This window comes from Spiractinospora alimapuensis, from assembly GCF_018437505.1.
In the GTDB taxonomy this organism is placed as follows: domain Bacteria; phylum Actinomycetota; class Actinomycetes; order Streptosporangiales; family Streptosporangiaceae; genus Spiractinospora; species Spiractinospora alimapuensis.
The window spans coordinates 2347081-2403355 of sequence record NZ_CP072467.1; the positions used below are offsets into that span (position 1 = coordinate 2347081).

The following is a 56275-nucleotide window of genomic DNA, read 5'->3' on the forward strand; positions in this document are numbered from 1 at the left end:
GATCCCAGTACAGCCGGAGCGTCCCGTGGCGTGGGTCGATGACGAGGTAGATCGGTATCCCCCACCGCGAGTACAGCGTTGGCTTCACCGTGAGGTCGGTCGTGGCGTTACCCGGGGAGACCACCTCCACCACGGCGTCCACCGCCTCGGGGCTGACCAGCCAGCCCTCTTCGTCCTCGACCTCGATCGTCGTCACCAGGAGATCGGGAGACGCGTAGTCCTCGCCCTCCACGGCCTCGACCGAACAGACCCGCAGCGCCACCCGCCCGTCCGGCAATCGCGGAGAGAGTTGATCATGGAGCCGCCGAAGCGAGCCCCCGTGCTTCTTCGGTGGAATCGGCGAGATCACGATAGCCCCGCCGAGGACCTCAACCCGGAACCCGGGAGGAACATCGAGGCGAGTCGCCAGCTCCCGCAGACGCGGCGGAGGTGGGCCCACGTCCGAGACGGTCACCTGGTCTCCTTTCGGCACTGTGCGCGATTCCCCCTGGCATAGCAGGTGAACGCGCACATCCACCTGGTGGATGTGCGCGAGCCCTGATGGGGGTGGAGAGATCCTGATCGGGGGATGGGGCGTGGGGGCGTGGCGGTCAGGTGGTGAAGACGACCTTGCCCATCAGCTCGCCCTGCTCCATCGCGCGGAAGCCCTCCTTGGCCTCGGTGAGCGGGAGCACCCGATCGATCCGGGGACGGACTCCGGTGCGGACGAGGAACTCGGCGAGCCGGCCGAGTTGGTGGCGGGTGCCCATGGTGGAGCCGACGACGGAGAGTTGGCGGAAGAAGACGTGGGCGAGCTCGGCCGACGGGGCGGGGCCGCTGGTGGCGCCGCACACGACGATCCTGCCGCCGGGCTGGAGCGAGCGAACGGAATGGGCCCAGGTGGCGGCGCCCACGCTTTCGAACACCGCCTGCACCCGCTCGGGCAGGCGTTCCCCCGCGGGGACGGCCTGGTAGGCGCCGAGGCGTTCGGCCTCCTGGCGCTTGTGTTCGCTGCGGCTGGTGGCGTAGACCCGCAGGCCGATGGTGCTGGCCAACTGGATGACGGCGCTGGCCACTCCCCCGCCTGCGCCCTGCACCAGCACGGGGGCGCCCGGCTCGACCCCCGCCTTCTCGAACACCATGCGGTAGGCGGTCAGCCACGCGGTGGGCAGGCAGGCGGCCTCCTCGAAGCTGAGGCCGTCGGGCTTGGGGACCAGGCAGCGGCGGGGCACGGCCACACGTTCGGCGAAGGTGCCGTCGTGAACCTCGGACAGCAGCGAACGCTTGGGGTCCAGGGTCTCGTCGCCCTCGCCCACGGTGGCGTCACCTACCACGGAGTGGATGATGACGGGCCGACCGTCCTCGTCGATACCGGCCGCGTCGCAGCCGAGCACCATCGGCAGTCGCTCCTGGGGGAGGCCGACCCCGCGCAGACTCCACAGGTCGTGGTGGTTGAGGGCGGCCGCACGTACGTCCACCGTGGTCCAGCCCTCCGCGGGGCGCGGCTCCGGGTGCTCACCGAGCGTGAGTCCGGCGAGTGGGTCGTCGTTATCGGTGTGGGTTGCGGTGACAGCGAACATGGCTCCGAGAGTAGATGGCGGGCTCGGGGACGGACCAGCCCCCGAGCCCGCTGTCTCACAGTCGGGCGACGCCGTCGACGCGCGCCCGCTCGGCCACGGCCGCGGACACGGCCGGGACCACACGCTCATCGAACGGGCCGGGGATCACGTAGTCGGGACGGGCGTCCGCGGCGACCAGGTCGGCCAGCGCGTCCGCGGCCGCCACCTTCATTCCCTCGGTGATGTCCGAGGCCCGCACCCGCAGCGCGCCCTGGAACACGCCGGGGAAGGCGAGCACGTTGTTGATCTGGTTGGGGTAGTCGCTACGCCCGGTCGCCACGACACTGGCGTAGCGGCCGGCCACGTCCGGGGAGATCTCGGGGGTCGGGTTGGCCATCGCGAAGATGACGCAGTCCGACGCCATGGTGGCGACGACCTCCTCGCGCACCTCGCTGGCGGAGAGGCCGATGAACACGTCGGCGCCGGCCATACCGGTCTCGATCGACCCCTTGAGGCCAGCCCGGTTGCTTCGCGCCGCGATCCGCTCCTTCTGGGGGTTGAGCCCGGGACGGCCCTCGTAGATCAGGCCCTTGCTGTCGGCGACCGCGAGGTCGCCGATCCCGGCGTCGAGCAGGATGTTGGCGACGGCGAGCCCGGAGGCCCCCGCGCCGGAGACGACGGCGCGAAGGTCACCCAGGCCGCGGCCGGTGACCCGTGCCGCGTTGCGGAGGGCGGCCAGCGCGACGATCGCGGTTCCGTGCTGGTCGTCGTGGAACACGGGGATGTCCAGGCGTTCCCGCAGTCGACGTTCGATCTCGAAGCAGCGGGGCGCGGAGATGTCCTCCAGGTTGATGCCCCCGAATGACGGGGCCATCCGCTCCACGGTCTCGACGATCTCGTCCACCTCGCCACAGGTCAGGGCGATCGGCACGGAGTCCAGTCCGGCGAACTCCTTGAACAGCAGCGACTTGCCCTCCATCACGGGCAGGGAGGCCTGTGGGCCGATGGGACCGAGCCCCAGGACCGCCGAGCCGTCGGTGACGACGGCCACGACGTTGCTCGTCCAGGTGAGGTCGTGCACGAGTTCGGGCGTGTCGGCGATGGCCTCACACACGCGGGCGACACCGGGGGTGTAGGCGAGGGAGAGGCTCTCCTGGTCGGTGACCCGCACTGAGGACTCCACACGGAGCTTCCCTCCGCGATGCATCTCCATTGCTGGGTCGGTGTAGGGGACTGAGGACTGCACAGTCATGGGATTTCCCTGAATGGTCGGCCCCCGTGCTGCGGTGCTCGGGGGTGCTCGTCGGCCGCGATGGTCATTGCGGAGGTGCGGATGGCACCTGGCCAGGCGTTACGTAACGGCGATCGTGCGCCGTAGCGACGGACTGTCGCGGGGAGGGCGTCGTTGCCCCTCGCGCCCGCGACGTGGCTGGGTGCCCGCGCTTTTCGTCGGCATCACCGCACGTCGTACGCCTGCTGTGCTGAATCGTGTGGCATGCCGGGGAGTCGACAAGGGCCCGGCACTACTCCACGCCGCAAATCATCACCGCACAGTGTTCGGGGGTTACCCGTTATCCAATCCTCTCACAACGGTAATCGTCGACACACGCAAGCCGGCGAAGATGATCGCTCCCAGGGTCCCCCCTCAGCACCGGAGGATGACGATGACCGGTCATTTCCGTACGCCCCGGAGCCGCGCCACCACGGTGGCCGCGCTCGCCCTCCCCACCGCCCTGCTCCTCACCGCCTGCGGCGCCGACGGCGAGGACGCCCCGGCCGAGGAGGTCGAGGCGGACGAGGAACTCGCGGACCTCGTCCCCGAGGAGTTCGCGGAGTCCGGTGTGCTGCGGGTGGGGGTCAACGCCGAGTATCCGCCCGGCGAGTACCTCGACACCGACGGGCAGACCGTCGTGGGCTTCAACGTCGACCTGTTCGACTCCGCCGTGGCCAAGCTGGGGTTGACGAACGAGTGGGTCCCCGCCGAGTTCGAGGGGATCATCGTCGGCGTCCAGTCCGGTGAGTACGACGCCGGTGTGTCCTCGTTCACCGTCAACGCGGAGCGGATGGAAGAAGTCCACATGGTGAGCTACCTGACGGTGGGCACCCAGTGGTTCGCCCAGGAGGGCAACCCCCAGGGCGTGGACCCCGAGTCCGCCTGCGGACTCGCCGTCGCGGTGGAACAGCACACGGTGCAGCACGAGGACCTGGAGGAGCGCAGCGAGGCGTGTGTCGACGCCGGCGAGGAACCGATCGACATCCAGGCGCACGACAGTCAGGAACAGGCCACCGCGACCATCCAGTCCGGCGTCAACGACGCGGGACTGGCCGACCTTCCCGTCGCCATCTACGCGATGGAGCAGACCGACGGGGAGATCGAACTCATCGGGGACATGTACGAGGACGCGCCCTATGGTGCGGTGGTCAACCACGAAAACACCGAGCTGGCGGAGGCGATCCAGGCCGGCTACCAGGCGATCATGGACGACGGGACCTACGAGGAGATCCTGACCGAGTGGGGCGCCACCGAGGGGTCCCTGGACACCTCCGAGCTCGACCCCTTGGTCGGCGAGTGAGCCACCGCCCGTGACCTCTTCCAACGAACCCGCGGGCTCCCCGGCGCCCAGCCGCCAGCCCAGCGAGGCGGAGATGATCCGCGCCGTACCGGTCCGTCACCCGGGACGGTGGGTGGCCGCCGCCGTGCTGATGGTGCTGGCGGCGATGTTCGTGCACATGCTGCTCACGAACGACGCCTTCGACTGGGCGTTCACCTTCGAGGCCATGTTCACGCGTCCGGTGCTCATCGGGGTCCGCACCACCCTGTTGCTGACCGTGTTGGCGATGCTGATCGGGATCACCCTCGGCGTCGTCATCGCGGTGATGCGGCTCTCCGGAAACCCGGTGCTGGTCACCGTGGCGTGGCTCTACACCTGGTTCTTCCGTGCCGTCCCGCGTCTCGTCCTGGCCGTCCTCTTCGGCAACATCGCCATCCTGTACTCCACGATCCACGTCGGGCTGCCGTTCGACTTCTACTGGATGCCGCTGCTCGGACTGGAGGGTGAGGCGCGGCTCTTCGGCATCGACACCCGGACCTATCTCAGCGGGTTCACCGCGGGCCTGTTGGCGTTGGCGCTGTCCGAGGGCGCCTACATGGCCGAGATCGTCCGCGCCGGCCTGTTGTCCGTGGACAAGGGCCAGGGCGAGGCGGCGCAGGCGCTGGGGATGCGCCGCACCACGGTGCTGCGCCGGATCACGTTGCCGCAGGCGTTGCGGGTGATCGTGCCGCCCTCCGGCAACGAGACCGTGGCCATGTTGAAGGACACGGCGCTCGTGGCCTACGTGCCGGTGACCACGGAACTGTTCTTCCAACTCCAGGCCATCGGCGCGCGGACCTTCAACGTCTTCCCGACGCTGGTGGCGGCGTGCATCTGGTACCTGGCGATCACGAGCGTGTTCATGATCGGGCAGTACTTCCTGGAACGCGCGTTCACCAAGGGGGACAGACAGGCGGAGGCCGCGCTGAAGGTGATGCAGCGATGACACCGCGAACGACAGAGGGAAACATGACCCAGTGGGCGGCGGAAGGGCAACGGGGCGACGACGCGACGGTCATGGTGCGGGCCGAGAACGTGCACAAGCGGTTCGGCAACCTCCCCGTGCTGCGCGGCGTCACCTTGGAGGTGCGCCAGGGTGACGTGGTCTGTGTCATCGGGCCGTCGGGGTCGGGGAAGTCCACCTTCCTACGCTGTGTCAACCACCTGGAGAAGATCAACGCGGGACGTCTGTGGGTGAACGGGCAGCTCATGGGTTACCGCCAGCACCGCGACCGCCTCTACGAGCTGAGCGAACGCGAGATCTCGCGGCAGCGGGCCGACATCGGCATGGTGTTCCAGCACTTCAACCTCTTCCCGCACATGTCGGCGCTCGGCAACGTCATGGAAGGGCCGGTGCAGGTCCGGCGCAGACCCCGCTCGGAGGCCCGGGACCTCGCCCTGCGGCTGTTGGACAGCGTGGGTCTCGCGGACCGGGCGGAGGAGTACCCCGCGCGCCTGTCCGGAGGCCAGCAGCAGCGCGTGGCGATCGCCCGGGCGCTGGCCATGGACCCCACGCTGATGTTGTTCGACGAACCCACCAGCGCGTTGGACCCCGAGCTCGTCGGCGAGGTCCTCGCGGTCATGCGCCGTCTCGCCGAGGACGGAATGACGATGGTGGTGGTGACGCACGAGATGGGGTTCGCGCGGGAGGTCGGCGACTGGGTGGCGTTCATGGACGACGGCGTCATCCTGGAGCAGGGTCCACCGGACGAGGTGCTGACCAACCCCCAGCACCCGCGCGCGCAGGAGTTCCTCGCCCGTGTCCTGTAGGGCGCGCCCCTGAGATCGCGTTGGCTGGGGCACGGCGTCCGCGGGGAGCTCGGATCGCGTGGTGTGGGGGTGTTTCCGACGCGAAGCGGCTCGCCGAACCCCGTGTCACCGCGCCGACCAGGGGACTATCGGTACTTCTCGGACACGGCTGGGCGCGGGTGCGACAGACGACCGGGCAAACACGATAGATTGCAAGGAGGCGGCTAACTCGCTCACCGGAGGAGGGACGTGACCGAGGAAACGGCTGTGTCCGCGCTTGGCGCAACGGGCATACGCGACGCGGTAACTGTCCGGATACCAGCGGACAGCGCATACCTCTCCGTGCTCAGGACCGCGACGGCCGGGCTCGCGGCGCGACTCGATTTCACGCTGGACGAGATCGAGGACCTGCGGATCGGTGTCGACGAGGCGTGCGCGATGCTCCTCGCCCAGGCACTTCCCGGGACCGACCTGACGACGGAGTTCGAACTCGACGGTGATGGGATGCGGGTCGCGGTCTCGGTTCTGACCGCGGACGGTCGGCTCCCGGCGCGCGACACCTTCGCGTGGAAGGTGCTCAGCGCGCTCGCGGGCGATGTCGACGCACGGGTGGGCCCCGACGACAGGGTGGTCATCATGCTCTACAAACGGCGAGACACCGCGGAGCCGGCGTGAGCGAAAGGAGCCCCACTCTGACGACGAGGACGGAACACTCTGTGCCGGATCGAGCGCGGGCGCGGGAGCTCTTCCGGCAACTCGGTGACTACGACGCGGACTCCCCGGAACGTCAGCGCATACGCGACGAACTCGTGGAGCTGCACCTACCGCTGGTTGAGTACCTCGCACGGCGGTTCCGGAACCGGGGTGAGTGGCTGGACGACCTCACCCAGGTGGCGACGATCGGGCTGATCAAGTCGATCGACCGGTTCGACCTGGACCGCGGAGTGGAGTTCTCCACCTACGCCACGCCCACCATCGTGGGCGAGATCAAACGGCACTTCCGCGACAAGGGGTGGGCGGTTCGCGTACCCCGCCGGCTCCAGGAGCTCAAGCTCTCCCTCACCAAGGCCGTGGGTGAGCTGTCGCAGAGCAAGGGTCGGGCACCCACGGTGCACGAGCTCGCCGAGCACCTGAGCATGACCGAGGAGGAGGTGCTGGAGGGCCTGGAGTCCGCCAACGCCTATTCCACGGTCTCCCTGGACGCTCCGGACAGCGGCGACGAGGACGCACCGGCCGTGGCGGACTCACTGGGGATCATCGACGACTCGCTGGAAGGTGTGGAGTACCGGGAGTCGCTCAAGCCTCTCCTGGAGCAGCTTCCCACGCGGGAGAAGCGGATCCTGTTGCTGCGGTTCTTCGGCAACATGACGCAGTCACAGATCGCGGCCGAGCTGGGGATCTCCCAGATGCACGTGTCGCGCCTCCTCGCCCGCACGCTGGCCCAGCTTCGGCAGGCGTTGACGACGGAGGACTGACCTGAGGGGCGGGTACGACTCCGCCCCGTCACCCCGCGGATCGCCGCCGTGTCGTGTCCGGGTACAGCACGGCGGTCGATGGTGGGGAGAGCACGAGGAACAGGACGATCGCCGCGACCCCCGCGAGAGCGCCGGCGAGGGCCGGGGATCCGGACTGCCAGAGGTAGTAGGCCACCGGAAGCGCGAACAACTGCGTGAGTACGACCGGCGTGCGGGACTTCTCGTTGCGGCGCACGAGCCCCCAGGCGAAGTAGCACAGGAACCCGCCGCCCCCCACCAGGACCGCGGCCAGCGCCAGGGACGAGCTGAGCGACGCGGCGTTGCCCTGGACCACATAGACGACGCCGACGGCGCCGAAGACGAGGATCCCGAGCCCGACCACGGCTTGGCCCACCGCGGCGCCGATCAGAGTTATTGGTGTTCCAGACACGTCTGCACTGTAGACGATGCCGTGGTGTGGACGCCGCGCCAATGTGGCACCCACGTCACTGGGGATATCCGCGCGGGACGACCTAGACTGAGCTCCGTGCGTGCCCTCTATGTCGTCAATCCCCACGCCACGACGACCACGGCTCACATCAGGGACGTGATCGCAGGAGAGCTGAAGGCGAACCTCGACCTCGAGCTGGTCGAGACGCGACACCAGGGCCACGCGCGGGACCTGGCGCGCCAGGCCACCGAGGAGGGGATCGACCTCCTGATCGCCCTCGGCGGTGACGGCACGATCAACGAGATCGTGAACGGCGTGCTGGAGACCCCCGGCCCGCACCCCGCCGTGACCGTCGTCCCCGGCGGCAGCGGAAACGTCTTCGCCCGGGGACTGGGGCTTCCGCGCGACCCGGTGCAGGCCACCAGGGCGATCCTGGAACGGATCGAGGCCGGGGCGGAACCGCGGTGGGTCAACCTCGGATGGGTCGACGACGGCAGCACCGGCCGCTACTTCACCTTCAACGCGGGCTTCGGGTGGGACGCGCGGGTGTTGCAGGAGGTGGAGCACCAACGCACCGCGGGACACAAGGCGTCCGCCCAGCGCTACGCCGCCAACGCCCTCCGCCTGTTCCTCACCGACCCCAGTGTTCGGCGCCCCACGTTCCACGTGGAGCTCCCCGACGGGCTCTCGATCTCCGACGTCTACCTGACCCTGGTGACGAACATGTCGCCGTGGACGTTCGCCGGGCCGCTCGCCATCCAGCCCACCCCCGACTGCCGCCTGGACGGCGGGCTGGACGCCTTCGTACTGACCCGGATCGACCCGGTCAGCGTCGGCAGGGCGCTCGCCAAGATGCTCACGCCAGGAGGCGCCCCGCCGCACGGCCGCGGGTACAGCATCCTGCATGATGTGCAGAGCTTCACGATCCGTGCCAGTGAACCCAGCGCCTGGCACGTGGACGGCGACTACCTCGGCCACCAAGATCATCTCGGTTTCGTTTCGGTCGCGAAAGCGTTGCAGGTTATCGCATAATCGCCCGGTATTTGACCGAGTTGCGGCCTCCTGTGACGCATACGACAAGCCGTGTGCCCCACACGACCCCCAACCACTCTTGCGCGGATTGGGTAACCCTGAGACGCTCGATGTGTTGCCGCACGTTACGGGGCAATTAACGAACCGAAAGCACCCGCCGGCCGTACCCGCGGAAGTCGGGGCCCCGAATGACGCCTCCAAACCGGAATCACAGTCGGCCTCGAATTCGCGTGCTCGTGAATTCGTTCACATAATTCAGGAGTGGAACGCATGGACTGGCGCCACCACGCCGCCTGCCGTGACGAAGACCCCGAGCTTTTCTTCCCCATTGGTAACTCGGGCCCGGCAGCCGTACAGATCGAAGAGGCCAAAGAGGTCTGTCGCCGTTGCCCCGCCGTGACCGCGTGTCTGCACTGGGCGCTGGAATCCGGGCAGGACGGTGGCGTCTGGGGCGGCACCAGCGAAGAGGAACGCCGCGCGCTGAAGCGCCGCACCCCCGCCGGTCGCGTCTCCGCGTTCTAGCCGGAGCGTCCCCGCGGTGGGAGCCCGACCCCGCCATACCCGGTGGACTCCGGTGCGGGACCTCGCCCAGTCCTGGCCCTGACCTCGAACGTCGCCCGGCCGTGGCCGCCCGTTGGGCCCACGCCGCGCTCGACGGCACGGCGCCGCTCGGCCCCATGGTGTCGCGCGAAGGCTCCACGCCCGTCGACCGCGCGAGGTGACTCAGGCGCGTGGTGCCGGCAACGGATGGCCCTCCACCGGGACGTCGATCGTGACCGCGGATCCCTCAGCCCCCGGTCTTCCGACGGCGAACTTTCCGCCCAACTCGCTGACGACGAGCGTGCGCACGATTTGCAGTCCCAGATGCTGAGTGTTCTCGACGTCGAGCCCTTCGGGAAAGCCGACGCCGTCGTCGGTGACCGTGACGAGAAGCCGTTCGTCCGAACCGTCGGCCGCGTCGCGGGTTGTCCGGCGCACTTCGACCTCGATTCTTCCGGGCCCGTTTCGTAGCCCGTGTTCCACCGAGTTCTGTACCAACTCGGTGAGCGCCATTGACAGTGGCGTCGCCACCATGGTCGGCAGCGAACCGAATTGCCCAATTCGCACCGGACGCACCGGGCGTTCGGTGGCCGAAACCTCCGCCGCCATTTCCATCACGCGGTCGGCGATGTCGTCGAAATCCACGATCTCGTCCGGCGCGTGCGCCAGCGTCTCGTGCACGAGGGCGATCGCCCCGACCCGCCGCACGGCCTCGTTCAACGCCAGCCGGCCCTCGGCGTTGTCCAGCCGCCGGGACTGCAACCGGAGCAGGGCCGCGACGGTCTGCAGGTTGTTCTTCACCCGATGGTGGATCTCGCGGATCGTGGCGTCCTTGGTGAGGAGCTCTCGCTCGCGGCGGCGAAGCTCCGTCACGTCGCGCACCATGATCAGCGCGCCGCTGCGCGTCCCGCCGACGATCAATGGAATGGCGCGGAGCTGCACCACGACACCGCGTGCGCCGATCTCCGCCTCGCCGGCGGCACGTCCGCCGGCGACCCAGCTCAGGGACTCGTCCCGCGCCTCACCGGGAGCCGCCAGTTCCAGGCTCGTTGGGGCGAGCTCCGCGCCCACGAGGTCCGCGGTGAGTCCGAGCCGGCGATAGGCCGACAGGGCGTTGGGACTCGCGTACTCCACCCGCCCGTCCCGGTCCAGCCGCAGCAGTCCGTCGCCCACGCGGGGGGACCGGACCATGAGCGGGCCCTGGTCGTCGAACGGGAACTCGCCCTCGGAGATCATCTGGGCGAGGTCGCTGGCGCTCTGTAGGTAAGTGAGCTCGAGTCGGCTCGGTGTCCGCGCCGAGCTCAGGTTGGTGCTGCGCTGTAGTACGGCGATGGGCTGCCCGTCCCGTCGCACGGGGATGAGCTCCTCCCTCACGGGGACGCCACCGGACCAGTTGGGGTCTCCCTCGCGGATGATGCGGCCCTCGCTCCACGCACGGTCGATCAGCAACCGCTTGTCGGCGAGCTGCGCGCGGAGGCTTCCCGGCTCCCGGTGGCCCTCCTCGTGCAGCACCAGCTCCACGAGGTCGTCCTGGAAGGCGGTCGGGCCGGTGGTCGGTCGCATCTGGGCGACCGCGACCCAGCCATCGTCGTCGCTGAGCCGTACCCACAGGACCAGGTCCGCGAACGAGAGGTCGGCCAGGAGCTGCCAGTCGGAGAGCAGCGCGTGCAACCACTCCACGTCCGCGGTTCGCAAAGCCGTATAACGTCGAATCAGGTCACTCAGATGAGGCAACTTCTCGCTTCCTCCCACGAGCACCGCACCGCCTGGATGCCGTGCGCCAGCCCTGCGGAGGTCCCCGGCGATTCGGGGATCCCCGTCGCAGGGTATCCGTGGTGAACTGCGAAGATGCTCTGAGGATCGTCGGGCGGTCAGTGGTGGAGGAAACCGAGGTGGCGGTGCGGCACACGACAGGGGAAAGTCCCCGGATCCCAAAGTACTACCAGGTGAAACGGCTCCTGTTAGAGCTCGTCTCCACCATGCCGGCGGGAAGTCCCGTTCCTCCCGAACGGTCCTTGGCGAAGCGTTTCGCGACGTCACGGACCACGGTGCGCCAGGCCCTGAGCGAGATGGTGGTCGAGGGTCGACTGCTGCGTATCCAGGGCAAGGGCACGTTCGTGGCCAAACCGAAGGTGACCCAGGTGTTGCAGCTCAGCAGCTACACCGAGCAGATCCGGTCCCACGGCCTCCACCCGGCGACCCGAATCCTCGACATCACCTACGTCAACGCCGACGAACGCCTGGCCGAGCTGCTCGGAATCCGCACCGGCGGACGGGTGCTGCGGATCGAGCGGTTGCGGATGGCCAACGGGGAGCCCATGGCCGTGGAGACGGCGCACCTCGCGGCACGGCGCTTCCCCGGGCTGCGCCGACAGCTCGACCGTCACGCCTCGCTGTACGAGGCGCTCGCCTGCGCCTACGGGGTGCACCTGTCCGAGGCCGAGGCGACGATCGAGACCGTGCTCGCGACTCCCGAGGACGCCCGCCTGCTGGGCATCGACGTGGGGCTGCCACTGGTCCTGCACTCCCAGCACAGTCTGGACTCCGAAGGGCAACCCGTGGAGTGGGTCCGTTCCCTGTACCGAGGAGACCGATACAAGTTCGTCACCCGACTGCGTCCTCCGCATGAATGAGTTCTGTCACTGTGGGGCGCGGTGCAGCGACGACACGATGATGGCGAATTGGTTACCGATCGGTGGGGGACGCCGGCATGACCACATCAGACCAGACAGGACGGCTCACCGGCCATGGTGGGGTGCACGCGGTCGAGGCCGCACGGCAGCACGGCGTTGACACTGTATTCACGCTCTCCGGCGGTCACATCTTCCCCATCTACGACGGTGCGCTCCAGACCGAGCCGGCGTTACGTCTGTTGGACGTGCGCCACGAGCAGACCGCCGTGTTCGCCGCGGAGGGCGTCGGCAAGCTGACGCGACGCGCCGGGTGGGCCGTGCTGACCGCCGGCCCCGGCGTGACCAACGGCGTCAGCGGGATCGCCACCGCGCACTTCAACGGGTCGCCCCTGGTGGTGGTCGGGGGCCGCGCGCCGAGCAACCGGTGGGGGCAGGGGCTTCTCCAGGAGCTCGACCAGCCACCGCTGGTCGACTCGATCACCAAACGGTCCTGGACCACGCGGGGGACCTCCGAGATCCACGCCGCGATGCACCAGGCGTTCGCCGAGGCGAACACCCCACACCGCGGACCGGTGTTCGTGGACGTCCCCATGGACGAGCTCTACGACCAGGCCGACGTGGAGCGCGGCGCGCCTCCGGCGGCGTCGCCGGGCGCCGAGGCCGACCCGGAGGCGATCACCGAGATCGCCCAGCTCTTGAGCGACGCCGAACGCCCCGTCATCGTGCTGGGCTCCGACGTGTGGATGAACGGCGCTGAGCGGGTCGCCCGGGAGTCCGTCGAGGAGCTCGGGGTGCCCGTCATCACCAACGGCCAGGGCCGTGGCGTCCTGCCCCGCGGCCACGCCCTGCTCGCGACCCGCGCCCGGTCGACCGCGCTCGGGCGCACCGACCTGGTGATCGTGATCGGGACGGCGCTGGACTTCCGCCTCAATCACGGACTGTTCGCCGGCCGGGACGGCCACCCCCTCGCCCGGGTCGTGCACATCGTGGACGCGCCCGAGCGGATCGCCTCCCACCTCACTCTCGCCGGGGCCGCGCACGGAGACCTGTCGGCCATCATCCGCGAGCTCACCGCCAAGACCGTCCCCAACCCGCGCCTGCCCGCCTGGCGCGAGACCATCGACGCGGCGCGCGCGGCCACCACCCAGCAGGACCGGGAACTCCTCACCAGCGATACCGACCCGATCCACCCCGGACGTGTCTACGGCGAACTCAACCGGGTCCTCGCCGACGACGCGGTCGTCATCGGCGACGGCGGCGACTTCGTGTCCTACGCCGGCAAGTACGTCGAACCGATGCGTCCGGGCAACTGGATGGACCCCGGCCCGTTCGGCTGTCTGGGAACCGGCATGGGCTACGCGATCGCGGCACGACTGAGCCGCCCCTCCGCCCAGGTCGTCGTGCTCCTCGGCGACGGCGCGGCGGGTTTCTCGCTCATGGACGTCGACACGTTGGTCCGCCACCGGCTGAACGTGGTCATGGTGTGCGGCAACAACGGCATCTGGGCGCTGGAGAAGCACCCGATGCAGGCGATCTACGGCTACGACGCGGTCGCCGACCTCACCCCCCAGACCCGCTACGACGAGGTCGTCCGCTCACTGGGCGGAGGCGGCGAGCTCGTCACGAGCCCCCACGAGATCGGCGCGGCCCTCACCCGCGCCTTCGACCACGACGGCCCCTACATGGTCAACATCGCCACCGACCCGGACGCCGTGTACCCCCGCAAGACGATGGGCGTCTGACGGGGGTCAGGATCCCTCGCCGCGCCACCAGTCGGCGTCCGGGCGGTGGGCCGCACGGGCGAGGGCCTCGACCACCTCGACGTCGTACTCGCGGTCGGTGTCCATGCGCAGCCGGTTGATCACGGCGTTCACCCGGTCCTCGTCGGCGCGCTCGCCGACCAGGTCGTCGAAGGCGTTCGCCACCTTGATGATGCGGCTGCCCAAGGGTGGGGCGCCCATGTCGGCGACGCCGGCGGCGGGTTCGCACTGTCGGCGGACGAGCTCGGCGACGCCGTCGAGGACACCGGTCTCACGGATGACGGCGGAGCCGAGCTCCGCGATGCGGCGCTGCTCCCGGGGGGCGGCGAGCACGGTCGCGCCGGAGGGGATGGGATCGGGGAGGGAGAGCTGCCCGATGTCGTGCATGAGCGCGGCGTACTCCAGGTCGAGCAGTTCGGACTCCCGCATGCCCAGCTCCCGCCCCACCGCGCGGGAGAGGCGGCTCACCCGGCGCGAGTGTCCGCTGGCGACGTAGCCGCCCACCTCCGTGACGCGGGACAGCGCGCGGACGGTTTGGAGGTAGGTGCGTCGGACCTCGGCGAACCGACGGAACGCGACCTGGGTGACCAGCAGCGGCGCGACGAAGACCAGCAGGGCGAAGACCCCCATGACGCTGCTCGCCAGAGCGATGAGGATGCCCGAGGCGCCGATCGCGACACCGATGCGGACCTGTGCCCCCATCTCGTCGACGATCGCGACACCGAAGCGGGTCCGCAGTCCCTCGGCGCGGATGGCCGCCGCCAGGCACGAGTCCAGTAACCAGCTCCCGATTCCCAGGGCCGCCATCAACCCCAGCGCGCTCCACCACTCCCCCTCCGGTGGGCCGAGGGCGCTGGTGAAGGGGCGGAACGCCATCGCGATGAGGGCGACGATGAGCAGCCGTCGCGCGAGGTCACTCCACTGCGGGGTGCGTCCGACCGCGACGTGCGGCAGCTCGCCGACGGCGAAGCCGATGGCGGTCACCGCGATGACCTGGGCGGCGGAGTGGTCGGCCGGCTCGTCGCCCATCAGGAGCAGGAAGGTGTAGGCCATGGCGCCCGCGGAGGCGAGTGGAGCGATCTCCCGGTTCCCGGGCAGGGTGATGCGGGCCAGTTCCCCGACGGCGATCAGTCCCCCGAACGCCAGCGCGGTGTGCGGGCTCACGACACCGTCCACCGCGGTCTGGATGATCGTGATGACGGCGATCAGCAGCGCCGTTACCCCGACCACCGTCTGGACGGCGCCGGACTGGCGCCGGTCCTGCCGGTGGCGCCCCTGCGCGGTGTCGGAGAGCTCGCGGGGGCTCATCGGGGGTTCTCCCCCGCGATACGCAGCGGGGCGCTGGGATCGTCGTGGTCCTGACGCGCCACCTGGACGCCGGCGTCCTTGGGCGGAATCACCGTGTCGACGGGGGTCCAGCCGTCACGTTCGACGGCCTCGACCAGCGCCTGCACCATGCGGGGGTCGAACTGGGCGCCGGAGCACTTGCGCAGCTCGGCGATCGCGGCGTCGACGCTGCGTGCCCGCCGGTAGGAACGGGTGGAGGTCATGCAGTCGAACGCGTCGGCGACGGCGATCACGCGGGCGAACTCCGGAATGTCGTTCTCGGCGAGGCCCATCGGGTATCCCCGTCCGTCCATGCGCTCGTGGTGGTGCATGATGCCGGCCAGCGCCTCGTCTAGGAAGCCGATCTCTCGGACGATCTCGTATCCGCGGACCGGGTGCAGTTGGATCGCCGCGAACTCCTCCTCGGTCAACGCGCCCGGTTTCTGCAGCACCTTGGTCGGCACCCCGAGTTTGCCGACGTCGTGCAGCATGCCGGCGAATCCGAGGCTCTGCACGCGCTCCGCGCTCATGCGCAGTTCCCGCGCGATCATCGTGGAGGCGGCGGAGACCCGCATGCAGTGACCCCGGGTGTAGTAGTCCTTGGTCTCGACCGCCTGGCACAGGGTCGCGAGGGTGGCGTCCCGGGCGCGTCCCTCCGCGACGTACTGCTCGAACGCCCACCGCGCGGTGAACAGGGGGATCAGTACGAGCACCGCGGCGAACGGGCCGACGACGCCCCACACGGCGGCGATGAACAGCCCCAGCGTTCCGTAGCCGAGTGAGGACAGCTCGAGCGTGGCCAAGGGGCGCCAGCGCACCTGGCCGACGCTGGGCCGCACCACGCCCAGGCACCACATGAGACCGCCGACCAAAGCAGTGTTCACCAGGGTGTGGACGAGGACCGCCACCCCGAACGGCAGCAGGATCCAGGGGAAGCTGTCGTGCTCCGGCACGCCGACCGTTCCGCCCAGCACGACGTAGCTGAGGCCCGCGACGTATCCCGCGAGGCCGAACTGCGCGCCGTTGAAGAGGCGTTTGATGATCTGTTGCCGGCGGAACATGAGCGACGACGCGAAGCCGACGACCGCCGCGCCGACCGGGCCGACCAGGACGACGGCCGCCAGCGCGGCCGAGGCGCTGGGCGAGATGCGGTGCGGCCGGTGTCCACCATCGTGCTGACCGACTCGGCCAGCACGAAGAGAACGGCGAGAAGCACGAGAACGGTGATGTCCAGGTCCCCGTGGGGTCCATAGATCATCACCCCGACCGCGGCGGCGATCACCACAGCGACGTAGATCCGGGCGGCACCGGGCAACCCACGCATGCCAGACTCCCCTCCCCCGAGGACCCCCTCAACCACGCTGCACCCGGGATCGGTCAACTCCCCCGCCGATGGCGCACCGCGGTGTTGGACCGGCCTGGCAGCGGTCGCGAGGCGGCGCCCCTCCCACCGGCCACCGCGCTCCGCGACGAATTCACCCTCGCGGTAATTCGGCGGCCAGTTTAACCTTATTGGCAGCGCTTTTCACCGTGCTGCCTCGACCATTTCGACGCTCAGTGACGACGGCGAGACAGCGGCGTGCCAATTTCGGGGATGGGTGGACCCAGTTCTCACTCTCCGCAGCCTGTATTCTCGTCGTGGCTATTCACGATTCCCACACAACCGCAGCTCGGGCGGCCAGCCACCAAATACAACTACGGAGAGTGATTGAATATAACGGTTGCATGTCGGGCGACCAACCTGGTCACCCGACAACACCGCAGGTCACACGGTGCGACCGCGCTCCTCGACCTCGGCGCTGGCGAGTCGCGTCAGGACTTTGTCGCGCAGGCCGGGCGGCACCGGATCCCTCCCACAGCACCGCGCGACCAATCGCTTCACGGCCTCGTCCAGACCGTACTCGCGCAGGCAGGGCTCACACTGGTCCAGATGCTCGCGAATTTCCGCGCATCCGCCCTCTTCCAGCTCTCCGTCAAGGTAGGCATAAACCTTCGCCAGTACCTCACTGCACGGCGTGTCGCTGGGTCCCTCGCAGCTCATACACTCACCGGCCCTTGGTAGGTCGCGCGCGAACGGCGCCGTCCCGACTACTCATCACCGTTCTCCCCCAGAACCGGACGTGGTGCCGCTCGAGGACAGGATGCCGCGCGCGCCCGCGTACTCCTCCAGCATCGAGCGAAGCTGGCGACGTCCGCGGTGGAGGCGCGACATCACGGTGCCGATCGGCGTGTCCATGATCTCCGCGACTTCCTTGTAGGCGAAACCCTCAACGTCGGCGAGATACACCGCGATCCGGAAGTCCTCCGGAAGCTCCTGCAACGCGCGCTTCACGTCGGAGTCGGGGAGGTGCTCCAACGCCTCGGCCTCGGCCGACTTCAACCCCGAGGACGTGTGCGAGGCGGCCTGTGCGAGCTGCCAGTCCTCGACGTCCTCGGTCCCCGCCTGCTTGGGCTCCCGCTGCTTCTTGCGGTACGAGTTGATGAAGGTGTTGGTCAGGATGCGATACAGCCAGGCCTTCAGGTTCGTTCCCTCTTTGAACTGATGGAACGAACCAAACGCCTTGGCGAACGTCTCCTGAACCAAGTCCTCGGCGTCGGCCGGATTGCGGGTCATCCGCAACGCGGCCGAGTACATCTGGTCCAGGTAGGGCAGAACGTCCCGCTCGAAGCGGGCCCCCTGCTCCTCGACCGTCTCCTGACCCTTACTCAAGCCCTCCGGCCTCCTTGTACTGGTGTCCCACGGGGCGACCGTAGGCACACCATACATAGCCGAGGACGTGATCCGCATGGCACCGGCACGCCCGGGGGCCACCTCGGCTTCGCTGATCGCGACTCCACTTGCCACTGCGCTGGGCTCCTCTTTGCATCGGTTCCGCGTACGGGGGATGTCGTCCAGAACAACCGCGAACCCGAGGTGATTCCACGGTGGCGCTACCCCTGTCACCGGGAAGAAGATAGTTCGATACGAGAGAGTGGGGTAAAACACTCTGCAAAGAAGGTGGAGAGGAGAGCACGTGCGCCCGTCCTCCGGTTCTGCGCAACGCCCATCACTGTTCGAGGCGTCGGACGACTCGGACCTGCCGCCCCCACGATCACCGGCGGCGCACTTCGCGTCCCCGGACACGCTGTCGGCCTACTGGCGGTTCTACTGGGCCGTCGCCGACGTGCAACTGACCCGCTGGCTCCCCACGGAGCCGTCCCGGATCCTCGACCTGTCGGGTCCGGACTCCCGTGGGGCGTCCCGGGCGGCGGCCGCCGGACACGACGTGGTCCAGCTCGTCCCCGCGTCCGAGGACAACCCGGTACTCCACGCCGAACTCCGGGCGCCGTCCCCACGGGGAACACCCGTGGGCCGGCTCCGGCCCGTCGTCGGTGACCCCACCTATCTCACCGGGTTCGCCAGCGACAGGTTCGACGCGGTGCTCGCCGACAACCGTGCGCTGTCGCGGCACCTCGCGACCGAGACCCTCCTGTCGGAGATCATGCGGGTGCTGCGTCCGGGTGGCCGGGCCTTGCTGTGCGTCGACTCCGTCGTGCTGGGCATGGCGTTGCTGGCGGAACAGACCCGCTGGCCGGAGCTGAGCTACGCGGCGGGAGCCGACGTCCTCCTCGTCCCCTGGCCGGACGGGTCGATCACACGCTGCTTCACCGTCGACCAGCTCTCGGAGTCGCTCGCGGACTCCGGCCTGCAGTTGGAGTGGGTGAAGCCGCGTACCGTGCTGTCCGCGTCCACCGTGGAACTCATGATGAACGACAAGCCCCAGGCGCTCCGTCGCCTGGTGGACATGGAGCTCAAGGCCGCGGAGTCCGACGACGCCGTCGGCGCACACCTGCTCGCCAGCGCGCGAAAACCGGGGACGTCGTCACCGGCGTCCTCGTGACGACTGGGGCCGCGTCGCCGCGGACGCACGACCGGCACGGTGGCGCGGTGCCAGCCCCGGCACCGCGGCGGCGCGGGCGGTCAGGTCGACGCGGTGAGCGCCCGCAGGGCGAAGGTGGCCACCAACCGGTGGGAGTCCTCCACCGTGGTCTCCGCGCGCAGCAGCGGCACGCGCTGGGACCCGATCAGCGCCATGATCAGACGTGAGACTGCGACGGTGTCGGTGACCACGAACTCTCCCGACTCCCCGCCCGCGGCGAGGATGTCGCCGAGAAGGCGGTGCATCGGCGCCACGTGCTCGGCGAGGGCCTGGTAGGCCTCGGGGCCGAGTGTCGCGCCGAGCTCCCCCGACGCCGGGTGCGGATGCTCGACGATGCCCTCGAGCTGGAGCAGCAGGAACCGGTCGAGGCGTTCGGCCGCGGTGTCCTCGGCCGTGACCCGGTCCTCGTAGCGCCGTACGAACAGCGCGGTGACCTCCTCGGCGAAGGCGAGCAGCAGGGCCGGCTTGTCCGGGAAGTAGTTGTACAGCGCGGTCCGCGTCACCCCGGCGGCCTCGGCCACCTCGGTCAGCGACACCGAGTCGATCCCCCGGTGACGGGTCAGCGCCGACACCGCTTCCAGGATGCGCTCCCGCGTCTGGGCGCGATGCTCGGCGATCGTGGCCGCGGAGATCTTCGGCATACCCCCATCCTGGCACGCTGAGGCATGTCGAACGCGGCGGACGGAGCACGCCGTCGCGCCCCGTCCGCCGCGTGGACCCCGATGTGGGAGGCCGACGGAGTGCCAAGGTGGGCCCGCCCGCCGCCGCCACGAGGGTGTCTAGGCCGCCACCCGCGCACCGCGCGCCCGGCCCAGGGCCGCGAACACCTCGACGTTGAGCTGGTAGGCGAGCCGCGTCTCACCGATCATCCGTTCCCGCTCCGCGTCGTCGACGGGGAGGGCGTCCAGGCCGGCCCGGTAGGCGTTCTTGAACTTCGGCAGGCTGTCCAGGGTGTCGAAGACGTAGAACTCCACCCCGCGCCGGTCGGTGAGTCCGTAGGTGCGCTCGGCGACCTGGCGAATGAACTGCCCGCCGGACAGGTCGCCCATGTAGCGGGTGTAGTGGTGGGCGACGAAGCCGGCCGGCCACTCGGTCATCTGGCGGATCCGCGCGACGTAGGTCGTCGTGGGCAGGTTGGGCGCGATGGCCTGGCGCCATCCCTCCCCGTAGAGGAAGGCGAGGTCGCGCTCCAGTGCCGGAACGCGCTCCAGCTCGGGGAAGAGGACGGAACCGGCGACGGGGTCGTCCCGCAGCGCGCGGGCGGTCTCCTCCAGGGCGACGTAGGCGAAGTAGTGCTGCGCCACCAGAGCGGCGAAGTCCTCGAGCGGCAGCTCCCCGTTGAGCAGCTCCTGTGTGTAGCCGTGGTCCTCGGCCGCCTGATGGTTCGACCAGGTGGCGGCCTTGATCGCGTCGGACAGGGGAGGTGTGTCCTGTGTCTCGCTCAACGGTTCCCTTTCGCCGAGGGCTGCGAAGTGTGGTTGTCGGACCACCCACGTGGGCGGCGAACGCCGTGCACAAGATTATGACGACACGACGTCAGAAACAATGGAGAGAGGCGAGGCATGACTTTCCTGGTTTGACTGCCGCAAATATCATGGGTTGACCAGCCCTGTGGAGGGGGTTCCGCGCGCAGCCGCGGCCGGCCCCCAACGACGGGTTGCGGGCGGGGACAATCGGACTCACCATCCCCGTGCGGCCACGGTCCGCACGGATGCAGCGCGCCATGAGGACGCTGGACGGCAGGAACAGTGGGAGGGCAGGCGGACCACGGGCCATGTCCGAGGGTCGACGCCACTCACGAAAGGCGAAGAGCCATGGAGACCGGGCCAGCGCGACGCATATCGTCGTCCGTCGCGGCCTCGATGGCCGCCGGTTCCGTGGACAGGGACGAGGCGACAGAGTTGGTGCCGAATCCGACCCAGAGGGCTGAGATCCTCCTGATCGAGGACGACCCACAAGACGCTTTCCTGGTGGAGGAACTCCTCGCGGAAACCGAGTTGGACGCCCAGATCACCTGGGCCGCGACGCTGGCGGAAGCCCGCGAGGCCCTACCTGAGTTCCGTGGGTGCGTCCTGCTCGACATGAACCTTCCCGACGCCCGTGGTCGGGAACTGCTCAACGACGTACTCACCACCGCGAAGAACGCGGTGGTCGTCGTGCTGACCGGGCTCGACGACGAGCACGAGGGCATACAGGCCGTCGCCGCCGGCGCGCAGGACTACCTCGTCAAGGGACAGGTGGACGGTCCCCTGCTGGCCCGTAGCATGCGCTACGCGGTCGAGCGGCAGCGCGCCGACGAGCAGGCTCGCCAGCTTCGCGAGGCGGAGTTGCACGCGCGGGAGAACATGCGGCTGGAACGCGGACTCCTCCCCCAGGTGCTCCTGGACCGGTCCCGGTTCGTCTGTCACTCCTTCTACCGCCCCGGCCGGAAACGCGCCCTCGTCGGAGGCGACTTCTACGACGCCGTCCACCGGGACGGAACCACGCACATCATCATCGGTGACGTCAGTGGACACGGGCCGGACGAGGCCGCTCTGGGCGTCAGCATGCGTATCGCCTGGCGCGCGCTGGTGATGGGCGGGGTGACCGAGGCGGCGCTGATACCGGCACTGGAGGAGATCCTCGTCAGCGAACGCGGACAACAGGAGATGTACGCGACGCTGTGCCAGGTGAGCGTGGACGACGGCAGCGACCGGCTGCGGGTCCGCCTGTTCGGCCATCCCCCGCCGCTCATGACCGGTCCGGCGATCGGCATGACCCATCCGGGCGCTGTCCCCAACGAGATCACGGAGCTGCGGACCGACCCGCACCCACCGCTGGGGACGCTACCGCCGCATGACCTGCCGCAGTATCCCGAGGCCGCCGAGCACCATTTCCCGGCGGGAAGCGCGCTGTTGCTGTACACCGACGGCCTGCTGGACGCGCACGACGGCTCGGCCGACCGCCCTCGCATCGGGCTGGATGGGCTGCGCCAACTGGTGAAGACGACGAGCACGGCCGGTTCCCCCGTCGCCGAGCTGCCCAAGGTCGTGGTGGACGCGGCCGAGCAGCGCAACGGCGGCCCGTTGCAGGACGACGTCGCGATGCTGCTCATCACCGACCGGACCAACCCGTGAGTGATGACGACCCCGCTGGCACCCCCTCGGCCGGCGGCACCGACGGCGACCCCTCCTCTTCCGACAGATCGCGCTCCGACCAGGACGCCGGCTCCGCGGGCTCGGGGAAACCGTCCGCGCGCGACGGCACCCGGGGCGCGTCTGGGACGCGGGGCGGAGTTGGGGCCGAACGGACGGCCAACGCCACGAAGGCTTCCGTCAATGATGGGGCGACGGGTGCCGCGGACCGGCGGGGGAAGGCGCCGTGGTCGCTGCGTCGCCGGGTCACCACCCTGCTCGCGACGGTCAGCGTCATCCTCGTCGGTGCCGTCTTCACCATCACCCTCAGCGCGCTGCAGGCGCGGGACAGCATGCTGGCACAGGTCGACGAGTTGGGGCCGTCCCAGATCGCGGTCCAGCAGATGATGGCGGCCTACGCCAACGAGGAAACCAGCGTCCGCAGCTACATCCAGACCCAGGATCCCGACTACCTCGCCGCCTACGAAGAGGCGCGCGACCTGCAGTACGAGAGCCTGAACACGCTGGAGGACCTCGACAACGAGGAGATCACCCAGAGCCTGGACGAGGTCGCCGAGGCGGCGGAGGCGTGGAACACCGAGTTCGCCGAGCCCGCGATCGCCACGGTGAACCGGGGCGACGAGGTCACCCGGGAGGACCGGCGCGAAGGCCGAGAACTGTTCAACGACCTGCGCTCGGCGTCCGTCCAGGCACGGGACCAGATCATCTCCGAGACCGAGGCCGCTCAGGATGATCTTCGCGCCGCGACACAGCAGCTCATCGCGCTGTTGGTTCTCGTCGGCGTGGTGGTCGTCGCGCTCCTCATCTTCGTGTGGGTCCTGCTGCAGGACTGGGTGCTTCGCCCACTCGACGAGCTGGGCCGCCACCTGCAGCAGGTCTCCGAGGGGCACTACCAGCACCGCATCGAGTTGCGGGCTCCGCCGGAGATCGAGCGGGTCGGGCTGGAGGTGGACTCGATGCGCGAGCGCATCGTCGCCGACCTGGACGAGGTGGCGCGGGCCCGGCGTACGCTGCAGAAGCAGTCGGAGCTGCTCAGCCGGCAGACCGCGGAGCTTCGACGCTCCAACGAGGAGCTGGAGCAGTTCGCCTACGCCTCGCACGACCTCCAAGAGCCCCTGCGCAAGGTGGCGAGCTTCTGTCAACTGTTGCAGCGCCGTTACCACGGGCAGCTCGACGAGCGCGCGGACAACTACATCGACTTCGCGGTCGAGGGCGCCAAACGGATGCAGGCCCTGATCAGCGGGCTGCTGGCCTTCTCCCGGGTCGGGCGCACCCACAACTTCACGCCGGTGTCCCTCAACGACACCTACGAGTCGGCGCTGCGCAGCCTCGGCTCGGCCATCGAGGAGACCGGCGCCACGGTGACCAGCGACGATCTCCCCACGGTCCACGGGGACAAGACGCTGCTCACTCAGGTGTTCTTCAACCTGATCGGCAACGCGATCAAGTTCCGCGGCGAGGAGGCTCCCGTGGTACGCGTTACCGTGGAGGAACGGGAGGGCGAATGGGTCTTCTCCTGTACCGACAACGGTATCGGGATCGAACCACAGTACGCTGACCGCATCTTCGCGCTGTTCCAGCGGCTCCAGCCGCGGGACAAGTACGGAGGCACCGGCATCGGCCTGGCCATGTGCCGGAAGATCGTGGAGTTCCACGGTGGGCGTATCTGGTTGGATCCCGAATGGAACGGACCAGGGACCCGTATCCGTTGGTCTCTACCGACGCGTTCCTCCACAGAGGACGACGAAGCGACGCAGGAACCAGGGGCGACCGAGAGTGGCCGGTGACCGAACCGGCTTCTCGGAGATTCCCGTGTCCAGACAGGGACGACAATGAGCGAGGTCGTGATGGTGCAGCCGATCGAGGTGCTGCTCGTCGAGGACGAGCCGGGCGACGTCCTCATGACCCGGGAAGCCTTCAAGGAACACCAACTCGGTAACCGTCTGCACGTGGTCTCCGACGGGGTGGAGGCGATGCGGTTCCTTCGCCAGGAGGAGGACCACGCCGACGCTCCCCGGCCCCACCTGATCCTGCTCGACCTCAACCTCCCCGGCAAAGACGGTCGGGAGGTACTCGCGGAGATCAAGGGCGACCCGGCGCTGGCCCACATCCCCGTCGTCGTGCTCACGACGTCGGAGTCCCAGGAGGACATCGTCCGCAGCTATCAACTGCACGCGAGCGCTTACGTGACGAAACCAGTCGATTTCGAGCAGTTCGTGACCGTGGTCCGTCAGATCGACGAGTTCTTCGTCACCGTGGTGCGCCTGCCCGAGGCCTAGTGCTTGGATACGGTGGCTTTATGAGTCTGCCGGAGCCTCGCGACCCCGCACAGCCCTACCGAGTGTGCCTGGTCTGTCTCGGGAACATCTGCCGCTCGCCGATGGCGGAGCAGGTGGTGCGCACCGAGCTCGAACGTGCCGGTCTGGACGGTGCCGTCCGTGTCGACAGCGCCGGTACCGGGAGTTGGCACATCGGGTCACCCATGGACGACAGGGCCGCGTCCACACTGCGCATCCACGGATACCTGACCGATCACGTCGCCCGCCGGTTCGACCCCGAGTGGTTCGCCGACCGGGACCTCGTGCTGGCGATGGACGCCGACAACCAGGCCGATCTCGTCCGCGTGGCGCCGGCGGGCGACCGTGACCGGATCCGTCTGTTCCTGTCCTTCGCCGCCGACGGCGGCCCGCACGCCGAGGTCCCCGACCCCTACTACGGCGGGGACGACGGCTTCACGACCGTCCTCAACATGATCGAAGGCGCGAGCAAGGGGCTGGTGAGCGAGATCGCCCAGACCCTGCGTCGGCGATGACCGTCGCCGCGCGGATCTCCGACGTCATCGGACTCCCCGTGCGGGAGGCCCGGGCCCTGGGGCGCAGCCACGACTGGTCGCTCTACCGCCTCGACCTGGCGGACGCGGGGCACGGGTTCGCCAAGGTCGCCGACGTGCCACACGTGGGCCTGTTCGACGCCGAGGCGCGCGGCTTGCGCTGGCTGGGTGCCGCGCGGGCGGCGCCGGTCCCGGACGTCCTCGGGTGGTCGGCGGAGCTTCTCGCGCTGAGGTGGGTGCCCGACACTCCCGCCAGCGCGTCGCGGCACGCCGGTTCGGGGCACGGCTCGCGAGGATGCACGACGCCGGCGCCGAGTCCTTCGGCGCGGACTGGTCGGGGTACATCGGTCCACTGCCACTCGACAACACGCCCTCGACCGACTGGTCGGAGTTCTACGCCCGACGGCGCCTGCTCCCCTACCTGCGACGGGCCAGTGACGTCGGCGCGCTGCGACCCGCCGACGTGGCCTTGGTGGAACGGGTGATTGAACGGTTGCCGGAGCTTGCCGGCCCGAGTGAGCCTCCGGCACGGATCCACGGCGATCTGTGGAGCGGCAACGTGCTCTGGCAACCAGACACCGCCACCGTCATCGACCCTGCCGCACACGGTGGACACCGCGAGACCGACCTGGCGATGCTCGCCCTGTTCGGTCTCCCGCACCTGGAGGAGGTCCTCGCCGCCTACCAGGAGGAAACCCCGCTCGCCGACGGGTGGCGTCAGCGGGTGCCCCTGCACCAGCTCCATCCTCTCCTCGTCCACGCCGCCCTGTTCGGCTCGGGCTACCGTGCCGCCACCCGGGACGCCGCCAAGGCCGCGCTACGCGGGTGAGAGTCCGGCCATCTCCACCGCACACTCAGGAATCCCCCGGCCTGACACGGAGTTTTCGCCAAAGAGGGACACCGGGAACCGAGGATGGGGTGGTCACGATGACCGATCAGAGCACCACCGCTGGGGAGCCGCGCGACGCGGACCGATGGAACGCCATGTACGAGTCGCGGAGGAAGGTGTTCAGCGGCGAACCCAACGGGGTTCTCGTCGCCGAGGTCACCGACCTCCCGCCGGGCCAGGCGCTGGACGTGGGCTGCGGTGAGGGCGCGGACGCGCTGTGGCTGGCACGCCGCGGCTGGCTGGTGACCGCGGTGGACATCTCGCAGGTCGCCCTGAAACGTGCGGCGGCCGCCGGTTCCGACCTCGCGGAACGCATCGCGTGGGCCCACGCGGACCTCGCCGTCGTCCCCCCGCCCGTCGCCGCGTTCGACCTCGTGTCGGTCCAGTACTTCCCGATCCCGCGTGACCCCGCCCACACGCCCCTGCCCGGCCTGCTGGCCGCGGTCGCCACCGGCGGGACCCTGCTGGTCGTCAGCCACGACTTCGCCGACCTCCCCCCGGACCGCGACCTCGACCCACGGGACTACTACCAGCCCGCCGACATCGCCGACCTGCTGACCGACGACTGGACCATCCAGGTCAACGAGACACGTCCCCGCCCCGGCACACCACCGGAAGGCACCCACCACACGAGGGACACAGTGTTGCGCGCGCGACGCGCGCGGTGAGATGGGCGAGCCCAATGGGTGCTACGTCGCCCGGTAGGGGTCCGGCCGGGGGTGGGAGGGGGCTCGTGCCCCCGGCCGGGGTTTGTGGGGGTTAGGTGGTGGTGAGTTTGGCGGTGATGGTGTGGTGGTTGGCGAATTTGAGGGCGCGCCACCAGTCGCTGTGCGCTTCGACGAGCCACAACCCTTGGCCGGATTCGGGGAGCCCGTCCGCGTTTCCGCGTGGTCGTTTGTAGGGCGGGTAGGGGGCTCCGTTGTCGGTGACACTCAGGTAGAGGGTCGAGTCCTGGAACTCGGTGTGCACGGTGTAGGTGCCACCCGGTTTCCCGCTACGGGAATGCTTGACCGCGTTCGTCGCGAATTCGGAGGCGATCAGGACCGCGCGATCGGCAGTGTCTTGGTTGACTCCGTGGAGTGCGCATTGTTCGCTCACCCACGCGCGGGCGAGTGCGACGGTTTCCGGAACGCCGTCCAGGGTCTTCTCGGGGGTTGTTGGGGTGATCGGCCTCATCACACGCCACCACCCACAACACGCATAGGGCCGGTCGCGAGCACCGACGACACCGTCGACGGATGCGTCAACGCCACCCCGCAGGACCGGCAGCAGGTCCACGCCACCGACTCGAACACGTAGCGCCGGATCCGCGCGGGACCACGACGCCGAAACCACACACGGCCGTTAAGGTCAGACACGTCCATCTGGCTACCTCCAGTTGGGCCACGCCCGGATAGAAGTCCTCTATCGCGGGGGTCTCTTACTGGAACGGGTCCACTTTCGCGCGTGCCTCAAAGATTCGCTACATACTTCAAGGTCGCGAATGAGATTGGGGTTATCCCACTTGAATGAGGTTGCTTGTGCTTAAATGGGGCATGGATCATCTACAGAAGGAGATCAACGTACGGTTAGGCCGTGAGATCAGTCGACTGCGGCGCTATTCCCGATACACACAGTCCAGACTGGCGGCCGAGGTAGGGGTGAGCCAGACGCATATCGGGAACATCGAACGCGGGGAACGAACACCCGATGTCCGTCTCGTGGCGGACATCGACAGTGCGCTGAACGCCAAGGGCCGCCTGGACAAGCTGTGGGCGACACTGTCTGGTGATGGCGAACCCGTGTGGCTGGACGACCTTGCACAGATCGAGCGCGAGGCCGTCTCTGTCATGGAATGTCACAACGCGTTGTTCCCCGCCTTACTGCAAACCGAGGCATATGCCGAGGTAGTGACCCAATGCACCTCACCCTGGGCAACTGGGGAGGAGATTCGGTCGACGGTTCAGGGCCGTATGAAACGAGCGACGTGGTTCGCGGAATCGACGACCCCTAGCTACCGTGTCGTCCTGGATCACTCGGTGATCACGCGCACCGTGGGGAAAGCCGCAACGTCTGCCAACCAGCTAGCGCACGTCATTGCACTAATCGAACGACGCCGGATCTCTGCCCAGCTCGTCGCCCAGGGGTGCCACCCCGGACTCGGGGGGCCATTCGCGCTGATAGCATCACCGACGGCGCCAGATGTCGTATATGTCGAGTCTGCGGATGCGGGGCGCATGGTCGACGATCCGGTTCGCGTACAGCAATTCAGGCTGCTCTTCAGCGATATCCAAGCGGTCGCCCTCTCCCCAGAGGAGTCGCTGCAGCGCATGCGTGACGAGTTGGAGAAAGTGACCCATGATTGACGACACCTGGCAAAAGTCTTCCTACAGCGGGAACGTCCGCCAGAGTTGTGTCGAGGTTCGGCTCGCCCAAGGCATTTCCGTCAATCTCCGCGACACCCAGCACCGCCACCTCGGCCACCTCACTCTCCCCACCACCGAGTGGCAGGCCTTCCTCTATGCCGTGCGCCAGGACGAGCTTGGCTAGGTGCGAGGATCAGAACCACGCTGGCGGCGCGCTACCGAAGCTGTCGCTGACGGCCCGAACCCGCTAGATCTGGTGATCGTGTACTCGCGTTGAACCGTCGTGACGTGTCGGCCACGTTCCCGGAGCAGGACGAGCGTCGGGTTCCTGGCGGCGCGTGGTCGTTCAGAGTGACGGCTTGGTCGGCTCCGCGTCGGGTGATTCGCCCAGGAGGCGACGCAGGGACTCCACTCGCGAAGAGGAGACCGAGCCGGCCGTGCGGGCGGCGTCGAGGGCGCACTCGTCGGCGGTGGACAGGTGGGTGCAGCCGGGGCGGCAGTCCTCCAGGACCGGAGTGAGGTCGGGGAACGCCGCGACGATGTCGGCGGGGTCGACGTGGGCGAGGCCGAAACTGCGGACACCGGGGGTGTCGATGATCCAGCCGTCGTCGATGGGGAGCGCCACCGCCGAGGTGGAGGTGTGACGACCACGGCCGGTGACGGGGTTGACGCCGCCCACGGCGCGTTCCGCCTCCGGAACCAGCAGGTTGACCAGCGTGGACTTGCCGACGCCGGAGGAGCCGACCAGCACGCTCGTCCGGTCCCGCAGGTGTCGCCGCAGCTCCTCCACACCCGACACCGCGCCGTGCACGCTGGTCACCACCTGGTCGAGGCCGAGCCCGGCGTAGGGGGCCAGCACCTCGGTGGGTTCGGCGAGATCGGCCTTGGTCAGGCAGAGGAGCGGGGTGACACCGGCCTCGTACGCGGCGACCAGGCATCGGTCGATCAGGCGGGGCTGTGGATCGGGGTCCGCGAGGGCCATCACGATCACGAGCTGGTCGGCGTTGGCCACGATGACCCGCTCGACGGGGTCGGTGTCATCGGCGCTGCGGCGAAGCACGGAGGTCCGTTCCTCCACCCGCACCACTCGGGCGAGGGTGTCGGGCGCGCCGGAGACGTCGCCCACCAAGGCCACGGAGTCGCCGACGACGATGCTGCCACGCCCGAGTTCCCGGGCCTTCATCGCCACGACGGGGCGACCGTCGACCAGGCACCGGTAGCGGCCACGGTCCACCGCGGTCACGAAGGCCGGGGTGGCGTTCTCGTGCTTGGGGCGGCGGCGTGTTCGGGGTCGGGAGCCGCCACGTGCCCGGACACGGACGTCCTCCTCGTCCAGGTTCCGGGAGCGCGACCTCAAGAGACGACCCCACCCCACAGCCCCGGAAAGTCGGGCAGGGTTTTGCCCGTGGTCGCAATGTTCTCCACCCGCACGTCGGGCACGCGTAGGCCGATCACCGCGCCCGCCGTGGCCATCCGGTGGTCGTCGTAGGAGTGGAAGACCCCGCCGCGCAGGGCACGGGGCTCGATCACGAGGCCGTCGTCGAGTTCCCGCACGTCGCCGCCGAGGGCGTTGATCTCGTTGGCGAGGGCGGCGATCCGGTCGGTCTCGTGCCGACGAAGGTGGGCCACCCCGGTGATCCGCGACGGTGTGGTGGCCAGGGCGGCGACGGCGGCGATGGTGGGGGTCAGCTCCCCCACGGCGCGCAGGTCGACCTCGATACCGCGGACCTCCTGCCCGCCCCGCAGGGTCAGGCCCGACGCGTCCCGCTCGACGCTGCCTCCCATCTGGGTGAACAGTTCCCGCAGCGCGTCCCCGGGCTGTGTCGTCGTCTGGGGCCAGTCGGCGATCGTGACGCGGCCCCCCGTCACCAGCGCGGCGGCGAGGAAGGGGGCGGCGTTGGAGAGGTCCGGCTCCACCGTGATGTCGCCCGCGTCGATGGGACCGGGCGCGACCCGCCAGATGTCGGGGGTCGCGTCGTCCACGTCCACCCCGGCGGCGCGCAGCATGGCCGCCGTCATCTCCAGGTGCGGCTGGGAGGGCACGGGCGGACCCTGGTGGTGGATCTCGACCCCGCGCGAGAATCTGGGGGCACTGAGCATGAGGGCGGAGATGAACTGTGAGGACGCTGAGGCGTCGACGGCGGCGGGGCCGCCGGGAATGCTGCCCGTGCCGCGGACGACCGCGGGGATCGCCCCCCGCCCGTCGTCGTCGATGGCGGCGCCCAGCGTGCGTAGGGCGGCGAAGAGCTCGCCAACGGGCCGCTCGCGAGCCCGCGGGTCGCCGTCGAAGGTGACGTCCCCGGACGCCAGCGCGGCCACCGGGGGAACGAAGCGCATGACGGTGCCGGCGTTTCCGACGTCCACGAGCGCGGGACCGCGCAGTTCCCGGGGTGTCACCCACCAGTCGCCGTCGGACTCCGTGATGACGATGCCCAGGGCCCGCAGCGCCGCCGCCATGAGATCGGTGTCGCGGCTGCGCAGCGGCCGGCGCACCGTCGCGGGACGCTCCGAGAGCGCGGCGAGGATCAGGGCCCGGTTCGTCATCGACTTGGATCCGGGCAGCCGCACGGTGGCGTCCACCGGGCCCGTCGCCGTCGGCGACGGCCACAGGTGCTCGGGGTGGGTCTGATCCGGCTGCGTGGGCGCGAAATCGGGCATGGTCACAGGCTAGCCGGTTCCTGGTGGCGGGTCCGGCCACCCGACCGGTGCGGCGACGCCCGTCTGGTTCCGCCGCCCACCGAGATGTCCCCGCGCTTCGGTCACCGGGAGGATCTACGCTGGGGCGATATGTGTGGACGTTATGCGCAGTCCCGGGACACCCACGAGCTGCAACTGCAGTTCGACTTCACGCGACCGTCCCCGGACGAGCTCCGCAACCCGCGGGCCTGGCCGCCGCTGGAGGAAGTGGCGGCGGACTACAACATCGCTCCCGGCTCACAGGTGTACGCGGTGCTGGGACAGCCGGCCAACCGCCCCGAGGGCACGGACCCGCACCAGCGGTCGCTGTGCACCCTGCGCTGGGGACTGGTGCCGTCCTGGGCCAAGGAGCCCAACGTCGGCTACAAGATGATCAACGCGCGTGGGGAGACCGTCGCCGAGAAGCCGGCCTACCGCCGCGCCTTCGCCCGTCGGCGCTGCCTGATCCCCGCCGACGCCTACTACGAATGGCAGTTGGTCGCCAAGGGCGACGCCGACCGCGCCGAGTCGGGAACCTCGCCCGCCACCGACCCCGGGCACACCAAACGCAAGGCGCGTTCCCGTAAACGCCCCTTCGCGGTGCGCTACCAGGACGGGTCCCCGCTCGCCTTCGCCGGCATCTTCGAACGCTGGCGGGACCCCACCCGCGACGAACACGACCCGGCCGCGTGGCTGTGGTCCTGCTCCATCATCACCACCGAGGCGGCTCCGGCCCTGGCCGACATCCACGAGCGCATGCCGGTCGTCCTCCCGCCCACGGACTGGGACACCTGGCTCGACCCGGCGACGGACCCGGCGCGCCTGCGAGAGCTCCTGACCCACACGCCCACCGACGAGTTGGAGATCTTCGAGGTGGGCACCGCGGTCAACAGCGTCCGTAACAACGGTCCAGAACTCTTGAACCCCGCGGAGCAGGAGGGACCCTCCGACACACTCTGGTAACACAAAGCGTTACTCCTCGGCAAGAAATGGTTACGATAAGCCGTATACGGCTGTTGTTCCCTGAGGAGCGCAGATGACGGCAACACATCACCGTGCGGGGTCCGTCGTGGCGGTGAGGGTCCCCGGGCCCTCACGCCGAGGGCTCTGGCTGCGGGGTGTCGCGGTGGCCGGCTTCGCCGCGATCACCGTCGCCGCCGTCATCGAGGTGATCGCCGCGCTGTTGGGAACCGCCTCTCTGGCCACTCTCGTCCGCGCCACGTCGACGGTGGATCTGACCGACATCACCGTCCCGATCGCGTCGCTGCTGGTCTCGGCGGCCGGCATCGCTCTCATAGTGTGGTCACTCGTGCGCGGCAACGGCTGTGACCAGGGCAACGGCCCCTGACTGTCCCATTTGGGCCATGACCGAGTATCCCGTGGGCTACAATTGGTAACAGCGAGGGATCATGCTCCGCGTGGTTCCTCAGCCCACGGTCTCGCGCCGGTGGAGGTCTCTGGGGGGAGCCTCCACCGGCGCGGTTATTTTCCCTGCCGGTTCTCCCGCACCCTGGCTCCGCTTCCCAGCGTCGAGCCGCGCGGACCGGCCGATCCCTCGACTGACACACTGAGCGCATGACCGACGAGCCTCCGGTGATGACGCCCGCCGCGTTCGACGCCCAGTTCCGCGCACAGCACTCCAGCTCCCTGCTGCCCCACCTGTGGTCCCGTGCCTGGGGCGAGCAGTACCCCTCGGAGGTCGCTCCCAACAGCGGCTGCCCCTGGCGGCTCCTGGGGCTGATGGTGTCCCGCCTGCGCCCTGCCCCCGGTTCCACGGTCGTGGATCTCGGCTGCGGCCTCGGCGGACCGGGGCTGTGGCTTGCCCGCGCCACGGGGACGCGACTGGTGGGAGTGGACTGGTCGTCGGCCGCGGTGGAGATCGCGAGTGACCGCGCCCCCTCGTGGCTTCCCGACGGTCGGGCCACGTTCCACACCGGCACCTTCGACGACACCGGGGTGGAGGACGCCGCCGCGGACGCGGTGATCAGTGTGGACGCGTTGGCGCTCGCCCCGGATCCCCTGTCCGCCCTGACCGAGGCGCGACGGATCCTGCGCCCCGGGGGGCGACTGCTCTTCACCGCCGCCGAACCACTGGCCGACCTCGCAGCCAACGACACCACGATGTGGTCCGATCCCCTCCGTGAGGTGGGGCTGGTCCCCGGGCCGTACCACGAGCTCCCCGACGAACGGGAGTCGTGGCGCCGCTTCTACGCCCTCGTCCGCGAGCACGAGGCCGCGCTCACAACGGAGATGGGATCCCAGGCCACAGGCACCCTCCTCGCTGAGGCCACCATGCTCGAGCCCCACCTCGACGACCTCACCTGGGGGGCCGTCGAGGCCACCGCCCCCACGGCCTGACCACTTCCCCGCCCCAGCCCACACGGGCCGTCAGGCCAGGCGGGACAGCTCCTCCTCTATCGCCGCGCGCACCCCGTCGTACCGCGCGGCGAGCGCGTATCGCTGATCCCTCCACCGCGCGGCGGGGTACAGCCACACCGGTCGGGACACGAGCTCGGCCGGCTCCCAGTCGAACCGTGGCCACACGTGCGCGTGGAGGAACGGGTCGGTGTTTCCGAGGATCTCCAGGTTCACCCGGCGAAACGCGGGGTCACGACGGGCGCTGGCCCGCTCCACGGCCTCTCCCAACGCGTCCAGGTCGGACAGGAACTCGCTACGCCGTGTTCGGGGCAGCTCGGACAACCGTGTCACCGCGGGATCGTCCACCAGGAGCACCGAGTATCCCGGCAGGAACTGGACGTCGCCGATCGCCGCGAATCCCGCCGTCATCCTCCGCAGCACCGTGGGGTTACGTCCCTCGAGCGCGCTGCCGATTCGGTCGCTCCGCCAGTGCTCGTCCATGGCGCGCATGATCCCATCCCGCGGCGAAGCCGCATCGGCGAGGCGGGCACCGATCCCAGCGCCCCTGAACGGATGAGTTGAGCAGAATCGGAGAAGCCGGAGCCGGTTGACCTCGATTAACGTGGCTCGTGTCCACATCGACAGCGGGAGGATGAGTGCCATGAACGCCGTTCCAGGGTCAGGCGACGCCGAGAGCGGGGCGACGGGAGCGGGGTTCTCCTCCGCCGAGCGCGCGGCGATGAAGGAACGCGCCGCCGAGTTGAAGGCGGAGAAACGACGGGGGCGAGCGGAGGAGAAGGCCGCCGCGGAGGAACAGGCGGTGCATGAGCGGATCGCGGAGATGCCGGAGTCCGATCGTGCCCTCGCCGAGCGGGTGCACAACCTGGTGACGACGGCCGCATCGGAGCTGCGGCCCAAGTTGTGGTACGGGCAGCCCGCCTACGCGCGCGACGGGAAGGTCGTGTGCTTCTTCCGCAGCGGGCAGATGGACAAGTCACGCTATTCAGTATTCGGCTTCAACGAGGAGGCGAACCTCGACGACTCAAGCGGCCTGTGGCCCACTTCTTTCGCCCTGACCACGATGACCGACGACGCCGCGGCCACCATCCGCGACCTCGTCCAACGGGCGGTTGCCTGAGCGGTCAGTTCACCAGCGCGGCCAGCGTGGCCGGGACGTCGCCAAGATTGTCCAGGACGACCGGGGCGCCGGCCGCGGAGAGTTGGTCGGCGGTGAAGACGCCGGTGGCCACGGCGACGATCCGGGCGCCGCCCTCCTTGGCCGCGCGGATGTCGTTGGGGCTGTCCCCGACCAGAACGGTGGAGTCGGCGTCGAACCGGATGCCGGTGGTGGCGTGGGCGCGCCGCTGGGCGAGGGGCACCAGGTCGGGGCGTTCCTCGCGGTCGTCACCGTAGGCCCCGGACTCGAGGTCCAGGTACTGGTCCAGCCGTGCCAGCTCCATCTTGACTCGGGCGTTGGCCTTGGAGTTCCCGGTCAGCAGCGAGGACACCATGTCCGGGTGGTCCGCGGTCCGCCGTAGCACCTCGGGGACGCCGGGCAGGAGGATCGTCTCGGGGGTGATCTCCTTGGCCCGCTCGGCGAACTCCTTGACCAGGAGGTCACGGAACTGGGGGAACCAGTCACCGGGGTCACGCATGCCGTTGGCGTGCAGGGTCTCGGTGAACCACTTCCACTCGGTGCGGCCCGGGCCCTGGGTGCGCTCGAAGTCGCTCAGGCCGGTGAACTCGCGGAAGGCCGCCGCGAATGCGGCGTATCCCGTCCCGTCGGAGTCGATCAGGGTCCGGTCGATGTCCCACAAGATGAGTCGAGTTCCCACGCCTGCCCTTTCCCCGTGCCGGCACCGACCACCCACGCTATCGAACGGCCGGCGGGCCTCCGCCGGGGAGGTGCGCCCGAGGGTCGGGGGTCACCCGGCCGCGAGGGCCGGGTCACCCCCGCTCTCAGGAGCCGATCCCCGGGTACAGGGGGTGCTTGCGCGCCAGCGCGGTGACCCGAGCGCTGAGAGCCTCAGCGTCGAAGTCCGGCCGGAGCGCGGCGGCGATGACGTCGGCCACCTCGGTGAAGTCCTCCTCGGAGAATCCACGGGTCGCCAGCGCCGGGGTCCCGATCCGTAGTCCGGAGGTCACCATCGGCGGACGCGGGTCCCCGGGGACCGCGTTGCGGTTGACGGTGATCCCGATCTCGTGCAGCCGGTCCTCGGCCTGACGCCCGTCCAGCTCCGACTCACGCAGGTCCACCAGCACCAGGTGGACATCCGTGCCTCCGGTGAGGACGCGGACACCGACCTCGGAGGCGTCGGACTGCGACAGCCGCTCGGCGAGGATTCGGGCACCCGCCAGCGTGCGGCGCTGCCGGTCCTTGAACTCCTCGGATCCGGCGATCTTCAGCGCCACGGCCTTACCGGCGATGGCGTGTTCCAGCGGCCCGCCCTGGAGCCCCGGGAACACGGCCGAGTTGAGCTTCTTTCCGTACTCCTCCTTGGCCAGGATCAGTCCAGCACGCGGACCACCCAGGGTCTTGTGCGTCGTCGTGGTGACGACATCCGCGTGCGGGACCGGGTTGGGGTGCAGTCCCGCGGCCACCAGGCCCGCGAAGTGGGCCATGTCAACCAGCAGCAGCGCGCCCACCTCGTCGGCGATCGCCCGGAAGCGGGCGAAGTCGAGTTGACGCGGATAGGCCGACCACCCAGCGACGATCATGCGCGGCTGGTGTTCCTTCGCCAGCTTCGCGACCTCGTCGTAGTCCACCAGCCCCGTGGACTCGTCCACGTGGTAGGCGACGGCGTTGAGGATCTTCCCGGAGTAGTTCAGCCGCATCCCGTGCGTGAGATGGCCGCCATGGGCCAGGTCCAGACCAAGAATGGTGTCGCCGGCGTTGAGCAGTGCGAAGTAGACGGCCGTGTTGGCCTGCGCGCCCGCGTGCGGCTGCACGTTGGCGTACTCGGCGCCGAACAGTTCCTTGGCCCGGTCGATCGCGAGCTGTTCGATCACATCGACATGCTCGCAGCCGCCGTAGTAACGCTTCCCGGGGTAGCCTTCCGCGTATTTGTTGGTGAGCACTGACCCTTGTGCCTCTAGAACCGCCTGCGGAGCGAAGTTCTCCGAAGCGATCATCTCCAGGGTGTCACGCTGGCGCCGAAGCTCCGCGTCCACCGCGGTCGCTACCTCAGGGTCGACCTGCGCGAGCGGCTGGTTGAGGAGGCTGGACATGCGCTTAACTCTCTCCTTCGATGAGGCTTGTGTACTGCTCCGGGGTCATCAGGTCCTCGGGGTCCTGGGCCAGTTCGACCTTGAACAGCCACCCCTGACCGTAGGGGTCACTCCCCACGGTCTCCGGATCGTCCTCGACGGATTGGTTGACCTCAACCACCTCCCCGTCGACCGGCGAATAGATGTCGCTGACGGATTTGGTGGACTCGACTTCGCCACACGTCTCTCCGGCAGTGACGGAGGAGCCCACCTCGGGCGCCTCCACATAGACAATCTCGCCCAGGGCTTCGGCCGCGTACGCGGTGATCCCCACGGTGGCGACTCCGTCGGTCACGGATACCCACTCGTGCTCGCTCGTGTAGCCCAGCTCGGCAGGAACGCTCAACTCCGTACTCCTTGATTCCAACAGACGACGCCCTCAGCGTTGACGCCTGTAGAACGGCAGCTCGACCGCGTCGGCGGGCTCCGGTCTGCCACGAACGTCCACAGCCAGCTCGCCGCCGGCGTCGATTTCGGTGTCCAGATATGCCATCGCAATGGGGCGCCCTACCGTCGGCGAGGGCGCCCCGCTGGTGATCGTGCCGACTCGGGCACCTTCGTGCAACACGGCGTACCCCTGACGGGGCACTCTCCGTCCGCGTCCGACCAAACCCACCAGACGGCTGCGTGGGCCGGCCTCCGCGCGCGCCCGCAGCGCGGAGCGCCCCACGAAATCCGCGGGTTTCTCCAGGTTTACCACCCGCCCAAGCCCAGCTTCGTACGGAGTGACGTCACGGGAGAGCTCATGCCCGTACAGGGGCATGCCGGCCTCCAGGCGCAGCGTGTCCCGAGCGGAGAGTCCGGCCGGGAGAAGCCCGTGGTCGCGGCCCGCGTCGGTCAGCGCTTCCCACAGCGCGGGCGCCCGTTCGGGCTCTCGGAGGAAAAGTTCGAACCCGTCCTCTCCGGTGTATCCGGTCCGCGCGAGGAGGACGTCGTGTCCGGCGACCGTAGCGGTGTAGCCGGCGAAGTACTTGATCTCGTCGAGCGGGGTGTCGGTGAGGCCGGCGAGGATGGTCACGGCGTTGGGGCCCTGCACCGCGAGCAGGGCGTAGTCGGCGGAGTCGTCGATGACCTGGGCGTCGAAGCCGGAGGCCCGCTCCAGCAGCGCGTCCACGACCACGTCGGTGTTGGCCGCGTTGGCGACGACGAGGTACTCGTCCTCACCGAGCCGGTAGGTGATCAGGTCGTCGAGGACGCCGCCCTCGGCGTCGGTGATCATTGAGTAGCGGGCGCGGCCGGGACGCAGCGTGGACATCGCGCCGACGAGCGCGTAGTCCAGGGCGTCGCCCGCCTGCCGCCCCGTGACCCGGATCTCGCCCATGTGCGAAAGGTCGAACAGGCCCGCCTGGTGACGCACGGCGAGGTGTTCCTCGCTCTCGCGGGCGTAGCGAACCGGCATCTGCCAGCCGGCGAAGTCGACGAGGGTGGCTCCGAGGTTCTGGTGCACCTCGTAGAGAGGTGTGCGGCGGGGTTCTTTCACTGGCACTCCCGAGGGGATGGACGACTTCTAGACACGACGCCTCAACCCTCCCCCTCTGTCATCGGTGCCTGAGAGCTTCACCGCGTGTCCCTTTCTCGGGTGGTGCTGGCGCGGCTTGCACCTTCGGCGAGAGACCAGAGCCCCTGCTTTCCAGAGTTGGCTCACCCACACGGTCCTGAACGCCTGAGAGGTTCTTCGGGGAGGAATTGCTCCTTCGGCGGTCCCCGCTGGCGGCGAGGACTCTCTCCCGTGCGGGTTCGACAGCCCACGCCAGCTTAGCAGTGGCGGTTCTCGCGGGCCGGCGGCACCCCGACACGGGCGCCGCCCGACCGCCGACTCTCGCTAGTTGGACCGGCGCTTGCGCACCGCCTCGGCGAGCCGCTCAAGCACGGTGACGGTCGTGTCCCATCCCATGCAGGCGTCGGTGATGCTCTGGCCGTAGGTGAGCGTCGCGGGGTCGCCGAGCCGCTGCGCGCCGGGGACGATGAAGCTCTCCAGCATCACCCCGACGATCCCGCGCTGGCCGGCGGCGACCTGGTCGGCGATCGCCTCGGCAACCAGCGGCTGGCGCTCGTGGTCCTTGCCGCTGTTGGCGTGGCTGGCGTCGATCATCAGGCGTTCGGGGAGCCCCGCCGAGCGCACGGTGGCCAGCGCCGCCGCGACGCCGGCCGCGTCGTAGTTGGGGCCGGTGCGTCCACCGCGGAGGATCACGTGGCAGTCGGGGTTACCGGCGGTGGTGACCACCGACCCGGCGCCGGCCGGGTCCACCCCGAAGAAGGTGTGCGGCTCGGCCGAGGCACGGCAGGCGTCCACCGCGACCTGGGCGTCGCCGTCGGTGCCGTTCTTGAAGCCCACCGGCATGCTGAGGCCGCTGGCGAGCTGACGGTGCACCTGGCTCTCGGTGGTGCGGGCACCGATGGCGCCCCAGGCGAGGGCCTCGGCGATGTACTGCGGGGTGATCGGGTCGAGGAACTCGGTGCCGCTGGGGACACCCAGCGAACCGATGTTCAGCAGGAGTTCGCGGGCGGCGCGCAGGCCCCGGTGGACCTCGAAGCTCCCGTCCAGCCCGGGATCGTTGATGAGCCCCTTCCACCCGACCGTGGTGCGGGGCTTCTCGAAGTAGACCCGCATCACGATGCGCAGGTCGCCGCTCAGCCGGGGCATCACCTCGGCCAGCCGCGTCGCGTAGTCGATGGCCTGGGCCGGGTCGTGCACCGAGCACGGGCCCACGACGACGAGTAGACGGTCGTCCTCGTGGTTGAGGATGCGCGTGACCTCCGCCCGGGCGTCCTCGCAGACCGCGCTCTGTTCCGGCCCCATCGGCTGCTCGGTGGCCAGGTCCGCGGGGGCGATCAGCGGTTCGTAGCTGACAACCCGCCTGTCGTTGGTCCGTGCCATTCCCGTTACTCCTCCTCAACGCCGGTAGCGGATCCAGCGTAGCCGGCGGGCCGAGGTCACACGCTGCGGATCGGGAGATCGCGGGCCACCCAGACCGCCCCCGCGTGTCGTCCGGCGCGCCGGGGAGGATTCGGCTCGGCCGCAAAGGCGGCCCAGCCGCGCGAAACGACCCACGGGCGCGAACTACCGCGCGGCCGCCAACGCCTCGGCCCAGGAGGTCGCCTGGTGTAGCAACGGCCGGTACCGCATCACCTTCGGGGTGCTCCGCAGCCCGAAGACGCCGACGAGTTGGTCGCCACGCCCGATGAAGGCGACGAACTTGCGTTCCTCGGGCGAACCGTGCACGAACTCGACCGTTTCGGCGGGCGCCGCCTGGCCCAGGAGCTGGATCTTCATGCCGTACTGGTCGGAGAAGAAGTACGGGACCGGGGTGTAGGCGGTGCGCTCCCCCACCTCGGCGAGGAGGTTGTGGGCGACGACCGCTCCCTGTTCGGCGGCGTTGGTCCAGTGCTCCAACCGAAGGCGACCACCGAACAGGGGGTGGGGCCAACTGGCCAGGTCGCCGGCGGCGTAGACGTTGGGCAGGGACGTCGCACAGTACTCGTCGCAGCGCACCGAGCCGTCGGGGTCGAGGTCGACGCCCGAGCCCCGCAGCCACTCCGTGTTCATGGTGACGCCGGTGCCGACGACCACCATGGGGGCGTCGACCGCGCTGCCGTCGGCGAGCCGCACCCGCTCGACCCGTCCGTCGCCCTCATAGGCCGCGACCGGTGAACCGAGCCGTAGGTCAACCCCGTTGTCGCGGTGCAGTTCCCCCAGGACCGCCCCGATCCGGGGGTCCACCGCCCGTGTCATGGGGGTCGTCGCCGCCTCCAGCAGGGTCACCTCAGCGCCGAGGGCGCGGGCGCTCGCGGCGATCTCCGCCCCGATGAATCCCGCGCCCACGACGACCACCCGGTTGGTCGTGCGGATCGCGTCGCGGATCAGCCCCGCGTCCTCCAGCGTGCGCAGGGCGTGCACCCCGGCGAGGTCGGTGTCGGGGCGGCGTGGCGAGACCCCGGTGGCGATCACCAGGCGGTCGTAGGTGAGGATGGTGCCGTCGCCCAATGTCACGGTCTGATCCTGCGCGTCGAGCGCGACGACCGCGTTCCCCAGTCGCAGGTCCAGCCGCAGCGCGTCGAGCTCCTCCGAACCCCGGAGGCCGACGTCGTCGCCACGGCCCTTCCCGGTGAGGAACTCCTTCGACAGGGGCGGCCGAGAGTACGGTGGGTGGGACTCGGCACCGACGAGGGTGATGGTGCCGTCGAAACCCTGTCCCCGTAGGGACTCCGCGACGTGGAGTCCCGCCATTCCGGCTCCCGCGATCACGATTCGCAATCCGACCTCCACGTGGCATCCAAGTCGTCTGAGAGGGTGGGGCGATCCCGGTGGGGCCCGGCGGTGCGCGAGGATTGGGGTGACCGTCCCGTCACGCGCTCGTGGCCCCGGTGGACGGTCCCCGCCGCGCACCACAACGGGGTGTGGCGCGACGCGACGGGAACCTCACTTGGGATCAACGCGTCACAACCAAACCGTCTTCCCGCGACCAGGGCCGGGATTTCGCCGTGCGCCCCCGAAGGACCCGCCGATCCGCACGATAGTGTCGGTCGGCAGCACGAACTCGTACTGATGAACGAGGAAACGAGGAAGAGAGCCGCAATAGTGACCAGGGCACCACACGATCGGTGGCAACTGCGGCGCGGCGCCCTGCGCCGGGGCGGGGGAACCGACCCGCGTCGACTGCAGTTCGCGGTCGTCGACTTCGAGACCACCGGTCTTCGACCGGACCGGGGTGCCCGGGTCTGCGAGTTCGCCGTCGTTCGCGTCCGGGGCGACGGAGCGGTCCTGGGTGAGGCCTCCACCCTGGTCAACCCGGGAGTTCCCATCGACGGAACCCCCTTCCACGGCCTCACCGACGCCGACGTCTACCACGCGCCCACGGTGTCGGAGGTGCTCGCCTCGTTCTCCACGCTGATCTCCGGCGCGGTCGTCGTCGCGCACAACCTCGACTTCGAGGAGCGGTTCCTGTCGCGTCAGTTCGGACCCGCGGGCCTGCCTACCGGGCTGGCCGGGCTGTGCACGCTACGCACCCTGCGCGCCCAGGTGGACCTGTCCCGCTACTCGCTGCCCCGCGCCTCCGAGGCGTTGGGTGGTTGGTCCCCCACCCACCAACACACCGCGTTGGGCGACGCCCGCGCCACCGCACGCCTCCTGGTGGAACTGATCGCCAACGCACCGGGGCGGCTCAGCTATCGCGGGCCGAGTCCGGTTTCCCTCCACAGCCGCTCGGGAGCCGCGCGGTTGGTCCCCCGGGAGGGCCCGCCCGCTCCGGACGGCGACCTGCCCCGAGGGCCCTGGGTGGCGCGGTGGCGCCCCCAGGAGTTCGACCAGGCGCTGTGCGGCGGCTCCTTCCTGCTGCGCGCCCGGGCCGAGGCCCAGGCCCAGGCCCTCCGTGCGGAGCGTCGCCGCCGGATCACGGCATACCTGGCACGGTTCAGCGCGACGAGCGCCCTCACCGCGGCCACGGCGGCGGCGATCAACCGCCACCGGCTACGAAGAGGCTGTGTCCGGGACCGCTGACCTGATCCTTACCGGGTCCCGCCCCCACACGCCGCAATCGTGAGGCCTCGGCCTCCGAAGCCGTGGTCACAACCCGTCCAGGGGCCGGTCCGTCAGGAGGAGTTCAGCCAGCCACGGCCGGAGGGCGGTCCAGTGTGCAGGGGGCCGCCCGCGCGAGTGGGTCTCCGCTTTCGAATGACGGCGACGGTGGCCCATCGCGGTCTCGTGGACGCGTTGGCGAGTGGCCGCCGTCCGCGCGGGGGGTTTCGCCCGATACGCGGAGGTCGCGGGGATCGCTTCCGCGTGCGGTGTCGGCGTCCTCCGCCTCGCCCCGTCACCATCCACCCCTCATTCAGCCCGCGGGGCCCCTCCTCACGTGAGGAGGGGCCCCGCGGAGTTGGGGTCGTGGGTCAGTCGACGACGGGTAGGTAGACGTTGCGCCCGCGATCGCTGAACTCCTGGGCCTTCTCCTTCATACCGGCGTCGATGGCCTCAACCGTGGAAAGGCCGTGCTCCTCGGCGTAGGCCCGCACGTCCTGACTGATCCGCATGGAGCAGAACTTGGGGCCGCACATCGAGCAGAAGTGCGCGGTCTTCGCCGGCTCGGCGGGCAGGGTCTCGTCGTGGTAGGAGCGCGCCGTCTCCGGGTCGAGGGCCAGATGGAACTGGTCCTCCCACCGGAACTCGAACCGTGCCTTGGACAGGGCGTCGTCCCACTCCTGGGCACCCGGATGCCCCTTGGCGAGGTCCGCCGAGTGCGCGGCGAGCTTGTAAGTCACCACCCCGACACGGACGTCGTCCCGGTTGGGCAACCCCAGGTGCTCCTTCGGGGTGACGTAGCAGAGCATCGCGGTCCCGTGCCACCCGATCTGGGCGGCGCCGATCGCCGAGGTGATGTGGTCGTAGCCAGGAGCGATGTCCGTGGCGAGCGGGCCCAGCGTGTAGAAGGGCGCCTCACCACAGAGTTCCTCCTCCCGTCGCACGTTCTCCGCGATCTTGTGCAGCGGGACGTGGCCGGGGCCCTCCACCATCACCTGGACGTCGTGCGCGCGGGCGATGTGGGTCAGCTCGCCGAGGGTGCGCAGCTCCGCGAACTGTGCCTCGTCGTTGGCGTCGGCGATCGACCCCGGACGCAGCCCGTCCCCCAGGGAGAAGGTGACGTCGTAGCGGCGCAGGATCTCGCAGAGCTCCTCGAAGTGCGTGTAGAGGAAGCTCTCCTGGTGGTGGGCCAGACACCACGCCGCCATGATCGAGCCCCCGCGGGACACGATGCCGGTCACGCGCTTGGCGGTGAGGGGCACGTAGCGCAGCAGCACGCCGGCGTGCACCGTCATGTAGTCGACGCCCTGCTCGGCCTGCTCGATGACGGTGTCCCGGTAGAGCTCCCAGCTCAGCTTCGCCGGATCCCCGTTGACCTTCTCCAAGGCCTGGTAGATGGGAACCGTGCCGATGGGGACCGGGGAGTTGCGCAGGATCCACTCCCGGGTCTCGTGGATGCGCTTGCCGGTGGACAGGTCCATGACGGTGTCGGCGCCCCACCGGGTGGCCCACACCAGCTTGTCGACCTCCTCCTCGATGGAGGAGGACACCGCCGAGTTACCGATGTTGGCGTTCACCTTCACCAGGAAGTTCTTCCCGATGATCATGGGTTCGGACTCGGGATGGCACCGGTTGGCCGGAATGACGGCGCGCCCGACCGCCACCTCCTCGCGCACCAGCTCGGGCGACACGCCCTCGCGGGTGGCGATGTAGGCCATCTCCGGGGTGATCCGACCGGCCTTGGCGTAGGCCAGTTGGGTGACCGCGCCGTCGACCGGCGCACGGTCCTGGATCCAGGGTGTGCGGATGGGGTCGAGTCCGGCCCGGAGGTCGATCCGTCGCGACGGATCGGTGTAAGGGCCGGAGGTGTCGTACAGGTCGATGTGGGTGCCGTTGGAAAGATCGACGCGGCGACTTGGCACGTGCAGCGTGGTCCCGGAGGTGGGGTCCTGGGTGGTGTGGTGGACCTTCCGCGATCCCGGAATGGGACCGGTCGTCACCTGGGGTTCAACGCCACGATCGTCAAGTGCGGTCATGATTGGCACGCCTCCCTACGTCGGAATTACCCGAACAGGTTCTGCGGTCGGCGACACCGGTCCCCTGGACCAGCCACCCTCTCAGCCCGCCAAGGCGCGAGCTCCCGCGGTTTATGTGCGCGCGTCGGATTCGACGCGCTCGTTGTCAGTGCCCGACTCTAGGCCACCCCGTGGCGACGTCCGGCGGGCGGGGGGCCTCCCCTGGCCCGAGCCCAGGCCACCCGCTGGTCGGGGACGCGACGCGCCGCCGCCTAGCTGAAGACGACGGTCTTGGAGCCGTTCAACAGCACGCGCCGCTCGGCGTGCCACCGCACGGCGCGGGCGAGGGCGGCGGACTCCAGGTCCCGCCCGACCCCGGCGAGTTCCTCCGGGCTGTGGGCATGGTCGACCCGCTGGATCTCCTGCTCGATGATCGGGCCCTCATCCAGGTCGGGCGTGACGTAGTGCGCGGTCGCCCCGATGAGCTTGACGCCGCGGGCGTGTGCCTGGTGGTAGGGCCGGGCGCCCTTGAAGCTGGGGAGGAAGGAATGGTGGATGTTGATGACCCGCCCCTGCAGCTTCGCGCACAGGTCCTCGGAGAGGATCTGCATGTAGCGGGCGAGCACCACCAGGTCGACGTTGTAGGAGTCCACGAGGCCGAGAATGCGTTCCTCGGCCTGCCGCTTGGTGTCGGGGGGTGACCGGGACGTGGTGGAAGTCGACGTCGTAGGAGCGGGCGAGCGGCTCCAGGGTGGTGTGGTTACCGGCGACCGCGGCGATGTCCACGTCGAGTAGGCCGCTGCTCTGTCGGAACAGCAGGTCGTTGAGACAGTGTCCGAGCGTGGAGACCAGAACGAGCAGGCGCGGCCGCTCCCCCATCCAGCGGATCTGCCACTCCATACCGAAGTCGGTGGCCAGGGCGGCGAACGCCCAGCGCAGAGTGGTGTCCGAGTGCCCGTCCTCCATGGCGAACTGGACGCGGAGGAAGAACCGTCCGGTGTGGGCGTCGCCGAACTGCTGGCTCTCGGTGATGTTGCAGCCGTGCTCGGCGAGCAGTCCCGCGACCGCCGCCACGATCCCACGCCGGTCCGGGCACGAGAGCGTGAGGACGTAGTCCCGACGGTCCATCAGATCCTCCTCCTGCGGCGACGCAGCCAGATCACGACTCCAGCGGCCGCCACGACACCAACCCCAACACCGACGACGATGGCCCCGGGCGGTAGGGCGCGGGGCTCATAGGTGCTCACGACCTCGTCGTCACCCTTGAGGAGAACGCTACCCTGCGGCGGCTCCACGACCTCGCTGTTTCGGCGCACCGTCTGGGCGCCCGTCGCCACCGCGCGCGCCTCCTCCAACAGCGCCTCGCCGGCGCCGCGAAGGTCACGCAGCCCCCGCTTGGCGATACCGCGCGGACTCGCCCGCTCCGCCAACTCGTCCACCGTCGCGGTCAGGCGCCGCTGCGCCGCCTCGATCTCTCGCCGCAACTCCACCGGGGTGGGCCGTCCCGCACCGCTCGTTCGTGCCATAGCCAACTACCCTCTCACCGCGGAGTCCGAATTGTCAGCGCCGTCGCCGTCGTCAGTGCCCTCGGCGTCACCGGCATCGCCGGTGTCGTCCGCGCCACGCGGTTCCCCGGAGGCCGGACCGGCCTGGTCGGGCTCCACGTCGGGCGACCGGCCGAACGTCAACGCACCCCTCGATGCCGTCGACGACGCGGAAGAAATCCTTCGTCGACAACCACAACTTATAGATGATGACGGCCTCGAAGGCGAGGAGCAAAACACCCGTAGCCACGGTTATCCACAGGATCGCCGCAGTACTCACCGATCCGACGAGCGGGGCGATGATGAACACCGCGACCTGGAACTCCACGCCGCTGACCAGGTGGGTGCGCACCCGCCGGGCGTGCAGGAACTCCCAGATCCGCTGGTACCAGGGGAAACGGGTCCGGAACTCCCGGTTGAGGTCGACCTTGGGCAGGCGCACGTCGGGATTCTTGCCGACGTCGCGGGCGAGGCGCGTCTCGTGCTCGGTGTGCGTACGCAGCATGCGTTCCAGGACGGCGATGCCGTGCCGCAGGACCGCGCGCTCCCCGGAGTCGCTCAGCGGCTCCTGCACCCGCCGGGCGTCGCCCTGGGCGGTGGCGAGGTCGTCGTCGGGCTCCAGCATGGACAGGGTGGCGCGGGCGCGTTCCAACGCCCCGGCGATGTAGGAGCGCATCTCGCGGCGGACGCGGTAGACCTGCATCTCGTCGAGGTAGCGCAGCATGTCGCAGAAGACGACGGCCATGGCCAGCCACGCGAAGACCACGTTCCCGGTGATCACGTACTGCCCGCCCATGAGGGCGACCGCGCAGACGAGGACCCGGAACCGGTCGAAGGCGTAGTCCATCCAGGAACCGAACAACGACTCGGTGTCGGTCAGCCGGGCGAGCTTGCCGTCCATGCTGTCCACCAGGAAGCACAACGCGTACAGCCCGGCACCGGCGAGGAGGAACGGCCACGTCCCCCACGCGTAGCACGCGGCGGCTCCCAGCCCCAACAGGAGGGAGAGCACTGTGAGCTGGTTCGGCGTGATCGACGTGCGGTTCGCCACGACCAGCACCAACCGCCGCGCCAACGGGTCGACAAGTCCGACGGTCCACCAGGAGTCGCGCTCCTTGGTGGCACGATCCTGTACGTCCCGCAGGGTGAAGCCTGCCATTACCTTGGACTCTCCGAGATCGGTCGAGGTGCGCCACACCTCTCGCACGACGCTTCACAGCCTAGGGGATCGATCATGCCCCTTCGACCCCTTCCACGCAGGCCGAGCCCCGCTGGCCGGCCCTGTTCGGCGCACACGTCCCTCACTGGGATGATGATCCCAGTCCCGCACGGGAGCACCAAGGGAGGAATCGTGACCGAAACCACCAAGCGACTCGAGCCGGGCGACCACGCCCCCGACTTCACCCTCAACGACGCCGACGGTAACCCCGTCACACTGAGCGAGGTCGTCCGGGGTGCGGGATCGGTGGTGCTGTACTTCTACCCCGCCGCCATGACGCCGGGCTGCACCAAGGAGGCCTGCGACTTCCGGGATAACCTGAGCGCCTTCGCCGACTCCGACCTGCGCGTCCTGGGCGTCTCTCCCGACACCGTGGAGAAGCTGCGCGCGTTCCGCGACGCCGAGAAGCTGAACTTCACCCTCCTCAGCGACCCGGACCGCGAGGCGCTCACCGCCTACGGCGCCTACGGGGAGAAGAAGAACTACGGCAAGGTGGTGCGGGGCGTGATCCGGTCCACCTTCGTCATCAACGCCGACCTGACGATCGCCAAGGCGTTCTACAACGTCCGCGCCACCGGCCACGTCGACCGAATCAAGCGCGAGCTGGGCGTGTAGTTGGTCTAGGATTGGGCCCGTGTCGGGGCCGTAGCCCAACGGCAGAGGCGGCAGGTTTAGGTCCTGTACAGTGCGGGTTCGAATCCCGCCGGCCCCACCGACGCACGAGGTTCGCCCCCTCGCCCAAAGAACGGGGGACGGGGGTCCGCAACCCGTCGGTGTCCTCGCACGGTTCGACGTCCGCCACACCCGAGCGCGACGAGTGGCTGGCACGACGCTCGTCGACGCCCAACCGTGCAGCGGTGGGGGCGCGGAGGCGAACCCGCCGGCCGCGACCAGGCGACGTTCCTGCCTCTCGTCCCGCTATTCGCCACGGCTGCCCGCGTCCGTTCGACCCGGCACCGATCGGGGATCCGGATCCGCCCAGCGTGACCAACAGCGTAGGCGTGACCGGGCGCACCAGGTCGCGGGCAACGGCCGTCGAGGCCTCGCCGGCACCGCCGACTCCGAACCCGACCTCGTCCCCATGGACCGTGTGGGCGGAAGGGCGACGTCGCCCCCGCGATCCACGGACTCGTCGGGAACGAAGCTCCCTACTGCGCCCACCACCGAGGACACCGGCCGTGCGATCCATGGCGCTCACAAATCCGGCGCCGACGGGTACCTCCACCGAGGAACGCGTCGTGCTCACCCTCGGCGTTCGCGACCTGGCCGTCGGCCGGCCGATGCCGTGAACAGGAGGCGGAGAGCAGGATCAGCTCCCGGGTGATCGACCTCTACGCCTCGTCACCGACGTTGGTTGGCGCGGTTTCCGGGCGGGCGCTTGCCCAGGGTTGACCGAGGCACGCCCATTTTGGGTTGTTCGGAGAATCCAACACAACATGTAGTATCAGCCCTGCCAATGGTCCGCCGTCCCTGGGGGCGGCGGGGCAAGAGGGAACCCGGTGTGAGTCCGGGACTGCCCCGCAGCGGTGAGTGGGAACAACCGCCGTCATGAGCACTGGGCGCGTGAACGCCTGGGAAGCGACGGCCAGTAGGAACGACCCGAGTTCGGTCGTGTGCCCACGAGTCCGAAGACCTGCCATCGGTGCGTGCATCGCTTGCACGGTGTCCGGGGCCTCGTGGGAGGGCCGACGCGGACGTGGTCGACGGTGCCGCCCGAGTACGGTGTCGCGGACCCCTCGCGTGCCTCCAACGTCCCCCCGGACGTTCCAGATGAGGTTCTCGAACGAGGGGGAGAGTCCCGTGGTTGAGTCATCCACCCAGACACCGAGTCAGGTCCGGCCCGAGGAGACGCCGGTTCGCGTCCTGCGCCGGGACGGATCGGTGTCGGGTTTCGACGCCGACAAGATCTCGGTCGCGCTCACCAAGGCGTTCCTCGCCGTGGAGGGAGACGGCGCGGCCGCGTCGTCGCGACTGCACGACCTGGTGTCCGCACTGACCCAGGAGGTCCAGGCCGCACTGTCGCGGTACTCCGGACCGGGCACGATCCTGCACATCGAGCAGATCCAGGACCAGGTCGAACTCGCCCTGATGCGGGGCGGCAACCATCAGGTCGCGCGGGACTACGTGCTCTACCGGGAACAGCGCTCCGAGGCCCGCCGCGCCGCCGCCGGCACTACGACCGCCCCCGGCGCGGCCCAGGAACCTGACCTGACCGTGACCCACACCGACGGCACCACCCACCCGCTGGACTGGGCGCGGGTACGCACCATCACCGAGCAGGCGTGTTCGGGACTGGACAACATCGATCCGGCCGTCGTCCTGACCGAGGCCCGACGCAACCTCTACGACGGCATGAGTACCACCGAGCTCGACGAGGCGCTGACCCTCGCCGCTCGCGCGCTCGTGGAACGCGACCCGGACTACTCGCGGGTCAGCGCCCGCCTTCTCCTCGACCAACTGCGCCGCGAGGCCCTGTCCCACCTGGCCGGCGAGCCCCGAGAGACCGACCAGGAACAGATCCGCGACCTGTACCCGTCCTACTTCGCCGACTACGTCCACCGCGGCGTCGAGCTGGAGATGCTCGCCCCCGAGCTCGCCGGGTTCGACCTCGACCTGCTGGGCGAGGCGCTGCACCCCGAGCGAGATCTGGACTTCGACTACCTGGGGCTGCAGACCCTCTACGACCGCTACTTCCTGCACACGCGCGGCACCCGCCTCGAGCTGCCACAGGCGTTCTTCATGCGGGTCGCGATGGGGCTGGCGCTGAACGAGGACCGGCGTGAGGAGCGTGCGGTCGAGTTCTACGAACTGCTCTCCTCGTTCGACTTCATGTGCTCCACCCCCACGCTGTTCAACGCGGGGACCACTCGGCCCCAGTTGTCGTCGTGCTTCCTGACCACGGTCGACGACGACCTGGACTCGATCTTCCGGGCGTACCGCAACAACGCGCTGCTCGCGAAGTACAGCGGGGGGCTCGGCAACGACTGGACCCCGGTGCGGGGTATGGGCGCCCACATCAAGGGCACCAACGGCACCTCCCAGGGGCTCGTCCCGTTCCTGAAGATCGCCAACGACACGGCCGTCGCGGTCAACCAGGGTGGGAAACGCAAGGGCGCCGCCTGCGCGTACCTGGAGACGTGGCACATCGACATCGAGGAGTTCCTCGACCTGCGCAAGAACACCGGCGACGACCGGCGTCGGACCCACGACATGAACACCGCCGCCTGGGTGCCGGACGAGTTCATGCGCCGGGTCGAGGCCGACGCCGACTGGTGGCTTTTCTCCCCCGACGAGGTTCCCGACCTGCACGACCTGTACGGGCCGGAGTTCACCGAGCGGTACCGGCACTACGAGCGGGCGGCCGAACGGGGCGAGCTGACGGTGTCCCGCCGGGTCCGCGCCGTGGAGCTGTGGCGTCGCATCCTCACCATGCTGTTCGAGACCGGGCACCCGTGGATCACCTTCAAGGACCCGTGCAACCTGCGGTCACCGCAGCAGCACGCGGGCGTGGTGCACTCCTCCAACCTGTGCACGGAGATCACCCTCAACACGAGCGGCGACGAGGTCGCGGTGTGCAACCTTGGCTCCGTCAACCTCGCGCGGCACGTCACCCCCGAAGGGCTGGACACCGACCGGCTGCGGCGCACGGTGCGCACGGCGGTGCGGATGTTGGACAACGTGATCGACATCAACTTCTACACGATCCCCGAGGCACTCCGGTCCAACCTCCGGCATCGGCCGGTGGGACTCGGGCTGATGGGCTTCGCCGACGCGCTCGTGCGGCAGGGAATCCCCCAGGCCTCCGTGGACGCCGTGGAGTTCGCCGACCGCAGCATGGAGGAGATCAGCTTCCACGCCATCGCGGCCTCCAGCGACCTCGCGCGTGAGCGGGGCCGCTACGAGTCCTTCGACGGGTCCCTGTGGAGCCAGGGGGTGCTGCCGATCGACTCGCTGCGGCTGCTCGCCGACGCCCGGGGGGACGCCGAATTCGACCACTCCGCCACCCTGGACTGGGACGGGTTGCGCGAGCGGGTGCGGCGCGAGGGGATGCGCAACTCCAACGTGATGGCCATCGCGCCCACCGCGACGATCGCGAACGTCTGCGGGGTCACCCAGTCCATCGAACCGCTGTACCGCAACCTGTACGTGAAGTCGAACATGTCCGGTGACTTCACCGTGGTCAACCCGTACCTGGTGCGGGATCTACGGCGGGCCGGCCTGTGGGACGCGGCGATGGTCGCCGACCTGAAGTACTTCGACGGGGTGCTGGGCCCGATCGACCGGATCCCGGCCGAGCTCAAGGAACGGTACGCGACGGCGTTCGAGATCGAACCGCGCTGGCTGGTCGCAGCCGCGGCGCGTCGACAGAAGTGGATCGACCAGGCGCAGTCGCTGAACCTCTACCTGGCCGAGCCCAGTGGCCGAAAGCTGGACGAGCTCTACCGGTCGGCGTGGCGCAGCGGACTCAAGACGACCTACTACCTGCGCTCCAGCAGCGCGACCTCGGTGGAGAAGAGCACGCTGCGTGGAACCGACGGCAGGCTGAACGCCGTCCCCGCCACCGTCGCCGGAACCGCTCCCCCGGAGGGCCCGGCCATCTGCTCGGTGGACGACGAGGGGTGTGAGGCGTGCCAGTAGGCCCCGCGTCCGTTCCCACCCACCGAACCCACGAAGAAGGACCTCCCATGACCGCAGAGACCCGCCCCGTCGACACCTCCGGCCTGGGCGCTATCGACCGCCAGGCCGGCCGCGTTGACGTGGACGACAAGGCGATGATCAACGCCCGCGCCGACGTGAACCAGCTTCTGCCGATGAAGTACGGCTGGGCGTGGGAGAAGTACCTGGCGGGGTGCGCCAACCACTGGATGCCGACCGAGGTCTCCATGCACGCCGACATCGCGCTGTGGAAGTCCCCCGACGGGCTCACCGACGACGAACGGCTCATGCTCAAGCGCAACCTCGGGTTCTTCGCGACCGCGGAGTCCCTCGTCGCCAACAACATCGTGCTCGCCATCTACCGCCACATCACCAACCCCGAGTGCCGCCAGTACCTACTCCGGCAGGCGTTCGAGGAGGCCGTGCACACCCACACCTTCCAGTACATCTGCGAGAGCCTCGGCCTGGACGAGGGCGAACTGTTCAACGCCTACCGCGAGATCCCCGCCATCGCCGACAAGGACTCCTGGGCCCTGCGCCACACCCAACATCTGGAGGACCCGGACTTCACCACCGGCAGCGACGCCCGCGACCAGGCGTTCCTCCGGGACCTCATCGCCTTCTACGTGATCTTCGAAGGGATGTGGTTCTACACCGGGTTCGCCCAGATCCTCGCACTGGGACGCAGGAACAAGATGATCGGCATCGCCGAGCAGTACCAGTACATCCTCCGCGACGAGTCCATCCACCTGAACTTCGGCATCGACTGCGTCAACCAGATCAAGCGGGAGAACCCGCACCTGTGGACCCCGGAGTTCCAGCGGGAGGTGTCCGGCATGCTCGTCGAGGCGTGCGAGCTGGAGGTCGCCTACGGACGCGACACCCTCCCCCGCGGCATCCTCGGCATCAACGCCGAGCAGTGCGAACGCTACATGCGCTTCATCACCAACCGCCGATGCGCCCAACTGGGGCTGTCACCGGTTTTCGCCGAGGTCGACAACCCGTTCCCCTGGATGTCGGAGACCATCGACCTGAAGAAGGAGAAGAACTTCTTCGAAACCCGCGTCACCGAGTACCAGTCCGGCGCGTCGTTGAGCTGGGACTGATCAGCTACGGAGCAGCCCGTCGATGACGGCGAGATCCTCCAGCAGGATGGGGTCCTCGGTTGCGTCGAAGGCGGTGGCGACGGCCGCACGGAGGTCGTCGCCACCGAGCCAGGCGTGCAACCCGCCGAAGCCCGAGGTCCAGAACGCGTTCGTCGGCAACCACCCCTCCTCGGACGGACGCAGGTGGTGGAGGAGAAACTCGCGCAGGCACGCCGTGGCGAACCGGGACCGGCCTCCCGCGATCTCCTCGGTCCAGTGATCCAGGTAGGGGGTGAGGTCGTCCTCGGCGCGGGAGATGGCGGTGAGCGCGGTGTCCACGTCGACGTCCGGAGCCAGGTCCGGCGTCGGACCCGTCGGCGGTGAGGAGAGGATTCGCCGCCACACCGCCCACAGCACGGTACGCACCGCGTCCCTCCTGTGGGCGGGCCACGCCGTCAACCACTCGGCGTCCCAGAGCCGCCCGGTGACGACCTCCAGGTCGGGCCACTGGAAGCTCTCCCGACAGGCGATCTCCAGGATCCGCGGCAGGAAGTACTGAAAGTCCGTCACCCCACCCACAGTCGCCAACACGTGCACTACGTAGGGCCGCAGCACGTCCGCGGAGAGATCCCCTACGCCCCTGGGCATCAACAGGGCCGCCACCTCCGCCTCGGTGCAACAACACGGGCAGGACTCGATGCCGCTGGGCCGCGGTACGTCGGAGAACGCCGCGTACAACCGCTCGATCGCCGTGGCAACCGACACCACCGGGACGGACACGACCTCAGGGTACACAGCGTTGACGGCTTCGCCAGGTCTCACGCTCCTCGCCCGGATACCCTCGTGTGATGACGGTCGAGGTGAGCGCCCACGCGGCGACGGGGCATGTGTCTTGGCTGTTGGAACGCGTCGCCACCGGTGAGAAGGTCGTGATCTTCGATGCTGGTCGGCCCGTCGCCGAACTCGTGTCGCACCGCCCGGCTCCGGTGGAGATCGGAGCCTTCGCGCACGAGGTGTCCTACGACGACACCGAGTTCGAGGAACTGGACCCCGACATCCAGCGGCTCTTCTACGGGGACGACGCCGCTGACTGACGCGCGGGCTTGCCTCTGACGCGTGGGTCAGGGGTTAGCGTCCGCGCATGTCGAAACGGTCTTCTTTGTCAGCCACGTCCTCTCCTACGTCGCTACCTGGGCGCTCGCGTGAGGTGCGCCTCGCCGAGGTTCCGGACGGGTTGCCGCGCGCGGAGCACTTTCGGGTCGTGAACGCGCCGCTCGATCCCCCCGGTGAGGGGGAGGTTCTGGTGCGCAACCGGTACTTCCATGTCTTCACGGCACTGCGGACCCTGCTCGGGGCGTCTCCGGAGAACGCGCACGTCGGGGGGTTGGCGCCGGGGGACGCGCTTTGGGGGGCCACGGTGGGCGAGGTTCTCTCGGCGCCGGAGGCCAGCGGGTTGGAACCCGGGGATCTGGTCACCCACCTGGCCGGGTGGCGCGAGTACGCCGTCCTGCCGGCCGCCCAGTGCGCGCGGGTCCGTGACGTCCTGCCGGACCGGGCGGCGCACCTGGGGCAGGGGTGGCCGGCGTACGCGACGTTGACCCGAACGGCGGAGGTGCGTTCCGGGGACACGGTGTTCGTGACCGGGGGCGCGGGCGCCGTGGGATCCATGGCGGGACAGTTCGCGCGGCTGTTGGGGGCCGGTCGGGTGATCGGCAGTACCAGCTCGGCGGAGAAGGCGACGCGGCTCACCAAGGAGCTGGGGTACGACGCCGTGGTGGTGCGCGGAGCCGGGTCGATCGCCGAGCAGTTGGCCGCCGCCGCGCCCGCCGGTATCGACGTCCTGTTCGACACGGTGGGCGGGGAGCAGTTGCGGGCGGCGGTGACGGCGGCCCGCTCCGGGGCGCGTTTCGCGTTGTTCGGGGCGCTGTCCGGGCAGCTCGCCCCGGACAGCGCCGGGAGGGCCGCGCCCGTCGAGCTGGACGGCTTGCAGGTCATCATGAAGCAGATCACCATGCGAGGAGTGATGGGCATCAGCGCGCAGCACGCGCCGGAGGAGTGGGTCGACCGGTTCGGCGGATGGCTGCGCTCCGGGGAGATCGCCTTCACGCACCAGCGGATCTCCGGACTGGACCGGGCGCCCCAGGCGTTCTCCGACATGGTGGCGGGACGCTACCTGGGCGCCGTCATCGTGGAGCTCTGACGACCGGGAGGACAGATGCGGATCGGCGACGCCGCGGCGGCGGCGGGCACCACCCCTCGCGCCCTGCGCTTCTACGAACAGCGGGGGCTCCTCCCCCCGCCACGGCGCACGGCGACGGGACAACGCGAGTACGGTCCTCGGGAGGTGGCGCGGTTACGCGTGATCCGCGATCTGCTGTCCCTCGGCCTCACGGTGGAGGACCTTCGCGGCTGCGCCGACCAACTTCACCTCCTCGAGGACGGGCTCCCCGGCCGCTGTTCCAGCCAAGAAGGCGTCGCCGGCCGGCGCCTCGACCAACTGGACGCCGAGATCGCTCGGCTCACCGAGTTACGCACCCGCCTGGCCGCACGTGTCGGCGAGCGCTCCAGTGACCCGGTGGCTTCTCCGTGAGGTTCTGTCATGGCGCGGACTGGAGGCAGTGACCGGGGAGAGGACTCAGATGGTGAACCGATTCGAGCGGCGGGACCTCGAGGACGACGGTTCCGCCGTCCTGACCCACTCCGGGGGCCTCTCCGAGGGCGGCTCCTGAGCCGTCCGTGCGGTTGGCGGATCGACTGACCGCGTTACCGGTCCTGGTGCCCCCACGGTCCGTCCGGCGCGAGGCCGACCAGAACGTCCCGCAGGGCACGCGGCAGCACGGGTTGGGTCAGGGTGGGGAAATCGGGCCAGGCGATCCACGCGTGGGATACGAAGTCGACCCGTTCGTCGGGAAGCTGGCCCTCGGTGGTCACCGGTGGCCGTTCGACCCAGAACCCGGCGACGAAGAAGTGTTCTGGCCCCACGAACCGAGCGCCGTTCCAGATCACGTCGCGTTCGATCGTGTGCGACCGGCCGGCGACGGCCCCTCCGTCCAGACCGGTCTCCTCCGCGAGTTCGCGTCGTGCCGCCGTGAGTGGCGTCTCCCCCGGCTCGATACCACCTCCGGGCGGCTCCCACAGCAGACGCCCCGAGTGCGGATCCCGCCACTGGATCATGAGCACCCGCCAGGACGCGTCCAGGCAGAGAACCCGCGCGGCGGGTCGGTGTCTCGTCTCCACACGCCCACCCTAAGCCGGCACCACTGAGGGCACGGTCGATGGCGACGTCGCCGTTCCCGTCGCACCTCGTCCGGCGGCGCCACGGTGAACGCCCTCAGGACACGGCGAGCCGAAGGTGGTGGCCGGTGACGGACGTCGGGTGGTGGACCAACTGGTGCGGGGGGCCTTCGAAGACCACGGTGCCGCCGGCCTCGCCCGCGCCGGGGCCGATGTCGATCACGTGGTCGGCCTGGGCGATGACCCGCTGGTTGTGTTCGACGGCGATGACGGTGGCGCCGTCGGCCACGAGGTGGGTGAAGAGCGCGACGAGGTCGTCGACGTCGGTGCCGTGCAGGCCAGCGGTGGGCTCGTCCACGACGATCCGTTGTCCGCGCACCGTGCCGATGTCGCCGAGGTGTCGGGCCAGGCGCAGGCGTTGGCGTTCTCCCCCGGAGAGGGTGTCCACGCTCTGGCCGAGCGTGAGGTAGCCGAGGCCCACCCGACGCATCCACGTCAGCCGGTGGGTGACGTC

Annotated in this window: 55 protein-coding genes, 1 tRNA gene, 2 pseudogenes and 3 riboswitches (2 of these 61 running past the window's edge); of the genes and pseudogenes, 30 read left to right on the top strand and 28 right to left on the bottom strand. The window is 69.4% G+C overall.

Annotated elements, in window-relative coordinates; all coding sequences use genetic code 11:
* The 3 genes from J4H86_RS10655 to J4H86_RS10665 all read right to left on the bottom strand — a co-directional run.
* Nucleotides 1-454: the 5' portion of a Uma2 family endonuclease gene (locus tag J4H86_RS10655; protein WP_236543347.1), read on the bottom strand. It extends 125 nt beyond the left edge of the window; the window shows 454 of its 579 coding nt (coding positions 1-454); it begins with the start codon at nt 452-454; its stop codon lies beyond the left edge, outside the window.
* 136 nt (nt 455-590) lie between these two features.
* Nucleotides 591-1559, bottom strand: a complete 969-nt coding sequence (locus tag J4H86_RS10660) for a zinc-binding dehydrogenase (protein WP_236543348.1) — start codon at nt 1557-1559, stop codon at nt 591-593.
* A 55-nt stretch (nt 1560-1614) separates the two neighbouring features.
* Nucleotides 1615-2790, bottom strand: a complete 1176-nt coding sequence (locus J4H86_RS10665) for an NAD(P)-dependent malic enzyme (RefSeq protein ID WP_236543349.1) — start codon at nt 2788-2790, stop codon at nt 1615-1617.
* 412 nt (nt 2791-3202) lie between these two features.
* Here J4H86_RS10665 and J4H86_RS10670 point away from each other — a divergent pair, with 412 nt between their 5' ends.
* The 5 genes from J4H86_RS10670 to J4H86_RS10690 all read left to right on the top strand — a co-directional run bounded on the left by J4H86_RS10670 (nt 3203) and on the right by J4H86_RS10690 (nt 7353).
* Nucleotides 3203-4111 (top strand): ABC transporter substrate-binding protein, encoded by a 909-nt coding sequence (locus J4H86_RS10670; RefSeq protein ID WP_236543350.1) that lies wholly within the window; start codon nt 3203-3205, stop codon nt 4109-4111.
* A gap of 73 nt (nt 4112-4184) precedes the next feature.
* Entirely contained in the window at nt 4185-5075 is an 891-nt protein-coding gene (locus J4H86_RS10675) for an amino acid ABC transporter permease (RefSeq protein WP_236543981.1), read from the top strand.
* Nucleotides 5076-5098: 23 nt separating this feature from the next.
* Nucleotides 5099-5899: an amino acid ABC transporter ATP-binding protein gene (locus J4H86_RS10680; RefSeq protein ID WP_330932534.1), complete on the top strand. Its 801-nt coding sequence runs from the start codon at nt 5099-5101 to the stop codon at nt 5897-5899.
* Nucleotides 5900-6127: 228 nt separating this feature from the next.
* The gene (locus J4H86_RS10685; protein WP_236543351.1) at nt 6128-6553 is read left to right on the top strand and encodes an ATP-binding protein; all 426 of its coding nucleotides are present in this window, start codon (nt 6128-6130) and stop codon (nt 6551-6553) included.
* 41 nt (nt 6554-6594) lie between these two features.
* On the top strand, nt 6595-7353 hold the full coding sequence (locus J4H86_RS10690; protein ID WP_236543352.1) for an RNA polymerase sigma factor SigF: 759 nt from the start codon (nt 6595-6597) through the stop codon (nt 7351-7353).
* Between the two features lie 28 nt (nt 7354-7381).
* Here J4H86_RS10690 and J4H86_RS10695 read toward each other — a convergent pair whose 3' ends face one another.
* Nucleotides 7382-7783: a hypothetical protein gene (locus J4H86_RS10695; protein WP_236543353.1), complete on the bottom strand. Its 402-nt coding sequence runs from the start codon at nt 7781-7783 to the stop codon at nt 7382-7384.
* 96 nt (nt 7784-7879) lie between these two features.
* Between J4H86_RS10695 and J4H86_RS10700 the strand changes: the two genes are divergently transcribed.
* Nucleotides 7880-8815, top strand: coding sequence for a diacylglycerol/lipid kinase family protein (locus J4H86_RS10700; RefSeq protein WP_236543354.1), 936 nt, complete (start codon nt 7880-7882; stop codon nt 8813-8815).
* 270 nt (nt 8816-9085) lie between these two features.
* Nucleotides 9086-9337 (top strand): WhiB family transcriptional regulator, encoded by a 252-nt coding sequence (locus J4H86_RS10705; protein WP_236543983.1) that lies wholly within the window; start codon nt 9086-9088, stop codon nt 9335-9337.
* Between the two features lie 201 nt (nt 9338-9538).
* Here J4H86_RS10705 and J4H86_RS10710 read toward each other — a convergent pair whose 3' ends face one another.
* Nucleotides 9539-11089, bottom strand: coding sequence for a PAS domain-containing sensor histidine kinase (locus J4H86_RS10710; protein WP_236543355.1), 1551 nt, complete (start codon nt 11087-11089; stop codon nt 9539-9541).
* Nucleotides 11090-11229: 140 nt separating this feature from the next.
* Between J4H86_RS10710 and J4H86_RS10715 the strand changes: the two genes are divergently transcribed.
* Together J4H86_RS10715 and J4H86_RS10720 are read left to right on the top strand one after the other, a co-directional pair.
* Nucleotides 11230-11988: a GntR family transcriptional regulator gene (locus tag J4H86_RS10715; RefSeq protein WP_236543356.1), complete on the top strand. Its 759-nt coding sequence runs from the start codon at nt 11230-11232 to the stop codon at nt 11986-11988.
* 77 nt (nt 11989-12065) lie between these two features.
* On the top strand, nt 12066-13730 hold the full coding sequence (locus J4H86_RS10720; protein WP_236543357.1) for an acetolactate synthase: 1665 nt from the start codon (nt 12066-12068) through the stop codon (nt 13728-13730).
* A 6-nt stretch (nt 13731-13736) separates the two neighbouring features.
* Here the strand turns inward: J4H86_RS10720 and J4H86_RS10725 are convergent, their stop codons facing one another.
* From J4H86_RS10725 to J4H86_RS10740, 4 genes and pseudogenes are all read right to left on the bottom strand, one after another.
* Nucleotides 13737-15056 carry an HD-GYP domain-containing protein gene (locus J4H86_RS10725; protein ID WP_236543358.1) on the bottom strand — a complete coding sequence of 440 codons (1320 nt, stop codon included), beginning with the start codon at nt 15054-15056 and terminating at the stop codon, nt 13737-13739.
* A pseudogene (locus J4H86_RS10730) lies at nt 15053-16398 on the bottom strand (HD-GYP domain-containing protein). Before J4H86_RS10730 ends, J4H86_RS10725 begins: the two are co-directional and overlap by 4 nt.
* Before the next feature lie 441 nt (nt 16399-16839).
* A complete protein-coding gene (rsrA, locus tag J4H86_RS10735; RefSeq protein ID WP_236543359.1) occupies nt 16840-17115 on the bottom strand; it encodes a mycothiol system anti-sigma-R factor in 276 nt (91 codons plus the stop codon).
* A gap of 54 nt (nt 17116-17169) precedes the next feature.
* Entirely contained in the window at nt 17170-17784 is a 615-nt protein-coding gene (locus J4H86_RS10740) for a sigma-70 family RNA polymerase sigma factor (protein WP_330932517.1), read from the bottom strand.
* Between the two features lie 304 nt (nt 17785-18088).
* On the opposite strand from J4H86_RS10740, the gene J4H86_RS10745 reads away from it, so the two are divergent.
* Nucleotides 18089-18955 (top strand): methyltransferase domain-containing protein, encoded by an 867-nt coding sequence (locus J4H86_RS10745; RefSeq protein WP_394356471.1) that lies wholly within the window; start codon nt 18089-18091, stop codon nt 18953-18955.
* 80 nt (nt 18956-19035) lie between these two features.
* Here the strand turns inward: J4H86_RS10745 and J4H86_RS10750 are convergent, their stop codons facing one another.
* Together J4H86_RS10750 and J4H86_RS10755 are read right to left on the bottom strand one after the other, a co-directional pair.
* Nucleotides 19036-19635, bottom strand: a complete 600-nt coding sequence (locus J4H86_RS10750; RefSeq protein ID WP_236543360.1) for a TetR/AcrR family transcriptional regulator — start codon at nt 19633-19635, stop codon at nt 19036-19038.
* A 138-nt stretch (nt 19636-19773) separates the two neighbouring features.
* Nucleotides 19774-20439 carry a biliverdin-producing heme oxygenase gene (locus J4H86_RS10755; RefSeq protein WP_236543361.1) on the bottom strand — a complete coding sequence of 222 codons (666 nt, stop codon included), beginning with the start codon at nt 20437-20439 and terminating at the stop codon, nt 19774-19776.
* Between the two features lie 369 nt (nt 20440-20808).
* On the opposite strand from J4H86_RS10755, the gene J4H86_RS10760 reads away from it, so the two are divergent.
* From J4H86_RS10760 to J4H86_RS10785, 6 genes are all read left to right on the top strand, one after another.
* On the top strand, nt 20809-22110 hold the full coding sequence (locus J4H86_RS10760; RefSeq protein ID WP_236543362.1) for a PP2C family protein-serine/threonine phosphatase: 1302 nt from the start codon (nt 20809-20811) through the stop codon (nt 22108-22110).
* Nucleotides 22107-23915 carry an ATP-binding protein gene (locus J4H86_RS10765; protein WP_394356472.1) on the top strand — a complete coding sequence of 603 codons (1809 nt, stop codon included), beginning with the start codon at nt 22107-22109 and terminating at the stop codon, nt 23913-23915. Before J4H86_RS10760 ends, J4H86_RS10765 begins: the two co-directional genes overlap by 4 nt.
* Before the next feature lie 45 nt (nt 23916-23960).
* A complete protein-coding gene (locus J4H86_RS10770; protein ID WP_236543363.1) occupies nt 23961-24407 on the top strand; it encodes a response regulator in 447 nt (148 codons plus the stop codon).
* 20 nt (nt 24408-24427) lie between these two features.
* Nucleotides 24428-24940, top strand: a complete 513-nt coding sequence (locus J4H86_RS10775) for a low molecular weight protein-tyrosine-phosphatase (protein ID WP_236543364.1) — start codon at nt 24428-24430, stop codon at nt 24938-24940.
* Between the two features lie 250 nt (nt 24941-25190).
* Nucleotides 25191-25787 carry a fructosamine kinase family protein gene (locus J4H86_RS10780; RefSeq protein WP_330932518.1) on the top strand — a complete coding sequence of 199 codons (597 nt, stop codon included), beginning with the start codon at nt 25191-25193 and terminating at the stop codon, nt 25785-25787.
* A 98-nt stretch (nt 25788-25885) separates the two neighbouring features.
* Nucleotides 25886-26515, top strand: coding sequence for a class I SAM-dependent methyltransferase (locus J4H86_RS10785; protein ID WP_236543365.1), 630 nt, complete (start codon nt 25886-25888; stop codon nt 26513-26515).
* Between the two features lie 91 nt (nt 26516-26606).
* On the opposite strand, the gene J4H86_RS10790 is transcribed toward J4H86_RS10785, so the two are convergent.
* Nucleotides 26607-27023 (bottom strand): ATP-binding protein, encoded by a 417-nt coding sequence (locus J4H86_RS10790; protein WP_236543366.1) that lies wholly within the window; start codon nt 27021-27023, stop codon nt 26607-26609.
* Nucleotides 27024-27382: 359 nt separating this feature from the next.
* Between J4H86_RS10790 and J4H86_RS10795 the strand changes: the two genes are divergently transcribed.
* The gene (locus J4H86_RS10795) at nt 27383-28192 is read left to right on the top strand and encodes a helix-turn-helix domain-containing protein (RefSeq protein ID WP_236543367.1); all 810 of its coding nucleotides are present in this window, start codon (nt 27383-27385) and stop codon (nt 28190-28192) included.
* A complete protein-coding gene (locus tag J4H86_RS10800; protein ID WP_236543368.1) occupies nt 28185-28376 on the top strand; it encodes a DUF397 domain-containing protein in 192 nt (63 codons plus the stop codon). The genes J4H86_RS10795 and J4H86_RS10800 overlap by 8 nt, the downstream gene beginning before the upstream one ends.
* A gap of 162 nt (nt 28377-28538) precedes the next feature.
* Here the strand turns inward: J4H86_RS10800 and rsgA are convergent, their stop codons facing one another.
* Both rsgA and aroA read right to left on the bottom strand, forming a co-directional pair.
* Nucleotides 28539-29549 carry a ribosome small subunit-dependent GTPase A gene (gene rsgA, locus J4H86_RS10805; protein WP_236543369.1) on the bottom strand — a complete coding sequence of 337 codons (1011 nt, stop codon included), beginning with the start codon at nt 29547-29549 and terminating at the stop codon, nt 28539-28541.
* On the bottom strand, nt 29546-30850 hold the full coding sequence (gene aroA / locus J4H86_RS10810) for a 3-phosphoshikimate 1-carboxyvinyltransferase (protein WP_236543370.1): 1305 nt from the start codon (nt 30848-30850) through the stop codon (nt 29546-29548). The genes rsgA and aroA overlap by 4 nt, the downstream gene beginning before the upstream one ends.
* 129 nt (nt 30851-30979) lie before the next feature.
* On the opposite strand from aroA, the gene J4H86_RS10815 reads away from it, so the two are divergent.
* The 3 genes from J4H86_RS10815 to J4H86_RS10825 all read left to right on the top strand — a co-directional run bounded on the left by J4H86_RS10815 (nt 30980) and on the right by J4H86_RS10825 (nt 33226).
* Entirely contained in the window at nt 30980-31831 is an 852-nt protein-coding gene (locus tag J4H86_RS10815) for an SOS response-associated peptidase (protein WP_236543371.1), read from the top strand.
* 73 nt (nt 31832-31904) lie between these two features.
* A complete protein-coding gene (locus tag J4H86_RS10820) occupies nt 31905-32216 on the top strand; it encodes a hypothetical protein (protein ID WP_236543372.1) in 312 nt (103 codons plus the stop codon).
* Between the two features lie 227 nt (nt 32217-32443).
* Nucleotides 32444-33226 carry a class I SAM-dependent methyltransferase gene (locus J4H86_RS10825; RefSeq protein WP_236543373.1) on the top strand — a complete coding sequence of 261 codons (783 nt, stop codon included), beginning with the start codon at nt 32444-32446 and terminating at the stop codon, nt 33224-33226.
* A 30-nt stretch (nt 33227-33256) separates the two neighbouring features.
* On the opposite strand, the gene J4H86_RS10830 is transcribed toward J4H86_RS10825, so the two are convergent.
* A complete protein-coding gene (locus J4H86_RS10830) occupies nt 33257-33727 on the bottom strand; it encodes a diadenosine tetraphosphate hydrolase (protein ID WP_236543374.1) in 471 nt (156 codons plus the stop codon).
* 160 nt (nt 33728-33887) lie between these two features.
* On the opposite strand from J4H86_RS10830, the gene J4H86_RS10835 reads away from it, so the two are divergent.
* Complete coding sequence (locus J4H86_RS10835) at nt 33888-34364, top strand: iron chaperone (RefSeq protein ID WP_236543375.1); 477 nt, start codon at nt 33888-33890, stop codon at nt 34362-34364.
* 4 nt (nt 34365-34368) lie between these two features.
* Here J4H86_RS10835 and J4H86_RS10840 read toward each other — a convergent pair whose 3' ends face one another.
* From J4H86_RS10840 to J4H86_RS10865, 6 genes are all read right to left on the bottom strand, one after another.
* Nucleotides 34369-35061, bottom strand: coding sequence for an HAD family hydrolase (locus J4H86_RS10840; protein ID WP_236543376.1), 693 nt, complete (start codon nt 35059-35061; stop codon nt 34369-34371).
* Nucleotides 35062-35185: 124 nt separating this feature from the next.
* A complete protein-coding gene (locus J4H86_RS10845) occupies nt 35186-36454 on the bottom strand; it encodes a serine hydroxymethyltransferase (protein WP_236543377.1) in 1269 nt (422 codons plus the stop codon).
* 4 nt (nt 36455-36458) lie between these two features.
* Nucleotides 36459-36839 (bottom strand): glycine cleavage system protein GcvH, encoded by a 381-nt coding sequence (gene gcvH, locus J4H86_RS10850; RefSeq protein ID WP_236543378.1) that lies wholly within the window; start codon nt 36837-36839, stop codon nt 36459-36461.
* A 33-nt stretch (nt 36840-36872) separates the two neighbouring features.
* Nucleotides 36873-37979: a glycine cleavage system aminomethyltransferase GcvT gene (gene gcvT / locus J4H86_RS10855; protein WP_394356473.1), complete on the bottom strand. Its 1107-nt coding sequence runs from the start codon at nt 37977-37979 to the stop codon at nt 36873-36875.
* 39 nt (nt 37980-38018) lie between these two features.
* Nucleotides 38019-38133: riboswitch (glycine riboswitch) on the bottom strand.
* Nucleotides 38134-38233, bottom strand: a riboswitch (glycine riboswitch).
* Nucleotides 38234-38315: 82 nt separating this feature from the next.
* Nucleotides 38316-39371, bottom strand: coding sequence for a 3-deoxy-7-phosphoheptulonate synthase (locus J4H86_RS10860; protein WP_236543380.1), 1056 nt, complete (start codon nt 39369-39371; stop codon nt 38316-38318).
* Between the two features lie 183 nt (nt 39372-39554).
* Nucleotides 39555-40748, bottom strand: coding sequence for an NAD(P)/FAD-dependent oxidoreductase (locus J4H86_RS10865; RefSeq protein ID WP_269134551.1), 1194 nt, complete (start codon nt 40746-40748; stop codon nt 39555-39557).
* A gap of 324 nt (nt 40749-41072) precedes the next feature.
* Between J4H86_RS10865 and J4H86_RS10870 the strand changes: the two genes are divergently transcribed.
* A complete protein-coding gene (locus tag J4H86_RS10870) occupies nt 41073-41990 on the top strand; it encodes a 3'-5' exonuclease (protein ID WP_236543381.1) in 918 nt (305 codons plus the stop codon).
* 389 nt (nt 41991-42379) lie between these two features.
* Here J4H86_RS10870 and thiC read toward each other — a convergent pair whose 3' ends face one another.
* The 4 genes and pseudogenes from thiC to J4H86_RS10890 form a co-directional block, all read right to left on the bottom strand.
* Nucleotides 42380-44044: a phosphomethylpyrimidine synthase ThiC gene (thiC, locus tag J4H86_RS10875; protein WP_236543382.1), complete on the bottom strand. Its 1665-nt coding sequence runs from the start codon at nt 44042-44044 to the stop codon at nt 42380-42382.
* Nucleotides 44045-44295: 251 nt separating this feature from the next.
* Nucleotides 44296-45151: pseudogene (gene purU / locus J4H86_RS10880) on the bottom strand (formyltetrahydrofolate deformylase).
* On the bottom strand, nt 45151-45549 hold the full coding sequence (locus J4H86_RS10885) for a DUF3618 domain-containing protein (RefSeq protein ID WP_236543383.1): 399 nt from the start codon (nt 45547-45549) through the stop codon (nt 45151-45153). Before J4H86_RS10885 ends, purU begins: the two are co-directional and overlap by 1 nt.
* 67 nt (nt 45550-45616) lie before the next feature.
* A complete protein-coding gene (locus J4H86_RS10890) occupies nt 45617-46726 on the bottom strand; it encodes a CDP-alcohol phosphatidyltransferase family protein (RefSeq protein WP_236543384.1) in 1110 nt (369 codons plus the stop codon).
* 153 nt (nt 46727-46879) lie between these two features.
* Here J4H86_RS10890 and bcp point away from each other — a divergent pair, with 153 nt between their 5' ends.
* The 4 genes from bcp to J4H86_RS10910 all read left to right on the top strand — a co-directional run bounded on the left by bcp (nt 46880) and on the right by J4H86_RS10910 (nt 52548).
* A complete protein-coding gene (gene bcp, locus J4H86_RS10895) occupies nt 46880-47401 on the top strand; it encodes a thioredoxin-dependent thiol peroxidase (RefSeq protein ID WP_236543988.1) in 522 nt (173 codons plus the stop codon).
* A 24-nt stretch (nt 47402-47425) separates the two neighbouring features.
* Nucleotides 47426-47498: transfer RNA gene (locus J4H86_RS10900), tRNA-Leu, on the top strand.
* 728 nt (nt 47499-48226) lie between these two features.
* Nucleotides 48227-48441: riboswitch (cobalamin riboswitch) on the top strand.
* Between the two features lie 145 nt (nt 48442-48586).
* Complete coding sequence (locus J4H86_RS10905; RefSeq protein WP_236543385.1) at nt 48587-51424, top strand: ribonucleoside-diphosphate reductase subunit alpha; 2838 nt, start codon at nt 48587-48589, stop codon at nt 51422-51424.
* A 47-nt stretch (nt 51425-51471) separates the two neighbouring features.
* Nucleotides 51472-52548 carry a ribonucleotide-diphosphate reductase subunit beta gene (locus tag J4H86_RS10910; RefSeq protein WP_236543386.1) on the top strand — a complete coding sequence of 359 codons (1077 nt, stop codon included), beginning with the start codon at nt 51472-51474 and terminating at the stop codon, nt 52546-52548.
* On the opposite strand, the gene J4H86_RS10915 is transcribed toward J4H86_RS10910, so the two are convergent.
* Nucleotides 52549-53307 (bottom strand): hypothetical protein, encoded by a 759-nt coding sequence (locus J4H86_RS10915; protein ID WP_236543387.1) that lies wholly within the window; start codon nt 53305-53307, stop codon nt 52549-52551.
* A 68-nt stretch (nt 53308-53375) separates the two neighbouring features.
* On the opposite strand from J4H86_RS10915, the gene J4H86_RS10920 reads away from it, so the two are divergent.
* The 3 genes from J4H86_RS10920 to J4H86_RS10930 are packed head-to-tail and all read left to right on the top strand — an operon-like array spanning nt 53376 to nt 55117.
* Nucleotides 53376-53621, top strand: coding sequence for a type II toxin-antitoxin system Phd/YefM family antitoxin (locus J4H86_RS10920; RefSeq protein WP_236543388.1), 246 nt, complete (start codon nt 53376-53378; stop codon nt 53619-53621).
* 47 nt (nt 53622-53668) lie between these two features.
* Nucleotides 53669-54727, top strand: coding sequence for an MDR family NADP-dependent oxidoreductase (locus tag J4H86_RS10925; RefSeq protein ID WP_269134552.1), 1059 nt, complete (start codon nt 53669-53671; stop codon nt 54725-54727).
* Between the two features lie 15 nt (nt 54728-54742).
* Nucleotides 54743-55117: a MerR family transcriptional regulator gene (locus tag J4H86_RS10930; protein WP_236543390.1), complete on the top strand. Its 375-nt coding sequence runs from the start codon at nt 54743-54745 to the stop codon at nt 55115-55117.
* Between the two features lie 173 nt (nt 55118-55290).
* On the opposite strand, the gene J4H86_RS10935 is transcribed toward J4H86_RS10930, so the two are convergent.
* Nucleotides 55291-55764 carry an NUDIX domain-containing protein gene (locus J4H86_RS10935; RefSeq protein ID WP_269134553.1) on the bottom strand — a complete coding sequence of 158 codons (474 nt, stop codon included), beginning with the start codon at nt 55762-55764 and terminating at the stop codon, nt 55291-55293.
* A 94-nt stretch (nt 55765-55858) separates the two neighbouring features.
* On the bottom strand, nt 55859-56275 hold the final stretch of the coding sequence (locus J4H86_RS10940) for an ATP-binding cassette domain-containing protein (RefSeq protein WP_236543391.1). Its footprint extends 1890 nt past the window's final position; 417 of the gene's 2307 nt are visible here — the last part of the coding sequence; its start codon lies off the right edge, out of view; it ends in the stop codon at nt 55859-55861.

Excerpts from the sequence above, each read along its gene's own strand:
- J4H86_RS10660 (WP_236543348.1), bottom strand. The coding sequence starts at position 1,559 with ATGTTCGCTGTCACCGCAACCCACACCGATAACGACGACCCACTCGCC.
- J4H86_RS10665 (WP_236543349.1), bottom strand. The coding sequence starts at position 2,790 with ATGACTGTGCAGTCCTCAGTCCCCTACACCGACCCAGCAATGGAGATG.
- J4H86_RS10670 (WP_236543350.1), top strand. The coding sequence starts at position 3,203 with ATGACCGGTCATTTCCGTACGCCCCGGAGCCGCGCCACCACGGTGGCC.
- J4H86_RS10675 (WP_236543981.1), top strand. The coding sequence starts at position 4,185 with ATGATCCGCGCCGTACCGGTCCGTCACCCGGGACGGTGGGTGGCCGCC.
- J4H86_RS10680 (WP_330932534.1), top strand. The coding sequence starts at position 5,099 with ATGACCCAGTGGGCGGCGGAAGGGCAACGGGGCGACGACGCGACGGTC.
- J4H86_RS10705 (WP_236543983.1), top strand. The coding sequence starts at position 9,086 with ATGGACTGGCGCCACCACGCCGCCTGCCGTGACGAAGACCCCGAGCTT.
- J4H86_RS10720 (WP_236543357.1), top strand. The coding sequence starts at position 12,066 with ATGACCACATCAGACCAGACAGGACGGCTCACCGGCCATGGTGGGGTG.
- J4H86_RS10725 (WP_236543358.1), bottom strand. The coding sequence starts at position 15,056 with ATGAGCCCCCGCGAGCTCTCCGACACCGCGCAGGGGCGCCACCGGCAG.
- rsrA (WP_236543359.1), bottom strand. The coding sequence starts at position 17,115 with ATGAGCTGCGAGGGACCCAGCGACACGCCGTGCAGTGAGGTACTGGCG.
- J4H86_RS10750 (WP_236543360.1), bottom strand. The coding sequence starts at position 19,635 with ATGCCGAAGATCTCCGCGGCCACGATCGCCGAGCATCGCGCCCAGACG.
- J4H86_RS10760 (WP_236543362.1), top strand. The coding sequence starts at position 20,809 with ATGGAGACCGGGCCAGCGCGACGCATATCGTCGTCCGTCGCGGCCTCG.
- J4H86_RS10770 (WP_236543363.1), top strand. The coding sequence starts at position 23,961 with ATGAGCGAGGTCGTGATGGTGCAGCCGATCGAGGTGCTGCTCGTCGAG.
- J4H86_RS10775 (WP_236543364.1), top strand. The coding sequence starts at position 24,428 with ATGAGTCTGCCGGAGCCTCGCGACCCCGCACAGCCCTACCGAGTGTGC.
- J4H86_RS10785 (WP_236543365.1), top strand. The coding sequence starts at position 25,886 with ATGACCGATCAGAGCACCACCGCTGGGGAGCCGCGCGACGCGGACCGA.
- J4H86_RS10790 (WP_236543366.1), bottom strand. The coding sequence starts at position 27,023 with ATGAGGCCGATCACCCCAACAACCCCCGAGAAGACCCTGGACGGCGTT.
- J4H86_RS10795 (WP_236543367.1), top strand. The coding sequence starts at position 27,383 with ATGGATCATCTACAGAAGGAGATCAACGTACGGTTAGGCCGTGAGATC.
- J4H86_RS10800 (WP_236543368.1), top strand. The coding sequence starts at position 28,185 with ATGATTGACGACACCTGGCAAAAGTCTTCCTACAGCGGGAACGTCCGC.
- aroA (WP_236543370.1), bottom strand. The coding sequence starts at position 30,850 with ATGCCCGATTTCGCGCCCACGCAGCCGGATCAGACCCACCCCGAGCAC.
- J4H86_RS10815 (WP_236543371.1), top strand. The coding sequence starts at position 30,980 with ATGTGTGGACGTTATGCGCAGTCCCGGGACACCCACGAGCTGCAACTG.
- J4H86_RS10820 (WP_236543372.1), top strand. The coding sequence starts at position 31,905 with ATGACGGCAACACATCACCGTGCGGGGTCCGTCGTGGCGGTGAGGGTC.
- J4H86_RS10825 (WP_236543373.1), top strand. The coding sequence starts at position 32,444 with ATGACCGACGAGCCTCCGGTGATGACGCCCGCCGCGTTCGACGCCCAG.
- J4H86_RS10830 (WP_236543374.1), bottom strand. The coding sequence starts at position 33,727 with ATGGACGAGCACTGGCGGAGCGACCGAATCGGCAGCGCGCTCGAGGGA.
- J4H86_RS10835 (WP_236543375.1), top strand. The coding sequence starts at position 33,888 with ATGAACGCCGTTCCAGGGTCAGGCGACGCCGAGAGCGGGGCGACGGGA.
- J4H86_RS10845 (WP_236543377.1), bottom strand. The coding sequence starts at position 36,454 with ATGTCCAGCCTCCTCAACCAGCCGCTCGCGCAGGTCGACCCTGAGGTA.
- J4H86_RS10860 (WP_236543380.1), bottom strand. The coding sequence starts at position 39,371 with ATGGCACGGACCAACGACAGGCGGGTTGTCAGCTACGAACCGCTGATC.
- thiC (WP_236543382.1), bottom strand. The coding sequence starts at position 44,044 with ATGACCGCACTTGACGATCGTGGCGTTGAACCCCAGGTGACGACCGGT.
- J4H86_RS10885 (WP_236543383.1), bottom strand. The coding sequence starts at position 45,549 with ATGGCACGAACGAGCGGTGCGGGACGGCCCACCCCGGTGGAGTTGCGG.
- J4H86_RS10890 (WP_236543384.1), bottom strand. The coding sequence starts at position 46,726 with ATGGCAGGCTTCACCCTGCGGGACGTACAGGATCGTGCCACCAAGGAG.
- bcp (WP_236543988.1), top strand. The coding sequence starts at position 46,880 with ATGATCCCAGTCCCGCACGGGAGCACCAAGGGAGGAATCGTGACCGAA.
- J4H86_RS10910 (WP_236543386.1), top strand. The coding sequence starts at position 51,472 with ATGACCGCAGAGACCCGCCCCGTCGACACCTCCGGCCTGGGCGCTATC.
- J4H86_RS10920 (WP_236543388.1), top strand. The coding sequence starts at position 53,376 with ATGACGGTCGAGGTGAGCGCCCACGCGGCGACGGGGCATGTGTCTTGG.
- J4H86_RS10925 (WP_269134552.1), top strand. The coding sequence starts at position 53,669 with ATGTCGAAACGGTCTTCTTTGTCAGCCACGTCCTCTCCTACGTCGCTA.
- J4H86_RS10930 (WP_236543390.1), top strand. The coding sequence starts at position 54,743 with ATGCGGATCGGCGACGCCGCGGCGGCGGCGGGCACCACCCCTCGCGCC.